General features: G+C 71.1%; 52 protein-coding genes and 1 pseudogene (1 of these 53 only partly in view). 27 read left to right on the top strand and 26 right to left on the bottom strand.

What is annotated here, in order from left to right; genetic code table 11:
• Nucleotides 1-119, bottom strand: partial view of a M55 family metallopeptidase gene (locus tag ACF088_RS12435; protein ID WP_392375645.1) — the 5' portion only. 718 nt of this gene lie to the left of the window's left edge; the window shows 119 of its 837 coding nt (coding positions 1-119); the start codon lies at nt 117-119; its stop codon lies beyond the left edge, outside the window.
• A gap of 291 nt (nt 120-410) precedes the next feature.
• Nucleotides 411-836 carry an OsmC family protein gene (locus ACF088_RS12430; RefSeq protein ID WP_392375644.1) on the bottom strand — a complete coding sequence of 142 codons (426 nt, stop codon included), beginning with the start codon at nt 834-836 and terminating at the stop codon, nt 411-413.
• A gap of 412 nt (nt 837-1,248) precedes the next feature.
• Here ACF088_RS12430 and ACF088_RS12425 point away from each other — a divergent pair, with 412 nt between their 5' ends.
• Together ACF088_RS12425 and ACF088_RS12420 are read left to right on the top strand one after the other, a co-directional pair.
• The gene (locus ACF088_RS12425) at nt 1,249-1,728 is read left to right on the top strand and encodes an SseB family protein (RefSeq protein ID WP_392375643.1); all 480 of its coding nucleotides are present in this window, start codon (nt 1,249-1,251) and stop codon (nt 1,726-1,728) included.
• A gap of 195 nt (nt 1,729-1,923) precedes the next feature.
• Nucleotides 1,924-2,670 (top strand): GNAT family N-acetyltransferase, encoded by a 747-nt coding sequence (locus tag ACF088_RS12420; RefSeq protein ID WP_392375642.1) that lies wholly within the window; start codon nt 1,924-1,926, stop codon nt 2,668-2,670.
• A gap of 215 nt (nt 2,671-2,885) precedes the next feature.
• Here ACF088_RS12420 and ACF088_RS12415 read toward each other — a convergent pair whose 3' ends face one another.
• Nucleotides 2,886-3,413: a hypothetical protein gene (locus tag ACF088_RS12415; RefSeq protein WP_392375641.1), complete on the bottom strand. Its 528-nt coding sequence runs from the start codon at nt 3,411-3,413 to the stop codon at nt 2,886-2,888.
• Between the two features lie 449 nt (nt 3,414-3,862).
• Here ACF088_RS12415 and ACF088_RS12410 point away from each other — a divergent pair, with 449 nt between their 5' ends.
• A complete protein-coding gene (locus ACF088_RS12410; RefSeq protein ID WP_392375640.1) occupies nt 3,863-4,984 on the top strand; it encodes a fatty acid desaturase family protein in 1,122 nt (373 codons plus the stop codon).
• Here the strand turns inward: ACF088_RS12410 and ACF088_RS12405 are convergent.
• Nucleotides 4,914-6,302 (bottom strand): amino acid permease, encoded by a 1,389-nt coding sequence (locus ACF088_RS12405; protein WP_392375639.1) that lies wholly within the window; start codon nt 6,300-6,302, stop codon nt 4,914-4,916. The two genes, ACF088_RS12410 and ACF088_RS12405, sit on opposite strands and share 71 nt — an antisense overlap.
• 316 nt (nt 6,303-6,618) lie before the next feature.
• Here ACF088_RS12405 and tsaD point away from each other — a divergent pair, with 316 nt between their 5' ends.
• A complete protein-coding gene (gene tsaD, locus ACF088_RS12400) occupies nt 6,619-7,692 on the top strand; it encodes a tRNA (adenosine(37)-N6)-threonylcarbamoyltransferase complex transferase subunit TsaD (protein ID WP_392375638.1) in 1,074 nt (357 codons plus the stop codon).
• 115 nt (nt 7,693-7,807) lie between these two features.
• Here the strand turns inward: tsaD and ACF088_RS12395 are convergent, their stop codons facing one another.
• Nucleotides 7,808-9,022, bottom strand: a complete 1,215-nt coding sequence (locus ACF088_RS12395; RefSeq protein ID WP_392375637.1) for an aminotransferase class I/II-fold pyridoxal phosphate-dependent enzyme — start codon at nt 9,020-9,022, stop codon at nt 7,808-7,810.
• A 139-nt stretch (nt 9,023-9,161) separates the two neighbouring features.
• Complete coding sequence (locus tag ACF088_RS12390) at nt 9,162-9,611, bottom strand: GNAT family N-acetyltransferase (protein WP_392375636.1); 450 nt, start codon at nt 9,609-9,611, stop codon at nt 9,162-9,164.
• 186 nt (nt 9,612-9,797) lie between these two features.
• Between ACF088_RS12390 and ACF088_RS12385 the strand changes: the two genes are divergently transcribed.
• The 3 genes from ACF088_RS12385 (at nt 9,798) to ACF088_RS12375 (ending at nt 12,806) form a co-directional block, all read left to right on the top strand.
• Complete coding sequence (locus ACF088_RS12385; RefSeq protein ID WP_392375635.1) at nt 9,798-11,279, top strand: bifunctional phosphatase PAP2/diacylglycerol kinase family protein; 1,482 nt, start codon at nt 9,798-9,800, stop codon at nt 11,277-11,279.
• A 151-nt stretch (nt 11,280-11,430) separates the two neighbouring features.
• A complete protein-coding gene (locus ACF088_RS12380; RefSeq protein WP_392375634.1) occupies nt 11,431-12,246 on the top strand; it encodes a class I SAM-dependent methyltransferase in 816 nt (271 codons plus the stop codon).
• 200 nt (nt 12,247-12,446) lie between these two features.
• Nucleotides 12,447-12,806 (top strand): VOC family protein, encoded by a 360-nt coding sequence (locus ACF088_RS12375; RefSeq protein ID WP_392375633.1) that lies wholly within the window; start codon nt 12,447-12,449, stop codon nt 12,804-12,806.
• Nucleotides 12,807-12,962: 156 nt separating this feature from the next.
• On the opposite strand, the gene ACF088_RS12370 is transcribed toward ACF088_RS12375, so the two are convergent.
• The 7 genes and pseudogenes from ACF088_RS12370 to ACF088_RS12340 form a co-directional block, all read right to left on the bottom strand.
• Complete coding sequence (locus tag ACF088_RS12370; RefSeq protein WP_392375632.1) at nt 12,963-13,625, bottom strand: LysE family translocator; 663 nt, start codon at nt 13,623-13,625, stop codon at nt 12,963-12,965.
• A gap of 152 nt (nt 13,626-13,777) precedes the next feature.
• Nucleotides 13,778-14,209 (bottom strand): PadR family transcriptional regulator, encoded by a 432-nt coding sequence (locus tag ACF088_RS12365; protein WP_392375631.1) that lies wholly within the window; start codon nt 14,207-14,209, stop codon nt 13,778-13,780.
• Between the two features lie 539 nt (nt 14,210-14,748).
• Nucleotides 14,749-15,672 carry an NADP-dependent oxidoreductase gene (locus ACF088_RS12360; RefSeq protein ID WP_392375629.1) on the bottom strand — a complete coding sequence of 308 codons (924 nt, stop codon included), beginning with the start codon at nt 15,670-15,672 and terminating at the stop codon, nt 14,749-14,751.
• Between the two features lie 190 nt (nt 15,673-15,862).
• Nucleotides 15,863-17,887: a DUF5107 domain-containing protein gene (locus ACF088_RS12355; protein ID WP_392375627.1), complete on the bottom strand. Its 2,025-nt coding sequence runs from the start codon at nt 17,885-17,887 to the stop codon at nt 15,863-15,865.
• Between the two features lie 188 nt (nt 17,888-18,075).
• A complete protein-coding gene (locus ACF088_RS12350; RefSeq protein WP_392375626.1) occupies nt 18,076-18,489 on the bottom strand; it encodes a glyoxalase superfamily protein in 414 nt (137 codons plus the stop codon).
• Between the two features lie 13 nt (nt 18,490-18,502).
• Nucleotides 18,503-19,054: a GNAT family N-acetyltransferase gene (locus tag ACF088_RS12345; protein ID WP_392375624.1), complete on the bottom strand. Its 552-nt coding sequence runs from the start codon at nt 19,052-19,054 to the stop codon at nt 18,503-18,505.
• 156 nt (nt 19,055-19,210) lie between these two features.
• Nucleotides 19,211-19,834, bottom strand: a pseudogene (locus ACF088_RS12340) (CoA transferase); the annotation flags it as partial.
• A gap of 93 nt (nt 19,835-19,927) precedes the next feature.
• Between ACF088_RS12340 and ACF088_RS12335 the strand changes: the two are divergent.
• The 3 genes from ACF088_RS12335 (at nt 19,928) to ACF088_RS12325 (ending at nt 21,935) form a co-directional block, all read left to right on the top strand.
• Nucleotides 19,928-20,335, top strand: coding sequence for a hypothetical protein (locus ACF088_RS12335; protein WP_392375623.1), 408 nt, complete (start codon nt 19,928-19,930; stop codon nt 20,333-20,335).
• A gap of 182 nt (nt 20,336-20,517) precedes the next feature.
• Entirely contained in the window at nt 20,518-21,705 is a 1,188-nt protein-coding gene (locus ACF088_RS12330; protein WP_392375622.1) for a cytochrome P450, read from the top strand.
• Nucleotides 21,706-21,740: 35 nt separating this feature from the next.
• Nucleotides 21,741-21,935 carry a ferredoxin gene (locus ACF088_RS12325; RefSeq protein ID WP_088800950.1) on the top strand — a complete coding sequence of 65 codons (195 nt, stop codon included), beginning with the start codon at nt 21,741-21,743 and terminating at the stop codon, nt 21,933-21,935.
• 119 nt (nt 21,936-22,054) lie between these two features.
• Here ACF088_RS12325 and ACF088_RS12320 read toward each other — a convergent pair whose 3' ends face one another.
• From ACF088_RS12320 to ACF088_RS12300, 5 genes are all read right to left on the bottom strand, one after another.
• Complete coding sequence (locus tag ACF088_RS12320) at nt 22,055-23,842, bottom strand: CocE/NonD family hydrolase (RefSeq protein WP_392375621.1); 1,788 nt, start codon at nt 23,840-23,842, stop codon at nt 22,055-22,057.
• Nucleotides 23,843-24,127: 285 nt separating this feature from the next.
• A complete protein-coding gene (locus tag ACF088_RS12315) occupies nt 24,128-25,060 on the bottom strand; it encodes an LD-carboxypeptidase (protein WP_392375620.1) in 933 nt (310 codons plus the stop codon).
• Nucleotides 25,057-27,087 carry a prolyl oligopeptidase family serine peptidase gene (locus ACF088_RS12310; protein ID WP_392375619.1) on the bottom strand — a complete coding sequence of 677 codons (2,031 nt, stop codon included), beginning with the start codon at nt 27,085-27,087 and terminating at the stop codon, nt 25,057-25,059. The genes ACF088_RS12315 and ACF088_RS12310 overlap by 4 nt, the downstream gene beginning before the upstream one ends.
• Before the next feature lie 42 nt (nt 27,088-27,129).
• Entirely contained in the window at nt 27,130-28,500 is a 1,371-nt protein-coding gene (locus ACF088_RS12305) for a M20/M25/M40 family metallo-hydrolase (RefSeq protein ID WP_392375618.1), read from the bottom strand.
• Nucleotides 28,493-29,326, bottom strand: a complete 834-nt coding sequence (locus ACF088_RS12300) for a M55 family metallopeptidase (RefSeq protein ID WP_392375995.1) — start codon at nt 29,324-29,326, stop codon at nt 28,493-28,495. The genes ACF088_RS12305 and ACF088_RS12300 overlap by 8 nt, the downstream gene beginning before the upstream one ends.
• Nucleotides 29,327-29,705: 379 nt before the next feature.
• Between ACF088_RS12300 and ACF088_RS12295 the strand changes: the two genes are divergently transcribed.
• The 3 genes from ACF088_RS12295 (at nt 29,706) to ACF088_RS12285 (ending at nt 33,081) form a co-directional block, all read left to right on the top strand.
• Nucleotides 29,706-30,587, top strand: coding sequence for a helix-turn-helix domain-containing protein (locus tag ACF088_RS12295; protein ID WP_392375617.1), 882 nt, complete (start codon nt 29,706-29,708; stop codon nt 30,585-30,587).
• 296 nt (nt 30,588-30,883) lie between these two features.
• Nucleotides 30,884-31,759 carry a serine hydrolase gene (locus tag ACF088_RS12290; protein ID WP_392375616.1) on the top strand — a complete coding sequence of 292 codons (876 nt, stop codon included), beginning with the start codon at nt 30,884-30,886 and terminating at the stop codon, nt 31,757-31,759.
• A gap of 485 nt (nt 31,760-32,244) precedes the next feature.
• Nucleotides 32,245-33,081: a class I SAM-dependent methyltransferase gene (locus ACF088_RS12285; RefSeq protein WP_392375615.1), complete on the top strand. Its 837-nt coding sequence runs from the start codon at nt 32,245-32,247 to the stop codon at nt 33,079-33,081.
• Nucleotides 33,082-33,468: 387 nt separating this feature from the next.
• Here ACF088_RS12285 and ACF088_RS12280 read toward each other — a convergent pair whose 3' ends face one another.
• The 5 genes from ACF088_RS12280 to ACF088_RS12260 all read right to left on the bottom strand — a co-directional run bounded on the left by ACF088_RS12280 (nt 33,469) and on the right by ACF088_RS12260 (nt 37,470).
• The gene (locus ACF088_RS12280) at nt 33,469-35,994 is read right to left on the bottom strand and encodes an MFS transporter (RefSeq protein ID WP_392375614.1); all 2,526 of its coding nucleotides are present in this window, start codon (nt 35,992-35,994) and stop codon (nt 33,469-33,471) included.
• A gap of 253 nt (nt 35,995-36,247) precedes the next feature.
• Entirely contained in the window at nt 36,248-36,691 is a 444-nt protein-coding gene (locus ACF088_RS12275; RefSeq protein WP_392375613.1) for an SRPBCC family protein, read from the bottom strand.
• 219 nt (nt 36,692-36,910) lie between these two features.
• Entirely contained in the window at nt 36,911-37,054 is a 144-nt protein-coding gene (locus ACF088_RS12270; RefSeq protein ID WP_392375612.1) for a hypothetical protein, read from the bottom strand.
• A 39-nt stretch (nt 37,055-37,093) separates the two neighbouring features.
• Nucleotides 37,094-37,264, bottom strand: a complete 171-nt coding sequence (locus ACF088_RS12265) for a hypothetical protein (RefSeq protein WP_392375610.1) — start codon at nt 37,262-37,264, stop codon at nt 37,094-37,096.
• Nucleotides 37,261-37,470 (bottom strand): hypothetical protein, encoded by a 210-nt coding sequence (locus ACF088_RS12260; protein WP_392375609.1) that lies wholly within the window; start codon nt 37,468-37,470, stop codon nt 37,261-37,263. Before ACF088_RS12260 ends, ACF088_RS12265 begins: the two co-directional genes overlap by 4 nt.
• Nucleotides 37,471-37,749: 279 nt before the next feature.
• Between ACF088_RS12260 and ACF088_RS12255 the strand changes: the two genes are divergently transcribed.
• A complete protein-coding gene (locus ACF088_RS12255; protein WP_392375608.1) occupies nt 37,750-38,319 on the top strand; it encodes a hypothetical protein in 570 nt (189 codons plus the stop codon).
• A gap of 528 nt (nt 38,320-38,847) precedes the next feature.
• Here ACF088_RS12255 and ACF088_RS12250 read toward each other — a convergent pair.
• Nucleotides 38,848-39,579 (bottom strand): HEAT repeat domain-containing protein, encoded by a 732-nt coding sequence (locus tag ACF088_RS12250; protein ID WP_392375607.1) that lies wholly within the window; start codon nt 39,577-39,579, stop codon nt 38,848-38,850.
• Between the two features lie 377 nt (nt 39,580-39,956).
• Between ACF088_RS12250 and ACF088_RS12245 the strand changes: the two genes are divergently transcribed.
• From ACF088_RS12245 to pssA, 9 genes are all read left to right on the top strand, one after another.
• Nucleotides 39,957-41,804: a 3-hydroxyacyl-CoA dehydrogenase family protein gene (locus ACF088_RS12245; RefSeq protein WP_392375606.1), complete on the top strand. Its 1,848-nt coding sequence runs from the start codon at nt 39,957-39,959 to the stop codon at nt 41,802-41,804.
• A gap of 136 nt (nt 41,805-41,940) precedes the next feature.
• Nucleotides 41,941-42,744 carry a TetR family transcriptional regulator gene (locus ACF088_RS12240; RefSeq protein ID WP_392375605.1) on the top strand — a complete coding sequence of 268 codons (804 nt, stop codon included), beginning with the start codon at nt 41,941-41,943 and terminating at the stop codon, nt 42,742-42,744.
• 524 nt (nt 42,745-43,268) lie between these two features.
• A complete protein-coding gene (gene ccrA / locus ACF088_RS12235) occupies nt 43,269-44,606 on the top strand; it encodes a crotonyl-CoA carboxylase/reductase (RefSeq protein WP_392375604.1) in 1,338 nt (445 codons plus the stop codon).
• Between the two features lie 40 nt (nt 44,607-44,646).
• Nucleotides 44,647-46,683 (top strand): methylmalonyl-CoA mutase family protein, encoded by a 2,037-nt coding sequence (locus tag ACF088_RS12230; protein ID WP_392375603.1) that lies wholly within the window; start codon nt 44,647-44,649, stop codon nt 46,681-46,683.
• Nucleotides 46,680-47,654, top strand: coding sequence for an HpcH/HpaI aldolase/citrate lyase family protein (locus ACF088_RS12225; RefSeq protein ID WP_392375602.1), 975 nt, complete (start codon nt 46,680-46,682; stop codon nt 47,652-47,654). The genes ACF088_RS12230 and ACF088_RS12225 overlap by 4 nt, the downstream gene beginning before the upstream one ends.
• Nucleotides 47,655-47,659: 5 nt before the next feature.
• A complete protein-coding gene (locus ACF088_RS12220; RefSeq protein ID WP_030079426.1) occupies nt 47,660-48,184 on the top strand; it encodes a MaoC family dehydratase in 525 nt (174 codons plus the stop codon).
• Nucleotides 48,185-48,186: 2 nt separating this feature from the next.
• Nucleotides 48,187-49,392 (top strand): acyl-CoA dehydrogenase family protein, encoded by a 1,206-nt coding sequence (locus ACF088_RS12215; RefSeq protein WP_127153887.1) that lies wholly within the window; start codon nt 48,187-48,189, stop codon nt 49,390-49,392.
• Between the two features lie 170 nt (nt 49,393-49,562).
• Nucleotides 49,563-50,210, top strand: a complete 648-nt coding sequence (locus ACF088_RS12210) for a phosphatidylserine decarboxylase (RefSeq protein ID WP_030807016.1) — start codon at nt 49,563-49,565, stop codon at nt 50,208-50,210.
• A complete protein-coding gene (gene pssA, locus ACF088_RS12205; protein ID WP_350255536.1) occupies nt 50,197-51,057 on the top strand; it encodes a CDP-diacylglycerol--serine O-phosphatidyltransferase in 861 nt (286 codons plus the stop codon). The genes ACF088_RS12210 and pssA overlap by 14 nt, the downstream gene beginning before the upstream one ends.
• A 188-nt stretch (nt 51,058-51,245) precedes the next feature.
• Here the strand turns inward: pssA and ACF088_RS12200 are convergent, their stop codons facing one another.
• Nucleotides 51,246-52,394 carry a glycerate kinase gene (locus ACF088_RS12200; protein ID WP_392375993.1) on the bottom strand — a complete coding sequence of 383 codons (1,149 nt, stop codon included), beginning with the start codon at nt 52,392-52,394 and terminating at the stop codon, nt 51,246-51,248.
• 233 nt (nt 52,395-52,627) lie between these two features.
• Here ACF088_RS12200 and ACF088_RS12195 point away from each other — a divergent pair, with 233 nt between their 5' ends.
• From ACF088_RS12195 to ACF088_RS12185, 3 genes are all read left to right on the top strand, one after another.
• A complete protein-coding gene (locus ACF088_RS12195) occupies nt 52,628-53,140 on the top strand; it encodes an NUDIX domain-containing protein (RefSeq protein ID WP_392375601.1) in 513 nt (170 codons plus the stop codon).
• 48 nt (nt 53,141-53,188) lie between these two features.
• The gene (locus ACF088_RS12190; RefSeq protein WP_392375600.1) at nt 53,189-53,998 is read left to right on the top strand and encodes a nucleotidyltransferase domain-containing protein; all 810 of its coding nucleotides are present in this window, start codon (nt 53,189-53,191) and stop codon (nt 53,996-53,998) included.
• A 271-nt stretch (nt 53,999-54,269) separates the two neighbouring features.
• Nucleotides 54,270-54,446 carry a hypothetical protein gene (locus ACF088_RS12185; protein ID WP_392375599.1) on the top strand — a complete coding sequence of 59 codons (177 nt, stop codon included), beginning with the start codon at nt 54,270-54,272 and terminating at the stop codon, nt 54,444-54,446.
• Nucleotides 54,447-54,677: 231 nt separating this feature from the next.
• Here the strand turns inward: ACF088_RS12185 and ACF088_RS12180 are convergent, their stop codons facing one another.
• Nucleotides 54,678-55,208: a DinB family protein gene (locus ACF088_RS12180; protein WP_392375598.1), complete on the bottom strand. Its 531-nt coding sequence runs from the start codon at nt 55,206-55,208 to the stop codon at nt 54,678-54,680.
• A 192-nt stretch (nt 55,209-55,400) separates the two neighbouring features.
• On the opposite strand from ACF088_RS12180, the gene ACF088_RS12175 reads away from it, so the two are divergent.
• Nucleotides 55,401-56,159 carry an enoyl-CoA hydratase gene (locus tag ACF088_RS12175; protein ID WP_392375597.1) on the top strand — a complete coding sequence of 253 codons (759 nt, stop codon included), beginning with the start codon at nt 55,401-55,403 and terminating at the stop codon, nt 56,157-56,159.
• The last annotated feature ends 91 nt before the right edge of the window (nt 56,160-56,250 follow it).

Genomic DNA, 56,250 nt, shown 5'->3' with positions numbered 1-56,250 from the left:
TTGACGTCCTCCGCCATCATCAGTCGTCCGCGCTCGTAATCCCGCCCGCCGGGCTGGACGTCGTCGGCGTCGACGAGCCCTGTGATGCCTTCCATGTCCGCGCTGATATAGATCTGCACTTCGCCTACTCCTCAAGCCTCAAGTTTGACCGCTTGGGAGACGCCGAGTGTTCCTTGCCTGGTTCCTCGCCTGGTTCCTCGCCTGGTTCCTGGGCGCGGATGTGGTCGGGCGGGAAGCTCCCCCGAGGGTGAGCCTTGCGGGCGGTTCGCCGAACTCCTCGATCGCTGGGCCCAGTTGCTTGCCCGGGACCGAAGGCAGCCGCGCCCGCCGCGCGCGCCGAAGCAGCCCCGGTGACGCCAGTGCCCCCTCAAGCCGAAGTGGCGAGGGGGCGTGGCATCGCGATCGTGGGATCAGGAGAGCGCGGCGGTGAGAGTGATCGTCGTGCCGGCGAGGGCCTGGCTCACCGGGCAGTTGACCTTGGCGTCCTCGGCCGCGGACTTGAAGGCGGACTCGTCGATGCCGGGCACCTGGCCCTCCACGGTGAGGTGGATTCCGGTGATGCCGGTGCCGGGCTGGAAGGTGACCGCGGCCTTCGTCGTGAGCAGCGTCGGTGGGTTTCCGGCCTCGGTGAGCGTGTTCGACAGGGCCATGGAGAAGCAGCTGGAGTGGGCGGCGGCGATCAGTTCCTCGGGGCTGGTCTTCCCGTTGGGGTCCTCGGCGCGGGAAGCCCAGGTCACGGGGAAGTGACCGACTCCCGACGAGTCGAGCGTGACCTCCCCCAGACCCTTGAACAGTTCGCCCTCCCACTCGGTGTGAGCGTTACGTGTAGTGGCCACGGTGAACCCTTCCTGTGTACGGGTGACGCCCTGTGTACGGATGTCTCCCTGTGTATGGATGTCGCCCTGTGTACGAGGACGTCCGGTGTGCGAGGACGTCCGGTGTGCGGATGACGTCGACTCCCCGATCGTCCGCCCTGGGGCGGTCTGCCCGGGTTTCCGACGCGCCGCAGCAACCGACTCGGCGGTCCGTCTGCACTCGGGAGGCGTCGCCTGACCGGGCCGATCGCGGGCCTCGCCGATCCCCTGGCCGGGAACGTTGCGGAGAACGCGGGGCGGCTTAGCCTTGGAGGTATTGCCACGCTTGCCCCGGCCCCATGCCGCTGGGCGGCATCCGGCGGCGACTGCGGCAACCCGCACCGACCCGTGTCGAGCGGGTGGCCGGTGAGCAACGCCGACGAGAGGACAAGCCATGAGCCCCCTGACCCCAGACGAAAACGCGCCCCCGCCCGGAGAACCTTCCACCGACGGCACACAGTCCCCAGCAGAGGCGGCGGACACCCAGGCCGCCCTGGTCGAGCTCGCGGCCAGCGTGGCTCTGCTACCGCAGGCGCCACCGGCCGAGGGTGAGGAGGAGCGTCCCGAGGGCGCTGTCTCCCTGCCGGTGATCGAACAGGACGGCAACCGATACGTCCCCGTCTTCACGACCGAGAATGCGCTGCTGACAGCCGGGGGCGACCTGGAGACCGCGCTCCGCATCCCCGTCGTCGACCTGGCCGCGAACTGGCCGGCGGACGACCTGTGGATGGCGGTCGACCCGTCTTCCGAGCAGGGCCTCGCCCTTCCCCCTGACCTGGTGCGTGCGCTGCCCGTCTTCAGCCGGCACGCCGATGACACGGCCGGCCAGGCGGGCGAGGCTGGTGCGGCGGGAGCGGAGGGAGGCAGCGGCTGAGGGCCAGGTCCGCCCGGCCCCGGGCCGAATACGACCCTCCATGCAGCCCGCCACCACAGCACGGCGAGGGCCTGAGGCACCGGACGCACCCTTGTCCTGCCCCAACTGAACTGCTCCAACTGGACTGCTCCATCGTTTACTTGAGACGACTCCACACCTCGTACCGAAACGATCAGTAAGTGGCAGGATCGGGTCATGACCGAGGACCTACCGGCCCGTGCGCGCAGTCTCTGGGAGCAGTTGGCGGAGGTGCCTGTGTCGTTCCCGTCCGGCGGCGGCGTCGCGATGACTGTCTCTGCCGGTTCGCGGCTGTGCCCGCCCGCCTGGGCGGGGATCGTCAGGCTGGGCGATGCCGTGGTGATCACGGTGCCGGACGAGGCTCAGGCACTCCTGTTCCGTCGTGCGGTGAGCAACACGCCGGTCGAGTCCCTGATGCGCCCCAGCACACTCCGGACGCTGCTGCCGGTGGTCGAGGTACGCGGCCCCGCTGCGCTGGCCTACCTCTCGAAAGAAGACTTCCGCCCTGCGTTCGATGGTGCAGCGGTCGACTGCTTGCCGCCAGTCCATGCGGACCTTCGGGCGTTTGCAGAGTCGGCGGGGCCGGAAGATGCCGCCGAGAGCGGCATCGACGAGATCGAGTCTCCGGTGTTCGTGGTGCGTGACGGCCCTGCGGTGGTGGCTGCTGCGGGATACCGGAAGTGGCCGGCGTCGACCGCACACCTGTGTGTGCTGACTGCTCCGCAACGGAGAGGGCACGGTCTGGCGCGGCAGGTGGCCGCCGAGGCGGTGGCCCACGCGCTAGACGCCGGTCTGCTGCCGCAGTGGCGTGCGCGTCCCGAGGCATCCCGACGGGTGGCGGCCGCACTCGGTTTCCGGGAGATCGGTGGTCAGTTGAGTGTTCGCCTGAGTTCTGCCTCTCCGGTCGGCACCGGGTCCAGATGAGGATGCCTGCGAGGTGGAGTGCGGCCTGGTAGGCGATGGCGAGTCTGTCGCATCGCATCGCATCTCACCGCATCGCCAGGCCGCGCCACTGGTCGGGCAGCCGGTATGACAAGCGCGGATACGTCTACCTCGGCACCGTCACCACTGCCACTGTCGCTGTCGCTGCCGCTGCCGCTGCCGCAGTCATCATCTGGCTCCGGTCGTGATCGGAGACCCTAGTCCACCCACCTCCGCAACAGCCCCTCCCGTTCCACCCTCCGAGGCGACCTCCCCTCCCACGCACGGCCCCACTCCGACATCGCCGCCAGCGTGGTGGCCATCGTTGCGGCGCCCTCCGTGAGGCGGGACAGGAGGGCTCGGGAGAGATCGACCTCTGTCGGGGAGTAGCCGACGGCTGCGGCCACGTAGGCAGTCAACTCGTGGTCGTCGTCCGGCGATTGCACGCACAGCGTCATCATCGCCGGGGCCTCGTACACCCGGCCTGGGCCCATGGGCAGAGCCAGGTTCGCCACCGTACCCAGAGCCAGGTCCTTGACCGCGCCGACGTGCCGCTTGAGGGACGTCACGGGGACGTCCGCCACTGTCAGGGCATGCACGTCCTCCCACAGGTAGAGGCCGGACTGCCCGTCGCCGAGGGCCACCACGCCCTCGGGGGTCAGGCGTACCCCGGGAGCCAGACCGGACGGCTTCGCGCCCACGTACACATCGCCCTCGGCGATCCAGAACAGGCCCACCATGGGCATGTGTTGCTCACTTCTCCCGACGACGGCACCGCCGTCGTGGCGCATATCAAACGATCAGGTCGCCCTCCGCAACGCGCGAAGGGACCGGGGAGTTCCCGCTTCCCGGCCCCACACACGGCCCGGACCGTGAGGGGATGTCTTTGGGTGGCGAGGGCGCTCCGGGCCCGGTGACGGGTAACCGGTGACGGGAAACTGGTGACGGGAAACTGGTGACTGGTGACTGGTGACTGGTGAAGGCGTCGCGCGCGTCCTGGAAGAACGCCTGCCCTCCCGCATCAAGCTTCCTGTACGCCGGCTAGTTGCGGAGTGCGGGGGCAGGCGCCCCCAGGTAGTGGTAACCCCCCACCCGGACCGGGGGTGAACCGGCTGTAGAGGCGGGGGTGAACCGGCTCTAGAGGCTGGGGTGGTCCGGCTGTCGGGGCGGGCGCGGCGCCAGAAGACTCGTCGGTATGACGCCGAGCCTTGAGACCCCTTCCCCACCCGCCGATGCGGCAGCACCCGCCGATGCAGCAGCACCCGCCGATGCGGCAGCACCCGCCGATGCAGCAGCACCCGCCGATGCGGCAGCACCCGTCGGCAGCGACTTTGCGCGGCTGTCGCGGCGCATCGTCGCGGCCGGGCTGTTGAAGCGCCGGCCCGGGTACTACGTGGTGCGGCTATCGGCCGTGAGCGTGGCGTTCGCCGGGGGCTGGGTGATGTTCTTCGCGCTGGGCGACAGTTGGTGGCAACTGGCCGTGGCCGTGTTCCTGGCGTTCGTCTTCGGGCAGATGGCGCTGGTCACCCATGATGTGGCGCATATGCAGGTGTTCCGTCGGCGTCGGCCCAGTGGGGTCGGTGGGCGGCTGTTCGGCAACCTGGGGGTGGGGATGTCGTACGGCTGGTGGATGGACAAGCACACCCGGCATCACGCCAACCCCAACCATGAGGAGCTGGATCCGGATGTCGCGCCGGACATCCTGGTGTGGTCGCGGGACCAGGCGCGGGCCGCCACGGGGCTGCCCCGCTTCATCGGCCGTTATCAGGCGCAGTTGTTCTTCCCGTTGCTGACGCTGGAGGGGTTCAATCTGCGGGTGTCGAGCATCCGGGCACTGCGGTCGCCGACCATGAAGCACTGGGGCAGCGAGGCGGCACTGCTGCTGACGCATATCGTCCTGTATCTCGCCGCGCTGTTCCTCGTGCTGTCACCCGGTAAGGCGCTGGCCTTCCTCCTCGTCCACCAGGCCGTCTTCGGTGTGTATCTGGGGTCCACCTTTGCGCCCAACCACAAGGGGATGCCGACGCTGACGGGCGACGCACCCCCGGACTTTCTGCGCCGTCAGGTGCTGACCTCGCGCAATGTCCGGGGCGGGATGCTGACCGACTTCCTTCTCGGCGGGCTCAATTACCAGATCGAGCACCACCTCTTCCCCAGCATGCCGACGCCGCATCTGCGCCGTGCACAGAAGATCGTCCGCGCCCACTGCGCCGAGCTCGGTGTCCCGTACCACGAGACGGGGCTGATCAGGTCGTACGCAGAGGCGCTGCGGCACTTGCGGCGGGCGGGGGAACCTCTTCGTGGTCCGCGGGCGTAGGCACGGCCGTCGTGGCCGTGGTCTCCGCCTGTCGCGCCGTACGCCGGGCCGCCATGAAGGCGTAGACCAGGATGCCGGCGAACAGGAAGAGCACGCCCTGGTAGATCGCGGCGTAGCCGGCGCCGGCGACGAGCCAGAAGGTGAAGCCGAAGGCGGTCAGGGCGAGGGTCAGATCGCGGGCGAAGCGGGCGGGACGGACCTTGTCGCGGCGGCCGGTGAGCAGGAAGTAGACCTGGGCGCCGGCGGCGAGGAGGTAGGGGACGGTCGCCGAGAAGGTGGTGATCAGTACAAGGATCTCGAAGACGCCGCCGGCGCCGATGAGGTAGTTGATCACCGTGAGGGCGCTGGCCAGCACTCCGGCGGCCAGGACGCCGAAGGTCGGTACACCGCGCCGCTTGGTCAGGAAGGGTGCGGGGAACAGCCCGTCCTTGGCGGCGGCATACGGGGACTGGGCGCTCATCAGGGTCCAGCCGTTGAGGGCACCGATGATCGAGACGACGGCGGCGAGCGCAACGACCGTGCCGCCCCAGTGACCACCGAACATGGCGTTCACCGCGTCGGAGAACGGCGCCTGGGACTTCACCAGCTTGTCGTGGGAGACGGTGCCGAAGACGGCGACGGTGCCCAGGAGGTAGACGACGGCGGAGCCGATGGTGCCGAGGACGGTGGCCCGGCCGACGTTCCGCTCCGGGTCGCGGACCTCGCCCGCGCTCATCGCGGCGGACTCCACACCGACGTAGGAGTAGAGCAGGATCGCGGCGGCCGCGGACATCCCGCCGGCCACGCTGCCGCTGCCTTCGTGGAACGGGCCGAGGTTCGCCGGGTCGAAGAAGAACAGGCCGACGACGGCGATGAAGAGGAGCGGGATGAACTTGAGGACGGTGGAGATCGTCTGGACCAGTCCGACATAGCGGGTGCCGGCGAAGTTGGCGAGGGCCGGCAGCCAGAGCGCGACGAGTGCGATCACGAGGTCGGCGCCGCGGGAGGGGTGGCCGGGGAGGAGGACGTGGACGTAGCCGACGATGGCGACCGCGAGCGCCGCGTTGCTGACCCAGGTCATGGTCCAGTAGGACCAGGCGGAGAGGAATCCGGCGAAGTCGCCGAACGCCTCGCGCGCGTAGACATAGGGGCCGCCGGTGTCCGGGTGGCGCTCGGCGAGCCGCCCGAAGACCAGGGCGAGGGCGAGGGCGCCGATGGTCAGTGCGCCGAAGGCGACCAGGCTGACGGTACCGAACGGGGCGACCGAAGCCGGCAGCAGAAAGATGCCGCCACCGATGATGTTTCCCATCACCAGGCAGGTGGCGGTGAACAAACTCATCCGAAACGGTGGCTTGGCTTGAGTGTGCAGGTCAGAGCCGGTCTCTGGGTGCTGAGCGGCAGGGCTGCGGTGCATGTGGGGCGCATCTCTCGTCGTGCCAGGCTGTCCGGTGTGCCGGACTGGCACATGGTCACCGGATCGGCGGCACGCTTCAAAATCGCCGTGAATACTCCCGCCACAAGGGCCTCCTTGCGAAGGATCTGCGGTCTCGCGGGCGGGCGACAGGATTCCCTGGGCAGGCCGACTTATTGCAGAGTGTGCGCAATAGCCATCCATTTGCAATTACCCTGGTCGCAGTGCGCGAGAGGAGAACGGCATGCGTGGGACACCCGTGGTGCTGGGCATCGAGTCGTCCTGTGACGAGACGGGCGCCGGCCTGGTGCGGGACGGCCGGCTGTTGGGACACGCCGTGGCGTCGAGCATGGCCGAACACGCCCGGTTCGGGGGCGTGGTGCCGGAGATCGCGGCCCGCGCCCATGTCCACTCGTTCACCCCGGTGGTGCACCGGGCGCTGGAGGAGGCCGAGCTGCGGATGTCCGATGTCGGGGCGGTCGCGGTGACGACCGGGCCGGGGCTTTCCGGTGCGCTCCAGGTCGGGCTGGCCGGGGCGAAGAGCCTGGCGTACGCGCTGGACGTGCCGCTGTACGGGGTGCACCATCTGGCGGGCCATGTCGCGGCCGACACCCTGGAGCACGGTCCGCTGCCCGACCCCTGCGTGGTGCTGATCGTCTCCGGCGGCCACACGTCGCTGCTGCTCGTCCGCGACCTGGCCCGCGACCCGATCGCGCACCTCGGCGACACCTTGGACGACGCCGCCGGCGAGTGCTTCGACAAGGTCGCCCGGGTGTTCGGGCTCCCCTACCCCGGCGGGCCGGCCATCGACCGGACAGCGCGCGAGGGCGACGCGGGCGCCGTGCGCTTCCCCCGTCCGCTGACCGGGCCGCGCGATGATCCGTACGGCTTCTCGTTCTCGGGGCTGAAGACCGCCGCCGCACGATGGGCGGAGCGGCACCGCGGCCGGGCCCTGCCGGTGGCGGACGGAGCGGCCGCCCTGCAGGAGGCGGTCGCCGACGTCCTGACCCGCAAGGCGGTGGCCGCCTGCACCGCCCACGGCGTCGGCACCCTCGTCGTGGTGGGCGGGGTTGCCGCCAACTCGCGGGTCCGGAGCCTGGCGGAGGAGCGCTGCGCCGCCGCCGGGATCACCCTGCGGGTGCCGCCGCTGCGGCTGTGCACCGACAACGGCGCGATGATCGCCGCCGTCGGGGATCTGCTGGTGCGGGCGGGCGCCGAACCGGCCCCGCTGGATGTCTCGATCGATCCGTCGGCGCCCCTGGAGTACGCCGCACTGCACCCGGCCGCCCGTACCGCCGCCGTGAACGTCCCGGCCTGACGACCACAGGGGGCCGGTCCAGGTCGTATCCGGAGGGTCCGACGGGATCGGATCGATCCGGCGGGAGCCGGCGGGGCGATCCGGCGGGAGCCGGCGGGGCGGGGCACGGTGGTGATCAGCCGTCCGCGGACGTCGTGAGTCCGGCCAGCGCCCACGACAGGGCGGTCAACTCCTGGGTGACGTGCGGGAGTTCCAGCGGGTCCGGCGCGGCCAGGACGCGTTGCCGCAGCTCCCGGTCGGCGCCGAGCAGCGCCTCGGCGCCGAGGCGTACCCGCAGGGCACCCGGCGCATCGCCGAAGCGGTGTCCGCCGCGTGCGCCCCAGGGCGCCAGCTTCCGCTCCAGTGCGCGGGATTCCACGATCCCGCGGGCCGCCAGCGGCCGGCGCAGCGGTTCGAGGTCGGCGTACAGATGACTGCCGGAGTGCGGCGGGCGGCAGACGGCGCCGGCCTCGGTGACGGTGTGGTGCAGCGCCGCGGCGAGCGTGCCGTACACCCGGGCGGCGGTGGCCGTCCTGGCGCGCACCGCGTCGGGCTCACCGAGCGCATGGGTGACGGCGCAGCCGACCGGCCCGGAAAGCGGCACGGGGACCGCGGTGAGCGCGTCGAGCGCCGCGGCCCGGAGGGCGGCGCCCCGGTCGGTGGCGGGGAACCGGGCCAGCGCGGCGGGCCAGGAGGCGGGCACCAGGGTGGCCCGCAGGTCGGTGAGCACCACGACCTCGCCGGGCAGCATCTCGGCGGGGCTGAGCAGCACGGTGTCATGCGGATCGTGCACCAGATCGCGGCGCGACTCGTCGCTGATGATCCACAGTCCTTCCTGCGCCGCTGCTTCACAGACCTCGTGCAGTTGCTCGGGCGCGGGGCAGGTACCGGTCGGATCGTCGGCGACGGACAGGACCAGGACGCGCGGGCTGTCGCCGTGCATCCGGGCTCGGCGGACGGTCTCCAGCAGTGCGAACGGGTCGGGCACCCCGCCCGATTCCGCCGGTACGGGCGCGAGATGCACCGGCCGTCCGAGCAGCCGGGCGGGCGGTGCGTACCACTCGGAGCAGGGCCGCGGCAGCACCACCGCCCCGTCGGTCGCGGCGTACAGCGCGAGGAGCAGGGCCGGCGCCCCGGGGGCGGCGAGGACCCGGTCGGGGGTGGTGGCCAGGCCGCGGCGTTCCCAGTAGCCGCAAGCGGCGGTGCGCAGTGGCACGCTGCCGCCGGGGGGCTCGGCTTCGGTGCGGTCCGCTGCCGCGGAGAGGTACGCGGCGAGCGCCGGGAGGACCGGCAGGCCCACCGGCGGATCCGGGTCCGGCTCCCGCTGCGGATCCGGGGCGGTCCGCTGCATCCGTACCTCCATCCACGACGGCGGGTCGATCGTGGGCCCTTCGCCCGACGGAGACACCCCCTGGGGGCGGCCCCGTCCACCTTGGCAGATCGCGGGGGTGGCGACGGGGCGACACGTCAGCGCAGGGTGGGACCTGGGCTCAATGCCCCGCGCGCGCCGTGGCGGCCTCGTAGAGATGCACCGTGACCACCTCACCGGCGCCCCACTCCTGCCGCTCGGTGGCGCGGCGGATCCAGCCCAGCCGCTCGTAGAGGCCGATGGCCGCGGTGTCGGTGGCCTTCACCTCCAGTACGGGGCGCAGTCCACGGGCGGCCGCCGCCGTCTCGACGGTGCGCAGCAGACGTCCGCCGAGGCCCGCGCCGCGGGCGGTGGGTGCCACACACAGCCGGCTGACCTCGTGTCCGCACAGCGCCGCGTGGCCGACGACCGTACCGTCCGTCTCGGCGACCCAGGCGGCGGTCAGTCCGTCGGGGGTCAGCCAGCGCGCCGGATCGTCCGGCCAGTGGTGCGGATAGCCACTGTGGGTGTGCACCTCGGCCAGGAGTGCCACACAGGCGTCGAGGTCGGTGTCGCGCCGTTTCCTGATCATCCCGACAGCGAAGCACGGACGGGCGGGGCGGGGACGGGCAGGGCAGGGCAGGGACGGGCGGGGCACGGCAGCCCGGTCTGTGTGCGGCACCATCTCGCGACGCCGCGCACCCCCCGCGACGCCGCGCACCGCCCCCTGGCAGCCCCTTCCTGCCTGTTACGGCGAGTCTGGGGTACAAGAGGGCGCATGCGATCGCTACTCCCCCAACTCGACCGGCGGACCTTCCACCTCATTGCCGCCCGCGAATGGCCGGGCGCACAGCGCGTCCTGCCCCGGCTGACCCGTAGCGCCAACCACGGACTGCTGTGGTTCGGCATCGCGGCCGGCGCGGCCGCGCTGGGCGGCCGGCCGATGCGCCGGGCGGCGCTGCGCGGAGTGGCTTCGCTGGCCGTGGCGTCGGCGACGGTGAATACGCTCGGCAAGCGCTCGGTGCGGCGCCAGCGACCGCTGCTGGACGCGGTACCGGTCATACGGCAGCTGCACCGTCAGCCCGTCACCTCCTCGTTCCCGTCCGGGCACGCGGCCTCGGCGGTGGCCTTCGCCACCGGTGTGGCCTTCGAGAACAAGTGGTGGGGCCTGGCACTGGCGCCGGTCGCCGCTTCGGTGGCGTTCTCCCGCGTCTATACGGGCGTGCACTATCCGGGAGATGTGCTGGCGGGTGCCGCGCTGGGGGCCGGTGCGGCGTTTGCGGTCCGGGGTGTCGCGCCGACCCGCGCCCAGCTGGCGCCGCCCGCCAGACCGCGCGCCGAGGCGCCCGCGCTGCCGGGCGGCCGGGGTCTGGTCGTGGTGGCGAACCAGGGCTCGGGGCAGCGCACGGGCACCGGGCCGGACCGGGCCGAGGAGGTGCGCGGGGTGCTGCCGCAGGCCGAGGTGACGGTGTGCAGCGGACCGGACGGGGAGCCGCTGGACAAGGCCCTGGAAGATGCCGCGGAGCGGGCCAAGGCACTGGGCGGTGCGCTGGGAGTGCTCGGCGGGGACGGCACCGTCAATGCCGCGGCGGAGGTCGCGCTCCGGCACGGGCTGCCGCTCGCGGTGCTGCCCGGCGGCACCCTGAACCACTTCGCGTACGACCTCGGAATCGAAACCTATGCGGCGGCGGCGCGTGCCGTGGAGACCGGTGAGGCGGTCGCGGTGGACGTGGCGCGCTTCCGGGCCGGGCCGCATCCGGAGGCACGGCACTTCCTCAACACCTTCTCGATCGGCGCGTATCCGGAGCTGGTGCGGATCCGCGAGCGGTGGGCCGGGAAGATCGGCGCCTGGCCCGCGGGGGTGCTCGCGGCGTGGGAGGTGCTGCGCACCGCCGAGCCGCTGACCCTCACGATCAATGGCGAGCGGCGGGCCGTGTGGCTGCTGTTCGCCGGCAACTGCCAGTACCGCGGGCTGGGGTTCGCTCCGGTGCGCCGGCACGACCTGGCCGACGGGGTGCTCGATGTGCGGGTGGTGCACGGCGGCCGGCTGGCCCGCACCCGGCTGCTCGCCGCGGCCCTGCTGGGCACCCCGCGCAGCTCTCCGGTGCTCGGTGAGGCGCGTTTGTCCCGGCTGCGGATCAGCGGGCTCCCCGAGGGCACGACGCTGGCCTTCGACGGTGAAGTGGCCCCCGCTCCGGGCGAGTTGATGCTGGACAAGCAGAACGAGGCACTGACGGTCTACCGCCTGTTGCCCGAATGATGAGACCCCACTCTCATTATGCGAGATTGCGGCGTACGGTGTGATCACCACGCCGTAGAGCGGCCGCGCGGGGTGCGTGCGGCCGCCCGGGCGGTGACCGGGACGCCGTGCGCACCCGGCCACCGCTCCCCAGCATGCGAAGGAGCCGGCCATGCCGCAGGAATCCGCTGTCTACACCCACGGCCACCACGAGTCCGTCCTGCGCTCCCACACCTGGCGCACCGTCGACAATTCGGCCGGATACCTCCGGGATTCCCTGCAGCCGCACATGCAGATCCTGGATGTCGGCTGCGGCCCCGGCACCATCACCGCCGACCTGGCGGCCCTGGTGCCGGACGGGCAGGTCACCGGCCTGGAGCACGCACCGGACGTACTGCGGCAGGCCCGCGCCACGGCCGCCGACCGGGGCCTGACGAACGTCCGCTTCGCGGTCGGCGATGTCCACGCACTGGACTACCCCGATGACACCTTCTGCGTGGTGCACGCCCATCAGGTACTGCAGCACGTGGGCGACCCCGTCCAGGCGCTGCGCGAAATGCGCCGGGTCACCAAGCCCGGCGGGATCGTCGCCGTCCGGGATTCGGACTACTCGGCCATGACCTGGTACCCGGAGGTCGACGGGATGGCCGACTGGCAGCGGCTGTATCTGCGGGTGGCCCGCGCCAACGGAGGCGAACCGGACGCCGGGCGCCGGCTGCACGCCTGGGCACGGCAGGCCGGTTTCACCCCGGACGCGATCACCGCCACCGCCGGCACCTGGTGCTACCGAACCCCGCAGGAGCGCTCCTGGTGGAGCGAGCTGTGGGCGGAGCGCACGGTCAGCTCCTCCTACGCGCGGATCGCGGTGGACGGCGGGCACGCCACGAGGGAGCAGCTGGACCGGATCGCGCAGGCCTGGCGGGCGTGGGGCGCCGAGGAGGACGGCTGGTTCGGCATCCTGCACGGCGAGATCCTGTGCCGCGTCTGACGACCGGGGCGGCTGCTCCCCGGGGGCCTGCCACCGGCGTCCGGGGGCCGGGATGCGGGATGCGGGGGCCGGGCTCCGCAGGGTCCGGACTCCCGGGTTCCCGGGTCCGGGACCTCACCCCGCCACAAGACACGACGGCGAGCGGTCGATCCTGACCAAGTGATCGCGTACCCGCGGGCCACCCAACTAGGGTTGTCCGCATGGACATTCTGGGGACCTCATTGCGGGTGTGCGTCGGCGATCTCGATGCGGCGATCGGCGTCTACGAACGGCTGACCGGCGCCGAGGCGGTCCGCTTCCAGCGCGGCGCGGTGGCGGTCGCGGCCGTCGGATGCTTCTTTCTGATGAGCGGCCCCGAAGCGGAGTTGTCGGTGCTGCGGAAGATCACAGCGACCATCGCCGTCAAGGATGTGGACGATGCGGTGGCCGATCTGACGGCCGTCGGCGCGGACATCGTCGCCGGTCCGCTGCCGACGCCGATCGGCCGCAACCTGGTCGCCCGCCACCCTGACGGTTCGATCTTCGAGTACGTCGACCGAAAGCAGAACGCGGAGGCCTAGGGGCGTCTAGGGGTGCTTAGAGGTGCCTAAAGGTGTGCCTAGGGCTGTCCGGAGAGTCGATGACGCGGCCGGCCGGGGTGTGGCCGCTGCAGCCATGCCCTTCCGCGTCCGCCCATGCCCCCGGACGGGCGCAAGCATCCCCGAACCCCGCCCCCTCTACCCCGCGACCGTCTCGGCCGCCGTCCCCACCCCGAGCGCGACGAGCACCCCGCCTGTCGTGCGCTCCAGATTGCGATGTACGCGGGGACGCCGCAGCCGCTCCAGGAGTCGGCCGGCGCAGAGGACGACCAGCAGCAGCCAGCCCGCCGCAATGAGGGCATCGACCGCCCCCAGGAACAGCGTCGCCCCCAGGACCGAGTGCCCCTCGGGCAGGAACTGCGGCACCACGGCCACGAAGAAGATGCCGACCTTGGGGTTGAGCAGGCAGCTCAACAGCCCCTGCCGGAAGGCACGTACCGGCCCCAGGTACGTGGCGGAGCGGTCCGGCACCTCTGCCGCCGAGGGCACCTCCTTGGACTCGGCAACCGCGCCCGACCGCCGGTGGGCCCACAGCGCCTGCCCGCCCAGCAGCGCCAGATAGGCCGCACCGGCCAGCCGTATGACGGTGAACGCCGCATCCCACCGCTGCAGTGCCGCCGCGAGCCCGACCGCCGCGGCAACCGCCCAGGTGAGCGAGCCGATCGCGGCGCCGACGGCCGTGGCCGCCCCCGTACGCCGACCGCCCCGCACGCAGTTGCGCAGCACCAGCAGGGTGTCCGGGCCGGGAGTCACCGTCATCACCAGGGCGAACAGCGCAAAGCCCCATACCGCAGCCGTCACGGCGATCTCCTGTCGTACGAGGATCCGGTCGGACGACTTTATCCGGCGCCCCGACCCTTCCGACTCTGCCGTTGCGACTCTGCCCTTGCGACTCTGCCGTTTCGGCCCCTGACCATCGGACAGGCCCAAGGAGCCCAAGGGCGGGAGTGCCCTCAGCTGTCGCCTACCAGCTCTCGGACGGTGCGCTCCAGCCAGGCACGGTCGGCCTTGCTGGTGGCGTGGGCGAGTTGGAGCATGCCGCGCCGGAAGCGGTCGGTCATGTCGCGGGCGCGCAGCGGGCTGCCGTCCTCGTAGAAGTAGCTGCCGGGCTCGTCCATGAAGGCAAGGCGGCGGCGTAGTACGCGGGCCTGGTCGGCCGGGTCGGGCAGCCGGCCGAGGAAGGCGAGCAAGATGAAGAAGGAGTTGCGGTCGGTGATTTCGAGGTCGGCGGGCTCGCGTAGCCGGCGCAGGAATTCGGCTCGGCCGGATGCGGTGAGGGTGAGGACCCGGCGGGGTGTGGCGCGTTCGCCGGGTTCGGTGTGGCGGGTGAGGTGCCCGGCGGCTTCCAGACGCTTGATGGCGGGGTAGAGGGCGCCGTCGCTCACGGGGCGCACATGGCCGGCCGGGCCCAGGGAGGTCGTGGTGGCCAGTTGTCATAGATGGCGTGGTTGCCGTGAAGGTCCGGAGCGCGGGCGGCGGTTCCGGAAGGAACGAGATGTCCCGTACGGACAGGACGAAGCCGTTGTGGGTGCTACGCGGAGCACGCCCCCCGGCCGGTCCACGATCACCGCTACGGTGCCTGCGATCTGCCGCCGAACCCGACGGGAACGGGAGAGGCCGCGGACACCCGCTGCCGGTGGGAACACCCCGGCACGCTGCTGTTCCGTCGCACCTGCTGTTCGGGGTGCAGTGCGCGCGCCTGTGTCAAGGAGCGTCAGCAGCCGGCCAGGCAGAGCAACCGCAAGGAACGCTCCGCAGGCCGGCGCGAGGTTCGCCGTTTCGTCGTCGGAGAGGACAGCGACTGACCGCCTCCCTCGGTCACGGTCAGGGCCCTGACGTGTCGTCATTGCGGCGGTGAGGGTGGTCGCCGCTGTCCGGGGCGGCGGCCCCACTGCCCCTGTCGGTGGTTACGCACCGGCCCTCGTCAGGACACCTCAAGGACGATCTTGCCGCGGGTCCGCCCGGCCATGCTCCGCCGGAACGCCTCGGCGGCCTCGGACAGCGGGAGGACCACCTCGACCGGCACGGTCAGCCTCCCGGCGTCCGCGAGTGCGCCGAGCGCGGTCAGATCGGCGGTGTCGGGGCGCACCCACACCATGTGGCCGCCCTTGTTCTTGACCTCGCCGTCGGCGACCGACGCCACCCGGCTGCGGTCCTTGAGGAGTTCCTGCGAGACCTCCACGACGCCACCGCCGACGAAGTCCACGGCCGCGTCGACGCCTTCGGGCGCCAGGGCCCGCACCCGGTCGGCGAGACCGTCACCGTAGGTGACCGGTTCGGCGCCCAGGGAGCGCAGGAAGTCGTGGTTGCGCTCGCTCGCCGTGCCGATGACACGGGCGCCCTGTGCCACCGCGATCTGGACGGCGAGTGAGCCGACACCCCCCGCGGCGGCATGCACCAGGACCGTCTCCCCCGCCTTCGCGCCGACCCGCTTGAGCGACTGATAGGCCGTCAGCCCGGCGAGCGGAAGTCCGGCGGCCTGTTGCCAGCTGAGCGAGGCGGGCTTGCGCGCCAGTGTCCTGACCGGCGCGGCGACCAACTCGGCGTAGGTGCCGTGCTGCACCTCGTCCCTGCGCACATAGCCGATGACCTCGTCGCCGACCGCGTACTCCGTGGCGTCCGCGCCCACCGCCTCGACCACGCCCGCCACGTCCCACCCGGGAATGAGCGGGAAGTGCCCGTCCATCATGGGGTCCAGATAGCCGGCGGCGATCTTCCAGTCCACCGGGTTGACCCCGGCCGCCTTGACCCGGATCAGGAAGGAGTCCGGGGCCACCTTCGGATCGGGGCTGTCGGTGTATTCGAGGACCTCGGGGCCGCCGTAACTCTTTGCGATGATTGCCTTCATGACCGTCACAACGTGTGACGGCCGGGGATCATTCCACGGTCGCGGAAGGTCACCGAATCGGCGTACGAGACGTGCGACGACCGGGGTGCGGTGACGGGCCCTCAGCGGTCGTCGAGGGCATCGAAGCTGCGTCCGGCGTGGCGCTCGGTGCTCGGTACTCGGTACTCGGTACTCGGTACTCGGTACTCGGCTAGACCGGTCGCATCCGGTACTCGTACCTCTCGGGGAGCGGATGCCGGGAACGGGCCTCGGCACGGACCTGTTCGGTGACCGGTCCCCCGCCCGCGACCAGCCGCTCGGCGATGGCGTACCAGGTGTCGGCGAGCGCCTCCTCGCCCTCCCGCAGCGCGGCGATCTCGAAGCCGGCGTCGAAGATCTCCCGGGCCGCGGCCGGCTGCCCCTGGGCGAGCAGCACCTGTGCGGTCAGCAACCGGAAGCGGCCGTCGGCCGGACCGGGCTGCGGCAGCCCCGCCAGCAGCCGCGCCGCCTCGTCGGTACGGCCGGCCGCGAGCAGCACGGGCACCGCCTCCCGGGCGAGGGCGGAGCGCACCGGCCGCCAGTCCCGCGCGGCCGGGCCCGGCTCCGACGCCGCCCGCCCTGCTTCGTCGCAGGCCTGCAGGTAACGGTCCGCGGCGCGCCCGGTCTCGCCCGCCACCGACTCGGCAACGGCCAGGCAGTACAGCGGCAGAGCGCCGGCGCCGTGCCCGACCGCGCGCTCCCAACTGCGGACGGCCTGGGCGCAGTCACCGGCATGCCACTGGGCGAGCCCCAGGTGGTAGTCGGTGGCCGGGCCGGGCCGCGCGGACTCCAGCAACTCGCGCCAGGCGGGCGCGACCAGCGCCGGTCCGGGTACGGGCCGGGAGCCCGGCAGGTCCCCGGTGCTGAGCAGTGTCAGCCAGGGCTCCTGCTCCGCGCCCAGCGTGGCCGCGTCGAACGGCGTACCCGGCAGGTCCAGACCCGCGCGGGCGGCCTCCAGTGCACCCCAGCCGGAGCCGGTGGCCAGCGACTCCTTCGGTTCCTGGTCGGCGTACGGCAGCCAGGCGGCGTACGCGGCATCGACGTCCGCGCGCGGCAGGGCGGCTTCCAGCCGGGCCGCGACCTCGTGGCGGGCCGCGCCCCAGTCCGCGCCGTGCACGGTCGCGGGGTCGGCGTCCAGCGGCCCGTAGGCCTCCAGCCAGGCGAACTCCCCACCGGCGTCGAGCGGTACGTGCTCCAGTTGCGTACGGGCCAGACCGGCCTGGATCTCGGCGTAGCCGCCGGTGCCCGGCTCGGTGAGCCAGCGCTGCCAGTGCCGCCCGGCCCGGCCGGCGCCCCAGAGGAAGAGCTTGCGGCCGCGCAGGGTGTCGGTGGAGGTCTGCACCAGGCCGCGGCCGTCGGCGTCGAGGGAGGTGATCCAGCGGCGGGCGCCGTCGGGCACCTCGTAGAAGTAGTCGGCGGGGAACTCGCTGCGCAGCGGGTACGTCCGGTCGACGCCGTCGAAGCCGGGGACCGGTACGCGGCGCAGGCACCGTTCGTAGCCGAAGTGCCAGGCTTTGTCGGCGGGGGCCAGGACACGGGTGCGCTCGCCCTCGGGAACGGCGATGTTGGACCACCAGTAAACGGGGACCGTGTGGTGGTGCGGGTTACGGATCCGGACGCCCACATGGAGGAAGTCGGAGCCGTCGGGCAGCCACAGGTCCACCTGGAAGGGCAGGTCGCGCAGCCGTTCCCACTCCCACAGCCGCAGCATCTCCCCACCGTCCGGCGCCGGGACACGGGCGGCGTGCAGCGGGGCACAGGAGAGGGTGGTGTGGCCGGTGGCCCCGATGTTCCATTCGATGCCGCCGGAGAACCAGGCGCCGTTGAGGGCGAAGGCCGCGGGCTGCCACACCGGGTTGCGGTACAGCAGTTCACGGTCGGTGGGCTTGTGGTGCAGGGAGTACACCCGGCCGCCGAAGCCGGGCAGGACGGTGGCGCGCAGCCGGTCGTTCTCGATGACCAGCGCGTCGAGGCCGGTGGGACGCCGGGTGCGGCCGTAGCCGTCGCGCATCCGGGTCGGCAGGATCGACCGCAATGGCGCACAACCGAGCTGCCGCGCCATGTCGGCGGGCAGGCCGGCGTCCCGGGTCTCGATGCGGTGCAGGTCCTGGCCGGCGCGCAGCGCGGGGAGGGGGTTGTCGGGGCCGAGGGGGGCTGCGGGGAGGGTCAGGGTGGTGCGTCGCACTCTCGTGGCCACTGCTGCCTCGCAATGCTGGACCGGGCCACCCCGGCTGCGGCGGCCTCCTGTTGACCATGGAACCGCGTGATCGCCCCTCTGCACAGGGCTCCTTGCGGCCGGGTGGGGTCAGGGTTGCGCAAAGAGGTCCTCAAGGAGGCCGGCGAGAAGCGCCGCACGGGACTGCCGGGCTCGGTCGGCCATGCAGATCAGCCGCAACTCCCGCTGGCGGAGGCCTCGTCGGACGGCTGCTCGCCGGCGCCCGGCTCGTTGAAGCGCAGCCGGTTCCCGAAGGGGTCGGTCAGTGTGAGCGAGGTTCCGATCTCGTCCTGCTCCAGACCGGGCCGCAGGTACGGATAGCTCTTGCCGGCCAGCTCGGCATGGAGTGCGTGTACCCCGCTCAGCTCCGTGTAGAGCGTGGAGCCGGGGGTCGCATCGCCGTGGTGCTCCGACAGATGCAGCACGAGGTCACCGCGCGAGACCTGGGTGTAGAGCGGCATACCGGGCTCGAAGCGGTGCTCCCAGTCGACCGTGCAGCCGAGGTAGTCGACGTAGAACTCATGGGCCTTGGCCACGTCGAAGATCCGGAAGACCGGCACGGTGCGCCGGAAGAAGATGTCCATGGCGGACAGGGAATCACACGGTTTGCCCGGCGACCATCTCGGCGGTGATCGCCCAGCGCTCGTGGTCGCGCCAGGCGCCGTCGATGAAGAGGAAGTCCGGCGAGAACCCCTCCAGCCGGAACCCGGCCCGCTTGACCAGGGCGATCGACCGTTCGTTGGCCGGCTGGACATTGACCTCCAGCCGGTGCAGCCCCATCTCCCCGAAGGCGTGCTGCAGGACGAGCCGCAAGCCCTCGCTCATCAGCCCCCGCCCGGCGGCGTGCGCAAAGGCGCCGTAGCCGATCGCGCCGCAGCGGAACGCGCCGTGCACGATGTTGTTGATCGTCAGGTAGCCGGCGATCCGCCCGTCGGCGAGCTCGCAGATCAAGAAGCCCTCGCGCTCCGGCTCCCGGAGCCGGTGCAGATAGGCGTCGTAGGCAGCGTCCTCGGCCGGCGGGAAGAGCCAGGGGTGGTGCAGTTCCGCGCTCTGCCGGGCCAGCGCCGTGAACTCTTCCCGGTCGGCGGCGGTGAAGTGCCGGATGCCCACCCGCGGGCCCTGTGCGAGGTAGCGGTCGTTGGTCGTCACCGGAGGATCGTACGGAGGGGGAGGGCAGCAGGCCAGCAGTTGGCGGTGGTGCCGCCGCCGGTTGCGAGGGGCCCCGCCCGCCCTCACAGCGGCCTCCGGCCCGTGGCCCCCGCCCTCCGCAACCGCCCGCTCCTACTGCCACACCGGCGCATCCGTGCCGCAGCGGCCGGGTGGGGTCGCCCAGGTGGCCGGGGCGCCGTCGAGGGTCAGCAGCGGGTGGGCGGCCACGGCGGCGCCCTGCGGGTGGGCGCTCCAGGCCTCGGGGGTGCGGGCGGCGACGGCCAGCCCGCCCGCGGCACAGACCGTCTCCTCGATCTCCTCGGCCCGGCGGCCGGACAGCTCGGCCTCGACGTCCGCTCCCCCGGCGGTCCCGGGGAGGTCCAGCGCGCGGAGCAACCGGTCGCGGTGGTGCGGATAGTTGGCGTGCGTACGTACCCAGCCGTCGGCGGTGCGCCAGAAGCGGGAGAGCGGGGCGAAGGACGAGCAGGCACGGCCGTCGACCCGCAGGTGGCGTTCGCTGAGGAAGGCGGTGGCCACCGCCCCGTCATCGACCCGTACGGCGGGCACCGGACGGCCGTTGCGCCGGGCTGCCAGTTCGGCCGCGGCCAGCGCGCAGACCGCGACCGTGGACCGGGCCAGCGCCATGACCGGCAGCCGGGCCGGCAGCAGACCGGGGGGACCGCCGTACGCGATCCGTCCCGTCAGGGCCGGGTCGCCGGCCAGGGCCGCCCAGGCCAGATCCGTACCGCCGCCCCGCTCACCCTCGTGTCGTCGCCCCATGACGGCAGTCTGGCAGGGGCCCGGATCGCGCCTGCGCCGCCTCCCGTTCCTGCATACGGTGGCGTATGTTTGTCCGTACGGTGCCGTATGAACATGGCAGCACAGCGAGCGAAGGCACTCCGCGACGGCGGCGCACGACAGCGGCTGACCGCTGCGGACCGGGCCGATGGCGCCCTGGCGGCCATGGGCCGGCTCGCCGCGGTGGCCGTGGAGCGGCCGGCCGCCCGGCTGGGCGCCACCAAGGCCGGCTTCGCGCTCGCCCGGATGACCGCCCGGCGCCTCGGCCATATCGCCGCGCTCTTCGCGGAGCCGGGCTTTCCCGAGGACGGGCCCAGAGCCGCGGCCCGCTCGCCTGCACCGCCCTTCTTGGGCACACCCAGCTCGGGCACACCCTTCTCGGGCACACCCAGCTCGGGCATGCCGTCCCGCAGAGCCGGCGGCCCGGTGCCGCACGCGACCGTTACCTGGACGGGGCGCCCGAAACCCTCGTACGGCCCCTGAACGGAGGTGACGGTTCCGAAAATGAGCGAACCTGAACGAAATTGGCCGAACTGCGCGTAGACGCGCCCGGTATCCGAGGCATGAGGTGAGATCAGCGCGGCGAACACGGCGCGCTTCAGCATTGACATCTCACACCCCGAGCAGCTCGATCCCACTTGAGCTCCTCGTACGGGAGGAATTCCGTGACCGAAGCCATCTCCTACTTTCAGGACCGCACCTGTCCCTACCACCCGCCCGCCGGCTATCAGCCGCTGCGGGAGACCGGACCGCTGACGCATGTCGCGCTCTATGACGGCCGCAAGGTCTGGGCGGTAACCGGCCACAGCGAGGCACGGGCGCTGCTGAGCGACCAGCGGCTCTCCTCCGACCGGCAGAACCCCGCCTTCCCGATGCCGGTCGAGCGCTTCGCAGCGATCCGCCAGGTCAGAACCCCGCTGCTCGGGGTCGACGACCCCGAGCACAACACCCAGCGCCGGATGCTGATCCCCAGCTTCAGCGTGAAACGGGTCGCCGCGCTGCGGCCGGACATCCAGCGGATCGTCGACGAGCTGCTCGACCGGATGCTGGCGGAGGGCCCGCCCACCGAGCTGGTCTCCGCGTTCGCGCTGCCGGTCCCCTCGATGGTGATCTGCTCGCTGCTCGGCGTCCCGTACTCCGACCACGAGTTCTTCGAGGACGCCTCCAGCCGCCTGCTGCGCAGCCGTACGGCCGAGGCGGCGGAGGCCGCCCGCACCGAGCTGGAGGAGTACTTCACCGAGCTGATCGCCCACAAGGAGAAGAACCCGGGCGAGGGGCTGCTGGACGAACTGGTCGAGGAGCGGCTGCGGGCCGGCGACCTCGCCCACGAGGACCTGGTCCGGCTCGCCATGATCCTGCTGGTGGCCGGCCATGAGACCACCGCCAACATGATCTCGCTCGGCACCTTCACCCTCCTCGAACACCCCGGGCAGCTGGCTCAGCTGAAGGCCGAGGAGAGCCTGATGCCGGCCGCCGTCGAGGAACTGCTGCGGTTCCTGTCCATCGCGGACGGCATGCTGCGGGTGGCCACGGAGGACATCGAGATCGGCGGGCAGCTCATCCGCGCCGACGACGGCGTTCTGTTCCCCACCTCGCTGATCAACCGGGACGACGCCGCCTATCCGTCACCGGACGAGCTGGACCTCGACCGTTCGGCCCGTCATCACGTGGCGTTCGGCTTCGGGATCCACCAGTGCCTGGGCCAGAACCTCGCCCGCGCCGAGATGGACATCGCGCTGCGCTCGCTGTTCACCAGAATCCCGGACCTGCGGCTCGCCGTGCCGGCCGCCGAGATTCCGTTCAAGCCGGGCGACACCCTGCAAGGAATGATCGAACTGCCGCTGGCCTGGTAGCAGCCATGACGGCAGACGAACGAAAGGGGTCCGGGATGCGGATCACCATCGACACCGACCGCTGTATCGGCGCCGGCCAGTGCGCCCTGACCGCGCCGGGAGTCTTCACCCAGGACGACGACGGTTTCAGCGCCCTGCTGCCCGGCCGTGAGGACGGCGCGGGCGACCCGCTGGTGCGAGAGGCCGCCCGCGCCTGTCCCGTGCAGGCCATCTCGGTCACGGACGACTGAGCCACCGCCCCCGCGGACGGCCCGGCTGACGCGCGCGGCTCCCGGCTGACACCCGGCGCCCCCGGCGTGCCCGGCACCTTCCGCCCTCCTACTTGTCCCTACGGCATCCACCCCATCCGCTACCGCAACACCCCTTGGGTGACGGGCAGTTCGAGCACCCCGGTGTTCTCGGGCCCGGCGCTGACCGTCACCGGCTTGACCCCTCGGTTGCCCGCATAGGCGTCGTCGCTCGCGGCGAGGACCAAGCGCAGTCGGTGCCCCGGCTCGTAACGGTGCACGATGCCCGGCAGTTCCACGGTGAACCTCCGGGTCACATCGGGCACCCGGGCCGGGGCCACCAGCCGGTGCACCAGCGTCTTCCTGCCGTCCGGCGCGACGTCGTAGAGCTTGGCGAAGAGCACCAGCTTGTCGGCCGCGTCAGCGGAGTTCTGTACCCGCTCGGCCTGCGGTGAGGAGACCTTCAGCGTCACTCTGGGCACACCCACCACCTCCACCGCCCCGCCCGTCACCGGCCGCGAGGTCCAGTCCAGGTAGGTGCCCCTGGCGTCGTAGGGCGCCACGTCCGGCAGGCCGAGCAGCCCGGCCAGCGAACTCTCGGAGTGGCTGGTGGCCGTCCGCAGGTTGCGGTACTCCCGGCTGCCGCGCGCCACCTCGCCGCGGCGGCCGACGAGTTTGCCGTCCCCGGAGAGGTACAGCCGCCGGCTGCCGCCCGCCGGGAAGACGGGCGAGGTGGCGTAGGCGGACCCGCCGGTCACCCAGTCCCGGTAGTAGGCGAAGGCCGGGCCGGTGACGGTAGCCGTCCGACGGCGCAGATACCGGTCGAACCACGCAAGGATCCGCCGCCCGGCATAGCTGGTGTCCAGGTTGCCCTGCGCCAGGTCGAGTTCGCCCTGCGCCGGCTTCCTCATCCCGCCGCTGTGGCCCCAGGCCTGCCAGATCATCTTGACCGGGGTGCCCTGTGCGGCCAGCGTCCGGTAGCTGGCGGTGGCCTCGTTGAGGTTGAACAGGCTGTCGTCCTGGCCCTGGACCAGTAGCGTCGGGGCCTTGACCGAGGCCAGATACGACACCGGGGAGACACTGCGTGCGTAGGCGAGCACGGCCCGGGTCCGCGCCGCCGGGTACCTGCCGGAATCCAGCAGCCGTTTGGTGTCGCAGGCCTGCGCGACGAAGTGCAGACAGCCGGCGCCGCCGGACCTCGACGGGTCGAGGTGGGGGTGCAGCAGCCCCTGCGCCTCGCCGATCAGGAAGAACCCGTTGGTCCACTGCCACTTGTACGCACCGGGCAGCGGTCCGCCGGCGCCCTGCGTACGGCCGGCGTTGTTGGGGTCGAGGGAGTAGGAGAGGTCGTTCCAGGTGATGAGGGGGACCAGCGCGTCGACCCGGTGGTCGACAGCGGCGGTGGCCAGCTGCACCGCCCCGCCGTAGGACCCGCCGATCATGCCGACCCGCGGGTCCCCCGCCCCGTCCTTGGCGACATAGTCGATACGCGTCCCGTTGTCGGCCGCACGGGCACCGGCCAGCAGGTCGACCAGCCCGCTTGCCGCCCGGCCGTCGATCCGGGGGTCGTCCAGGGAGATCGGGCAGCCGGTCTTGCCGAAGCCGAGTCCGGAGTAGGCCAGCGCCACATAGCCGCGGGCGGCGAAGGCCTTGGCGAGGGCGTCGGTCGGGCCGTCCGCCTTGTCGCCGCCGAAGCCGTTGGTGGTCAGCACGGCGGGCGCCGGATGGGCGGCGGCGGCACCGGCCGGGCGGTAGACGTCCGTGTCGAGGGTGCACTTGCGGTCCCCGGCCCGGACGGTGACCTGCAGCGCGGTGACGGTGTACGGGGCGGCGGCGGCCACCGCGGGTGCGGGGGCGGTCAGGGCGAGAGGGGCGACGAGGGCGGAACCGGCCAGCAGGGCGAGGGACATGCGGAGCAGGGGGCGGCGGGACACTCCTCGGAACACGCCTCGGGACACGCTGGGCACGAAGACCTCCACACACGTCGTACCAACCAGTCGGTAACGGCGCGCTCATGCTGTGCCACGGGTAAAGGGAAGTCAACGGCCCTGACGTGCGTCGCCGTTAGGACGTCAGTTCAGCGCCGCCCCCGTTGCGATACGAGGCGACACGGCAGGCCGACAGCCCCGGCAACGCCCCGCCATGACGAAGCATCAGGGGTCACCCATCAGGGACGAGCCGTCAGGGAAGGCCCCTCACACGGTCGCCGGTCGCTCGAAGGTCAGCGTGCCGGCCGTCGCGTCCAGTTCCGCGGGGACCCCCAGCGGCAGGGTCAGCGCCCAGTCGCCGTGCCCGAAGCCGAACTCCTCGGCCACCGGCACCCCGAGCCCGCCCAGCCGGTCCACCAGCACCTCCCGCACCCGGTCGTAGGGACCGCAGCCGGCCCAGGACCCGAGCACGATCCCGGCGACACCGTCCAGCCAGCCGGCCCGCAGGAGTTGGGTGAGCGCCCGGTCGAGGCGGTAGGGCGGCTCCCCGATGTCTTCCAGCAGCAGGAGGCCGCCCGCCGCGCCGCGCCTGGCCCTCGGGGAGCCCAACTCGGTGGCGAGCATGGTCAGACAGCCGCCGAGGGTGACCCCGCGGGCCCGTCCGGGCACCAGGGGCCGGGCGGTCGGCGACACCAGGGTCCGGACGGTCTCCGGTGCGAAGAGGGTGCGCCGCAGATGCTCGCGGGTGGCGTCGTCCTTGAGGAAGACCTCACCCGCCACGGCCGGCCCGTGCAGGGTGGACACCCCGGCGCGCACCGCGAACGCCTCGTGCAGCACCGTCACATCGCTGAAGCCGACCAGCGGCTTGGGGGCCGCGGCCCGGAGGGTGTCCCAGTCCAGCAGATCGACCATCCGCTGGGCACCGTAGCCGCCCCGCCCCGCGAACACGGCCTTGACGGCGGGGTCGCACCACGCCTCCTGAAGGTCGCGGGCCCGCTCCTCGTCGGCCGCGGCCAGATAACGCAGGGTGGCGTGGGTGTCCCTGGCATGGGGGGCGGCGACCGGGTCGAGATCCCAGCTCCGCAGTACGTCCAGGCCGCGGTCGAGCCGCTCCGGTGCGAGGGGGCCGCTGGGTGCCACCACCGCCACCCGGTCGCCGGGCCGCAGCCGCGGCGCCCGTACCGGCTCCGCCGCGGTCATCCGCGCAGCTCCAGCGCCGGGACATCGCTCCGGGCGAGGCCGAAGGTCTGGGAATACAGGGAGAGTTCGGCCTCCACGGCGCGCACGATGGTGTCCGCCCGACGGAAGCCGTGCCCCTCCCCGGCGAAGGCCAGATAGGCGTGCGGCGTACCGCGCCCGGCGACCGCGGCGAGGAACCGTTCGCACTGCACGGGCGGGCAGATCACATCGTCCAGGCCCTGGAGCAGCAGGAACGGCGCGGCGATACGGTCCGCGCGGTGCAGCGGCGAGCGCTCGCGGTAGCGCTCGGGCACCTCCGCGAGCGGACCGACCAGCGACTCCAGGTACTGCGACTCGAAGTCATGGGTCTCGTCGGTGGCCCAGCCGGTCAGGTCCAGGATCGGATAGCTGATGGTGCCGCAGGCGTAGAGGTTGGTGGCGGTCAGTGAGGCGGCGGCGGTCCAGCCGCCGGCGCTGCCGCCGCGGATGGCCAGCCGCGCACGGTCGGCGGTGCCCTCGTCGGCCAGCGCCCGGGCCACGGCCGCACAGTCCTCGACGTCCACCACGCCCCACTGGCCGCGCAGCCGCTCGCGGTACTCCCGGCCGTAGCCCGTCGACCCGCCGTAGTTGACCTCGGCGATGCCGATGCCCCGGGAGGTGAAGTAGGCGATCTCCAGGTCGAGCACCATGGGGGCGTGTCCGGTGGGGCCGCCGTGTGCCCACACCACGAAGGGCGGCAACTCGCCGTCGGGCGCCCGGTGGTCGGGGTTGTGCGGCGGATAGATGTGGGCGTGGATGTCCCGTCCGTCGGGGCCGGTGAAGGTACGGCTCTGCGGCCGGGGGTAGTAGGCCGGGTCCAGGATGTCGGCATGCCGGCAGGCGATCGCCCGGGTGCGCCCGGTGCAGGTGTCCAGCTCGACGATCTCGTACGAGCGGTGCGGTCCTGCGGCGATGCCGAGGACGCGGCTGCCCTGCACGGCGAGGGTGGGCGCCCACTCCGTCCAGGGACCGGCGGAGTCGACGAGTTCGCCGCTCACCGGGTCGAGGATGCCCAGAGTGGTGGAGCCGCGGCCGTGGATCACCGCGACGGTGCCGTTCTCCAGCGGCAGGAACCAGCGCTGCCCGACATTCCACAGCGGACCGCCGAACTCCTCCTGCCGGGCGGGGCACAGGGCGTGGCCCGCCACCGCGCCGTCGCCCTCCCCGCCGTCGGGATCGATGCGCTGCACCTCCCACCAGCCGCTGCGGTCCGAGACGAAGAGCAACGAGCCATCCGCCGCCCACTCGATCTGCGCGACGGACTCCCCTGCCGCGCCGCCGCCCGGCGCGCCGGTGCCGAGGTCGCCGACGAGCGGCCGGACGTCCTCGAACTCGCCCTTGCCGGTGATCCCGGCCACCATCACCAGCGTGCCCTCCCAGGGCATCAGGGGGTGGTCCCAGGCGATCCATGCGGCCCGCCGCCCGTCCGCGGAAATCCGCGGGCCGGTCACAAAGCGGTGCCGGTCATCGCTCAACTCCCTTACGCAGGAGCGGTTTTCGGCGGCGGAACCATCGAGTGGCACGGCCGCGATCACCCTGCGCACATCGGTCGGCCGGTCGCCCGTGAACTCCTCCAGGACGCACCACACCTCGCCGGACTCCGGGCGCAGTACCGGATCGACCCAGCGCAGTCCGGCGCCGATGCCGGAGAGCGGGGTGAGCGGGCGCGGGGCGTCGCCGCTGTCCGGTGTGCAGACGTACAGCCGCTGGTCGGCGAAGTTGCTGAAGACGAGGAGCGGTCCGTGCTCGGTGACGGTACCGGCCCAGGGCTGGCCGCCGTACTCCAGCACCCGGCTGCGGACGTTCCAGGGTGCGGGCAGCACCGGCTCCTCGGCGCCGTCCGGCCGCCGGCGGACCAGCGCCCGCCGGCCGCCCTCCGCGGGCCGCGGCTCCGTCCACCACACTTCGTCGCCGACCACACCGACAAAGGCCGGCCGGCCGTCGTGGGCGGCGACCGCCCGGGCGTCTATCGGGGACGTCCAGCCGCCGTACGGAGCCGTGGTCACCATGTGCAGTTCCTCTCCTCCACCGGTCGGGCGTACTCCGGCCGGTCAGACCGTGCGCAGGAAGTGATCGAGCACCCGGACGCCGAAGTGCAGCCCCTCGACCGGCACGCGCTCGTCCACACCGTGGAAGAGCGCCTGGTAGTCGAACCCCTCGGGCAGTCTGAGCGGCGAGAAACCATAGCCGGTGATGCCCAGCCGGGAGAACTGTTTGGCGTCCGTGCCGCCGGACATGCAGTAGGGGACGACATGGCCGCCCGGGTCGAAGCGCTCGATCGCGGCCCGCATCGCGGCATAGGCCGGGGAGTCGACCGGGGCCTGCAGCGCGACCTCGCGGTGGTGGTAGTCCCAGCTCACCCCGGGCCCCGTGAGTTCGTCCATGGTCGTACGGAACTCCGCCTCTCCTCCGGGAAGCACCCGGCCGTCCACATACGCGACGGCCGATCCCGGGATCACATTGACCTTGTAACCGGCCGAAAGCATCGTCGGATTGGCGCTGTTGCGGACGGTCGGCTCGACCAGCTTGGCGGCCGCACCGAGCCGGCCGAGCAGCGCATCGACATCAAAGTGCGGCGCGTCGACATCCACCTCGACGGCGTGCAGCGCGGCGAGCCTGCCGAGCGCGGCCCGCACGGTCGGGGTGAGCCGGACCGGCCACTCGTGCGCGCCGATCCGGGCCACGGCGGCGGCCAGCCTGCTGACGGCGTTGTCGCGATTGACCTTCGAGCCGTGCCCCGCCCGGCCCCGGGCGGTCAGCTTCAGCCAGGCGGTACCGCGCTCCCCCGCCGCGATCGGATACAGCCGCATCCCGCGGTCCGCATGGAAGGTGAAGGCCCCGGACTCGCTGATGCCTTCGGTGCAGCCCTCGAAGAGCCCGGCGTGCCGGTCGGCCAGGAAGCCCGCGCCGTCCTCGGCACTGGCCTCCTCGTCGGCGGTGAAGGCCAGCACGATGTCCCGCCGCGGCCGCACTCCGCTGCGGGCCCACTGCCGTACGGCGGCGAGGACCATCGCGTCCATGTTCTTCATGTCGATGGCGCCCCGGCCCCAGACCACGCCGTCGCGCACTTCCCCGGAGAAGGGGTGCACGCTCCACTCGGCGGGCTCGGCGGGGACCACATCCAGATGACCGTGCACCAGCAGGGCGTCGGCCCCGGGGTCGGTGCCCTCGATACGGGCGACGACATTCGTGCGACCCGTGCTGCGCTCCAGCAGTGCCGGCGTCAGTCCGGCCTCGGCCAGCCGCTCGGCGACGTACTCGGCGGCCGGCCGTTCCCGGCAGGTACCGTCACCGGCGTTGCCGGTATCGATCCGGATCAGCTCGGAGGTGAACCGCACCACCTCGTCGAGCGCCTGCCGGTCCACGCCGCCGGCCTGCTGCCCGGCCGCCGGCTCCCCGGCCGCCCTCTCCCGCTCAGCCATATTGTTCCTCCACGGCGGACGACACGACGGTGGTGACCGCCTTGAAGCACCGGATGGCTTCGTACATGTCCTGACCGGTATAGGCGACCCGGCGCTCTCCCGTGCGCTCCACGCCGGGTACACAGGTCGCCGCGCCCACCAGATGCTCGGCGTCGAACTCCAACTCGAACCGGAACGGCCCGCACCGGGACGGTTCGTGACGTACCGCCAGCACCGCCCCCTTGCAGGACGCGGCCCGGATCTCGGCTGCCGTTCGGGCCGGCGGCCGGCACACCGCCGCATAGCGCGACACATAGTCCTTGACCGCTACGGCGGGTGCTTGCGGGGCGTAACCCAGCGCGTCCTGACAGGTGCGGTCGTCGCCGGTGACCAGCACCACCGGTACGCCGTACTCGGCGACCACAAGGGAGTTCAGATACCCCTCGCTCGCACGGGTGCCGTCGACCCAGACGCCGGTGAGGGTGTTGGCGAGGTAGGTGTGCGCAAGGACGCCTTCGGTGCCCGCCCCGGTGTGGTAGCCGACGAACGCGATGCCGTCGACATCGCCGTGCTGCACACCTTCGACCATGCTGAGCGATTTATGCCGCCCGGTGAGCATCTGAGCCCGCTCATCGAGCTGTTCCAGCAGCAGATTGCGCATGGTCCAGTGCGCCTCGTTGACCAGCACCTCGTCGGCCCCGCCGTCGAAGAATCCGGCAATCGCCGCATTGACGTCGGACGTGAACATGTGGCGGCAGCGCTCCCATTGAGGGGTGCCGGGCAGCACATCGGCGGGCCAGGTCACGCCGGTGGCGCCCTCCATGTCCGCGGAGATGAGGATCTTCACATTCACCAGTCCTATCGCAGCTAGGAGGCGGTACGCAGGATTCCTGACATCACTCGTTCACATCGCGTTCGGAGGGCCCGAACAGCTCCCCCAGCCTAACCAGGACCTCCGGGCTGACGCCCCGTCCAGGACCTGCCGGGACGCCCCCGTTGGCGGCAGCATCACGATTCCTTCGCTGCTGCACCACGATTCCTTCCAACCGGAACCTGGGGGTACGCTCTTGTGGCACCGCATCTCAGGCAGTTTCTGTCGCAAAGCGGAAGGACTTCTGACGGATTCCGAAAGGGCATCCGAACGAGTTCTGTCAGCTGCCGACGGCACGTGCCAGGTGAGGTAGAACAGGCTGGACCAGCTTCCCACGCGATGAAACAGAGGCAGAATGGTGAGCGAAGCCCTCAACGACGCCTTACCGCAACGCGGCATCCGGGCCGACAGTGAAGACGACCAACTCGCGATCCTGACCGAACTGATCGCGCAAACACTTTGCGATCGCAACCCAGGCTTCCGGGAAGTCATCGAGCGCGGCGGTCACCAGCAGGTCACCCGCCTGATCGAGGAGGTACTACGACGCGGCCGGCCGCTACCCGACAAGGTGCGCGCCGTCATGCTGCGCACCGACACCGACATCCATCTCGTGGCGTCCGCACTGGGCGACTGTCTGGTCAGCGCGCCGGAGGAGGCACCGGGCCTGCTGATCCCCGCCCAGCTCGCCGACGGCAAGAGCGGCAGGGCCAGACTGAAGGGCGTACTGCGGCACCGCGCCGCCGTGGTCGGTCATGCGGTACCGGCGCACGAGGCCGCCGCGTCCGTGCGCTCCGCATCCCGGCTACTGGATCTGGCATCCCCGCACGACGGCCCCGAGGCCGGTGTGGTGTTCGTCGACGACCACCTCTCGTCCCTTCTGCTCCTGCAGGACGAGTCACTGTCCCGCACGCTGATCGCCCGCCATCTGAGCCCGCTCGCGGGACTGACGCCGGAGCGGTGCGAGCGGCTGGAAGCCACCCTGCTGGCCTGGCTCGGCGGCATGGGGGCTCCCGAGGTGGCCAAGGCGCTCAGCATCCACCCGCAGACGGTGCGCTACCGGATGCGCCAGCTCGAAAAGCTGTTCGGGGCCGGCCTTCGCGACCCCCGGACCCGGTTCGAGATCGAGATGGCACTCCGCAGCCGCCAGCTGATGGCCGGTGCACGACGGAGGCGCGCGGCCGCCACCCGTCGCCCACGCACCGCCACCAAACTCCGCAAGGCCCTGCCACGCCCCTAGAAACCACCCGGACCACCACCCGCACCCACCGGAAACCAGCCGCACCCACCCCCACGAACCCACCCCCTACCCACCGCCCGATTTGTCGAAAATCACACCACGACACGCAACCCAAATACGGACAATTCACCCCATTCACCCAAGGCGTCCAGACCCCCGCCACGTATCGTCACTGTGACCTTCAACCGGGACCCCGGCCGCAGCACGGCCGCAGCTGCCCGGCGCACCGCCGGTCACCCGAGGCCGGCCACCCGGTAGCGGGCCTCCGATACACAGCGGGACAGGACACCACCTTCATGCACGGATCACGCATAGCGACCCGCACGCGCCGTGGGCTGGCCGCGGCCGTGGCCGCCGGAGCACTGCTCACGGCACTCACCACGGCGACCTCGGCCTCGGCCAGCACCTCCAGCACGCCGGTGGGCGACTCCCGGGTCGTGTGCACCTCCAAGAAGCCGGGCCTGGCGCCCGCCCTGTCGCAGGACATCGCCGACGCCCTCCACGGGCGCAAGGGCGCCTCGGCGCTGGCGGTCTACGACCGCCCAACCCGCACCCGCTGCGAGTTCAAGGCCGGCACCCACTTCGACTCGGCGAGTGTGGTGAAGGTCACCGTGCTCGGTGCCCTGCTGCGGCAGAGCCAGGAGGCACACCGCAAGCTGACCCCGCACGAGGTGAAGCAGACCACCGCCATGATCACCAAGTCGGACAACGACGCGACCTCGGCGCTCTGGCACCAGATCCGCTCGGCCGGCATCAAGCACTTCCTGTCCCTGGCGGGGATGGGGCACACCGTCCCCGGCGCGGGCAAGGCCTGGGGCCTCACCCAGGTCACCGCCGCCGACCAGCTCACCCTGATGCAGCTGCTCACCACGGACAACACGGTGCTCACCGCGGCCTCCCGCGGCTATGCGCTCGACCTGATGCACCGGGTCGCCCCCGACCAGCGCTGGGGCGTGCCCGCCGGCGCCCCCGCCACGGCCTCCGCCCACGTCAAGAACGGCTGGCTGCCGCGCCACACCGGCGGCTGGCGGATCAACAGCGTCGGCTCCTTCACCGGCGGCGGAAACGACTACGGCATGGCCGTCCTCTCCACCGGAAGCCGGACCATGGACTACGGGGTGGACACCGTCGAGGGCGCCGCCCGCGTCATCCACCGCGATCTGGCCCACTGACCTCCGCAGGCCGGCACCGGCTCGCCTCCGGGACCGGCTCCTCTGCGGGACCGGCCCACCTCCCGGGCCGACCCGTCTCCGGAGCCGGCTCCTCCCCCGGGCGGGTTCCCTCCCGGGCCGCCTCCTCTCCCGGGCCGGACGCCCTCATCAACCGGCCTTGTCCGAGGGACCGTTGGCACCGGCCTCCCACAACTCCGCCGCCGTGAAGCGGTGTCGGAGCGCATCCGGCCTCCGACCTCCTGCGCGGGCAGGCGGGCGAGCGAGCCCCGGCTCCCGCCCGGCACCCGGCAGTTGCCCGGTACCGGCCAGAGGACAGGGCGCATTCCGCAGTACGACTATGCACTCCCGAGGGTGACCGGCCCCCCGATCGGCCCCGTGCGGGGCGGGAGCGGCGGTATCAACGCGACATCGAGGCAGTGCAGCCGGCGGGCCGAGAGGCGTCGCGCCGCCGGACCGCCGCCACACCGCACTCTGGGAGGAACTCGGTGCCAGTCCGCGTCACGGCAGACCTCAAGGGAGTTCCCGAAACGGCGTTGTGGACGCTCTACCACCGCGCCGCCGAGGCCGCCCGCCCGGACACGGTGCTGCCCGATCCACGCGCCGTACAGCTCCGCACCGAGGTCGACTTCCCCTTCGCGGAGCGGCTGGGCGCCGTCCGGCCATGGCTGGCGCAGGCCATCGCCCTCCGGGCCCTCGGATTCGACGGCGTCGTGCGGGCCTTCCTCGCCGCCCACCCGGAGGGCACCGTGATCGCTCTCGGCGAGGGTCTGGAGACCCAGTTCTGGCGGGTCGGCAACGGCCGGGCCCACTGGGTCACCGTCGACCTCGCCGAACCGCTGGCGCTGCGCGGCCGGGTACTTCCGCACGGAGATCGGCAGCGGCTCGTCGCCTGTGACATCCGCGAACGCCGGTGGATGGCCGGGATCGACGCCACACGCGGGGTGTTGGTGACCGCGCAGGGCGTGCTGATGTATCTGCGGCCGGCGGAAGTGTTCCGGCTGATCGCCGACTGCGCCGAGGCGTTTCCCGGCGGCTCGATGGTGTTCGACACCGTGTCGCGGCGCTTCAGCGCCCGCACCCGCGCCGGCGCCAAGGGGCCCGGCGGCCATCAGCTGCCCCCGATGCCCTGGGGCATGGACGCGGCCGGGCGGGACCAACTGCGCGCCGCCCATCCGGCCATCGGCGACGTGGCCGACGTCCCGCTGCCCGCGGGCCGTGGGTTCCTCGGCTATCTCGCGCCCCGCGCCGCGGCCGTGCCCTTGCTCCGCGGGGACCGCCCGCTGATCACCCGGCTGCGTTTCGGTACGGCGCCGCCGAGTTGACCCGTCCGCCCTGACCGGTCGCCCGGCCCCTGGCCGACCCCGGTGCGATCACCCGACGCGATGCGCCCTGGACGGTGGAGAGCCGCCTGTACCGCCGGCCGGCCCCCGATCGATACCCCCAGCGCATGCGCCCGGGTCAGGCGGAGCCGATCGGGGGTATCTCGTCGATCGAGCAACTCGTCGATCCAGGCCGCCTGGTCGGCACCGGACGTCATCGGTGCCGGAGATCATCGGTGCCGGACACCCTCGGTGCCGGACACCATCGGCACTCACTGCACACTGCAGCCCGGCTCGCCGAGCCCGTCGACGGCATACGGGCGGCACTCCCCGACGAGGGAGCGCCGCCGGCACACCGTGCACACCGTGCGCCGAAGGGTCGCGCAGCGCTCAGTCCTCGTGCCCCAGCTGGAGGTCGCGCTCGGTGCGGCCGCCGCCCGCCACCCGCAGGACGGTGGCCACCGGCGGGTATCCGGCGGCGATGACGGTGTATTCGCCGGCGGACAGATCCACGAAGCGGAACAGCCCGTCGGCGCCGGTGGTCGCGGTGTCGACGACATTTCCGGCGGCGTCCAGGAGGGTGACCCTGGCGTCCTCTACGGGGCGGCCACCGCCGGCCCGTACGGTCCCGCGCAGCACCGCACCGCCGGCGAGCTCGATGTCCTGCCGGGTCTCCCGCGACGCCTGCACGGTCACCGGCAGCGCGGCGGGGCGGAACGCCGGGGCGCTGGAGGCGAGGGTGTACTCCCCGGCCACCAACTCCCCCATGACATAGCCTCCTTCGCGTCCGCTGCGGGTGGTGGCGACGACCTCGCCGCGGACATCGGTGAGGGTGACCATGGCATCGCGTACGGGTGTGCCGTCGGCGGTGGTGACGGTGCCCGCGAGGCGTCCCGCGCCGCCGAGTACGACGTCCAGTTCGACCGGCCGCTCGCCGACGGTGACGCTGACGGCCTGCGGCTGGTGCCCGCCCGCCGCCGCGATCAGCACATACGAGCCGGCCCCCGGGGTGCTCAGTGCATACCGCCCGTCGTCGCCGGTGGCGCCGCGGCCGACCTGGCGGCCGGCGACATCGATGAGGGTGAGCGCGGCACGCGGCACGATGCTGCCGTCGTGGTGCTGGACGGTGCCGCACACCGGGACGCCGGCCGTGACGGTGGGGTGTCCGGGGGCGCCATAGCCGTGTGTCCGGGGGTACGTCGGCCTGCTGTCAGGTGAGTTGGGGGCGGCCGCCTCGGTCGTGGAACGGGCCGGGGGGACGGCGGCGGGGTCGGCCGGATCCCCGTACGAAGCCTGCGGGGACGGAGAGGCCTGCGGGGCAGGAGAGGCGTGGGACACCAGGGGTTTCTCTTTCAGGAAGAAGGCGAGCACAAGGCCCAGGACGAGCACCGGCACGAGATAGAAGAAGATCCCCGGCACGGCCTGCACATACGCGGCGAGATGGCCGTCGCGCAGCGAGGCGGGCAGTGCGTGCACCAGTTGCGGGGTGATCGACTCCGGGTCGGGCAGCCGCGCCGACGCCGGCAGCCGGCGGGCGAGGCGGTCGGCGATGAGGGTGCCGAAGAGGGCCGTCCCGATGCTGCCGCCGATCTGCCGGAAGTAGTGGGTGGCGCTGGTCGCGGTGCCGAGGTCCGCGGCGCGTACGGAGTTCTGCACGGCGAGCACCAGCACCGGCAGCACGAAGCCGATGCCGAGGCCGAGAATGCCCGCCCAGAGGCTGTAGACCTCGCGCGGGGTGTCCTGCTGCATCCGCGACAGCAGCCACATCCCCACGGCGGCCAGCGCGCAGCCGAGGACGGGGAACGCCTTGTAGTGCCCGGTCCGGCCGATGAGCCGGCCGGCGACGAGGGAGGCGCCGACGAGGCCGCCCAGCATGGGCAGCATCAGCAGCCCGGACTCGGTGGCCGTGACTCCGTCGGCCATCTGCAGGAAGGTCGGCAGGTAGCTGGCGGCGCCGAAGAGCGCAATGCCGATGACGGCGCCGATCAGGCCGGTGATGTTGAAGATCGAGTCACGGAACAGCCGTAGCGGGATCAGCGGTTCGGCGGCGACGTACTCGACGGCGAGGAACAGCACGGCACAGCCGAGCGCACCGGCGCCGAGTCCGAGGACGACCCGCGAATTCCAGGCGTATGCGGTACCGCCCCAACTGGTCAGCAGGACCAGGCAGGTGGAGAACGCGGCGAGCAGCAGCGCTCCGGCGACATCCGGTCTGACGCGGCGCGAGGGCCGGGGCAGCTTCAGGCCGAGGGCGATGACGACGAGCGTCAGCGCGCCGAACGGGACGTTGAGGTAGAAGCACCAGCGCCAGGAGGTGTGGTCGGTGCAGAAGCCGCCGATCAGCGGTCCCGCCACGGAGGCGAGTCCGAAGGCGGCACCGATCAGCCCCATGGAGCGGCGGCGGGCCCGCGGCGGTACGACATCGGCGATGATCGCCTGGACGCCGATGATCAGCCCGCCGCCGCCGACGCCCTGGACGGCACGGAAGGCGATCAGTTCGTCCATCGTCCGCGACCAGCCGGCCAGCGCCGAGCCGGCGGTGAAGACGAGGAGGGCGAAGAGGAAGACGGGCTTGCGGCCGAAGAGGTCGCCGAGCTTGCCGTAGAGCGGCAGGCCGATGGTCGAGGCGAGGAGGTAGGACGTCACCGCCCAGGACATCTTGTCCAGGCCGTGCAGCTCGCCGACGATCTTGGGGAGCGCGGTGGCGACGATGGTCTGGCCGAGGGCCGCGAGCAGCAGCGCCGGCATCAGGGCGAGGAAGACCAGGCGGACGCGGCGGGGGCCGACCTTAACCGGCGCACCGGGAGCGGGCCCCTCGGTCCTGTCGTTCACGGCCGGAACCGTTGTCGTACCGGAGACGTGCGGACCGCTCCGCTCGACCCGCTCGACCCGCTCGCTCAGGGTGGTCCCGCCCACGTGCTGCTCCCCTCGTCACGCCTGTTGCCGCCCAATTTCTCGCATTGGGCGACAACACCGAACAACCACGGCGAAAGGGTGCGGGCGGGGCGGGAAGGGACGTCAAGTACGTTGCCCAGGGCGCCTATTGGGCTCCCATCAGGGCTTTCCGTACGGAAGCGTTCCGGCGGACCGGACGCTTCCGCTCACCGGAAACCACCCGAACCGGTGAGAGTGACGCCATGCGCTCAGGGTGACGGGCGGGAAAGGCCGATCACTTCGCCACGTGGGCGGCGAGGTTGTCGAGGATGGTGTCGTAGATCCGGCCGAGCCCCTTGGGGGCGAAGGTCCGCTCGAAGAAGCCGCCGATACCGCCGGCGCCCTGCCAAGTCGTGGTGACGACGACCTTGGCGCGCTTCTCACCGGCCGGGGTGACGACCCAGGTGGTCACCATCGAGGAGTTGCGGTCCTTCTCCACGAGCTGGCCGTCGGTCGGCTCGTCGACCTCCAGCAGGCAGTCGCGCACCCGCTTGCTCGTGGCCTGGAGCTTCCAGTGGACGAGGGTGCCCTTGCCGTCGCCGCCCTCGCGGACCTCGTACTCGCTGAAGTGTTCGGACAGTAGCTGCCCACGCGTGCCGGAGTAGTCGGCGAGCGCGTCGAACACGTCCTCCGGGTCCGCCGCGATCTCGCGCTCCGTGATGGCCTCGACCTGACCCATGTGTGTTGTCCTCCAGTACTCGGCTGCCGGTCCTGCGATGCGCCGCCAAGCCAACCACCCCACGACGGCGCGCCCAAATTCAGGGGCACCAAGCCTCAAGGGAACATCTGTTCCATTATGACGGGTTTCGCCAACTGGGCCGACGCGCGACGGCGAATACCCTGTCGTTCGCCGCGACAACAGCGCCCCCTGGATCCGGCCCAGGGGGCGCTTCGCATGTCAGTGCGCCTGTCCGTCTGCCTTCTCGGCGGCGTCGGGGAAGACGAACCCCCGCACCGGGGCTGTCTCCTCCTGCTCCTCTTCCTGAGCCTCACGGTAGGCAGCCACCAGGGCGGCGTACCGGCTATTGATCAACTCAGCCATGGGGCCTCCTATCGACGCAGCGAGTGTGGCAGACGTCGGCTACGGCGTGTCCCGGCACGGCGGACGGGGCGTCGGCATGGGCTTGATCGGGCCGGTGTCCGACGGGGAGTGCTGGCACTTCGCGGATACCGCAATGAGGTGGTCCCCGGTCGGGGCTCCCCACAGTTCCTCGTCGACGTCGTACCCGGCGATGTCGTCGTACGACGTCATCGCTTCACCCTCCGCTTCTTGTGCGGGTGGTTGGCGATCTCGATGCTGGCAGTCGCAGCGGCAGCGACTTTTCCCTGTTCCCGGGCTTCCTTGCGCTGCTTGTCCAGCGCGGTGCAGACGTCGCAGCCCGGGACTGGCTTTGCGTCGAGGTGGTACGGATCCGTCAGGTGTACCGGGGGTGACATCGTCCGCTTCGGCTCGGTCATGTCTCCAATAAACGCTGCTACGAAGGACGTTGGTACGCCCATAGCCAGGACGGAGCGGCCTCTTCGGCGCTATCGCCCTAAGAGGCCCAAACGTCCCTGGGAGGAACCTTGAATAGCGCGCTGCGAGACGCTATGGCGAGCGCGAAGGTCAGGCCCAACCAACTAGCACGTATGGTCGGTGTTGAGCCCAAGACCGTCGAACGATGGCTGAGCAACCCTGACCGTGCTCCCCGGGAGTCCACGCAGGAGGACGCCGGCCGCGCGCTAGGAGTGGACCCCGTGACTCTGTGGCCCAAATCGGTGCGCTCCCACGTCAAGACAGGGCACGACCGCGAGATTGTTGCGGCCTACCCCTTTCGTAGTGCCGCACCCACGTCGCTCTGGGCATCCCTCATTGACGGAGCATCCCAGACTCTGACGTTCGCCGGCTATACGAACTACTTTCTGTGGCAGCAACACCCACGGCTCGGTGCCCGTCTTGCGGCGAAGGCGAAGCACGGGACCCGTGTGCGCTTCCTCGTCGGCGACCCTGAGTCGGAGGTGACGACGAAGCGGGAAGAGGTAGAGGGTGTCCCGTTGACTGTCAGCACGCGCATCACGATCACGCTCGACGCGTTGGCCAAGATGGGCCGCCACGAGGGCGTAGAAGCGCGCTTCAGTGATCAACACATCGCGCTGTCCGTCTTCATGTTCGACGACCAAATGCTCGTCACCCCGCACATTGCCTCACTCCTCGGCGATGAGTCACCCATGTTCCATATCCGCCGACTGGCGGACGACGGGCTGTACGACCGGTTCGCCGGCCACGTGACGGCGCTGTGGGAGGACGGCCGCACGGTCGAGCCGTAGTTACTCAACGCAGCAGCCCCGCCGGAATCCCGGCGGGGCTGCTGGTTGCTCAGTAAAGCCTGCTGATCTCGTCTTCGACGCCGGCCAGTTGGTGAACTTGCTCCCCGATTGTGTACCAGCAGCGCGGATACCATCAGCCGCCGCGTCACGAGGACACCGCCCTCGTCATCCCAGTACTGGCGGTCGGAATCATCGTCAGCGACAGCAGGGACTCCCTGCTGCTCCAGCCACTGGGCGATCTCGCCCAGGTTGGTGCGGATGGTGATGACGAACGCGGACTTCCCCGGGGTCGCAAGGATGGTCTTCAGTCCTTCGACAGCGCCCGGGATAAGGTCCCGTAGATCGCGCCGCCCTGCCGTCCACTGTGATGTCTTCGGCGCGGGGGAGGATCTGACCGTGCCCGGCGGCGGCTCTTTCCGCCTCTCCGCCAGCGGACCGGGACGGCGGCCCACCGCCAGGACGCGCGCCCTCTCGGTCGCGCAGGCAGGAGGCGTACGAGGTGGGCGGGCGCAGCGTCCCCGAGCTGCGCTACCGGCGCCCGCTGACGTCCGGAGCGGAACCGCCACCGACCTCCTTCCCCCGCTCCCCCGCCCCCTGACCCGGCACGCCCCCTCCCGCGCCGCCCTCCGCCGCCCCGGGGTCGGCCGGTGCCGGTGCGTCCTCGTGTACCCCCAGCCGCGCCAGTGAGGCGGCCGCTGCGGCCGCCAGCCGGGGGTGGGCGACGGCCGTGGTGAGCGCGGGCACCGCGCGCCGGTCGCCCAGCGCGCCCAGGCCCTCGACACAGGCGAGCGCCACCCGCCAGTAGGGGTTGTGCGGGGTCAGCAGCCGCTCCAGGGTCGCGATCAGCGCGGGTACGGACTGCGGTGCGCGGAGCTCGGCGAGCAGCCGGACCGGGTGCAGGGCGTAGGCGGTGCGCAGCGGGTTGGTGGCGAGGGCGGCGGCGGCGCGGGCGGTACGGGGGTCGCCGAGGCGGCCCAGGGCGTGTGCGGCGGTGGCGCAGCGCACCGGGTCGCGGTAGTTCAGCAGCAGCACGAGCGTCTCGAAGGCGCGTTTGTCGCCGGCGCAGCCCAGGATGAAGGCGGCGATCTCCCTGGCCCACAGCGGGCGTTCGACGGCGACCAGCATCCGGGCCAGTTCCTCCCGCCCGGCCGGGGTGTTCTTGCGGGCCAGCCCCAGCAACCGTTCGTAGGCCACCAGGTCCTGCGGGGAGCGGAGCTCGGTCCGCACCCGGTCCGTCAACTCGTGGAATTCCTCTTCCATTTGCCGATCCCCTCCCGCCGGGCCGCCCCGGTTCCCGCGACGTGGTCTGCACCACAGCCTAATGACCCTCGCTACCCCTGGCGCTCTGGTTACTCACCGGTTAACCTGCTGGAACGAGCAGCACCACTGCTCGGGCGGCCTGGTGACGCAGCCGCCACAGAGTGAAGTCGGTTCGGCACAGCACGACATCAGTACGGAGAACACGGCACGGCCCCGGGACAGGGCCCGCCGTACCTCCCGCACCGCCGGTGCTCCCGCAGCGCTGCGGCTCACCGCCGCTGTTCTGCCGCTGCGTATGGCAGGCCTCGCACCGCGCGGATACCCCTCAGTCGTCACTTCTCCCCTGTTGTCAGGGGAACACCCTCAGGAGTCTCGCGATGGGCCCTCAGTCCACCCCTGATCTCTCAACTGAAGCCTCCCCTCTGTCCCTTTCCACCGTCGCCGTCGTCGGCCTGGGCACCATGGGCACCGGTATCGCCGAGGTGCTGACCCGGGCCGGCCGCGAGGTCATCGGTATCGACACCGACGAGGCCGCGGCCCGGCACGCCGTCACGGCCCTCGAAGCCGCCACCGCCCGCGCGGTGCAGCGCGAGCGGATCACGGAGCGGGAGCGGCAGGACATCCTGGCCCGGTTCCGCACCTTCACCGATCTGCAGGCCGCCGCGGACGCCGATCTCGTCATCGAGGTCGTGCCCGAGGACTACGAGCTCAAGCGGCAGGTCTTCGCCGGGCTCGACGCCGTGGTCCGCCCGGACACCATCCTGGCCACCGGCACCAACGCCCTGTCCGTGACCCGGCTGGCCGCCGATTCGCAGCGCCCCGAGCGGGTGCTCGGGGTGCACTTCTTCAACCCCGCACCGGCCATGAAGCTGGTCGAGGTCGTCTCCTCCGTGCTCACCGCGCCGACCGCGGTCGCGGCCGTCACGGAACTGGCCCACGACCTGGGCAAGGACCCGATCGCGGTGGGTGACCGCCCCGGCTTCGTCGCCGATGGCCTGCTGTTCGGCTACCTGAACCAGGCCGCGGCGATGTACGAGTCCAAGTACGCCACCCGCGAGGACATCGACGCCGCGATGCGGCTGGGCTGCGGTCTGCCCATGGGCCCGCTGGCCCTGCTCGACCTGATCGGCGTGGACACCGCGCGTACGGTCCTGGAGGCGATGTACGCCGAGTCCCAGGACCGGCTGCACGCCCCCGCGCCGATTCTGGGCCAGCTGGCCGAGGCGGGGCTGACCGGGCGCAAGGCGGGCCGCGGCTTCTACACGTACGACGCCCCGGGCTGGGGGCACCTCCCAGCGGTAGCTGGGGGAGGCACGGTCGTGCCGGATGCGGAGAGCCCGTCGGCCGCCGATGAGCTCGCCGGCGGGCGGACGGTCACCGGCGTCGGCGTGGCCGGCTCCGGGACGATGGCCAGCGGTATCGCGGAGGTCTTCGCCAAGGCGGGCTTCAAGGTCGTGCTGGCCGCCCGCAGTCTGGAGAAGGCGGAGAAGGCGAAGGCCAGGATCGCCAAGTCGCTGGGCCGCTCCGTGGACAAGGGCCGGATGAGCGCCGAGGCCCGGGACACCGCGCTCGCGGCGATCACCCCGGCCGGATCGCTCGATGCGTTCGCGGACGTGGACCTCGCGGTCGAGGCGGTGGCCGAGGACCTGGCGGTCAAGCAGGAGCTGTTCAAGACGCTGGACAAGGTCTGCAAGCCGGGCGCCGTCCTGGCCACCACCACCTCCTCGCTGCCGGTCGTGGCCTGCGCCCGCGCCACCTCGCGCCCGCAGGATGTCATCGGGATGCACTTCTTCAACCCGGCGCCGGCCATGAAGCTGGTCGAGGTGGTGCGTACGGTCCTGACCGCCGACGATGTCCACGCCACCGTGCGGGCGGTCTGCGCCAAGGTCCGCAAGCACCCCGTGGACTGCGGCGACCGGGCCGGGTTCATCGTGAATGCGCTGCTGTTCCCGTACTTGAACAACGCGATCAAGATGGTCGAGGAGCACTACGCGACCCTGGACGACATCGACGCCGCCATGAAGCTCGGCGGCGGGTACCCGATGGGCCCGTTCGAACTCCTCGATGTGGTAGGCCTGGACGTCTCCCTGGCCATCGAGAAGGTGCTGCACGCGGAGTTCCGCGACCCCGGGCTGGCCCCGGCGCCGCTGCTGGAGCACCTCGTCGCCGCGGGCTGCCTCGGCCGCAAGACCGGCCGCGGCTTCCGTGAGTACGCCCGGCGCTGACGCGTGGCGGCACCCCGGCCCGGCCGGGGGAGGGTGGGGTGGACTGCTGGAACCCGACGGCGGTCCACCCCTGCTCACGGGGGCACAAGCTGCACCTCATGCCGCAGGTCGCGTAAATATGCAGTACCGTCCCCACATGTCCCAGCCCGCTCGCACGCAACCCTCCGAGACCCCCGACAACGCCACTCCCGGTACCCGCCGGGCGGCTGCGCAACGGCTCAAAATGCGCCGTGAATTGTCGTCGGCGGCGATGGAGCTGTTTGCGACCAAGGGCTACGAGGCGACGACGGTCGACGAGATCGCGGCCGCTGCCGGCGTTGCCCGGCGTACCTTCTTCCGCCACTTCCGTTCCAAGGAAGAGGCGATCTTCCCCGACCACGACGACACCCTCGTCCGCGCGGAGGCCGTCCTGGACGCCGCTCCGCCGCACGAGAACCCGCTGGACACGGTCTGCCGCGGCATCAAGGAGGTCATGCGGATGTACGCGGCCTCCCCGGCCGTGTCGGTGGCCCGCTACCGCCTGACCCGCGAGGTCCCCACCCTGCGGGAGGCCGAGATCGCTTCGGTGGCCCGCTACGAGCGGCTGTTCACCCGCTATCTCCTGGGCCACTTCGACGAGGGCGCACACCGCGAGGGCGACGACGACCCGCTGCTCGCCGAGGTCGCGGCGTCCGCCGTGGTCACCGCGCACAACCATGTGCTGCGGCGCTGGCTGCGGGCCGACGCCCAGGGCGATGTCGAGGCACAGCTCGACCATGCCTTCGAGATCGTCCGGGAGACCTTCGGCGCCGGCATCGGCGCGGGCCGCACCGGCAGTGGAGAAAACCCCCCGGCGGCCGTCTCGCGGGAGGGCGAGGTGCTGGTCGCGGTGGCCCGCACGGACGCCCCGCTGGACGAGGTCATGCGCACCATCCGCAAGGCCATCAAAGAACGCAAGTAACGCAGGTAACGGCCTTCCGGCCGGAACCGGACAGGAACGCGGCCCGGCGCCCTTGGACCGACCGGGCCGCGACACGGATGGCGTAACGCCCTCCCCGTACACGCTGCGCACACACCGCATTTCTTTGCGTCATCCACAGGCCCCCCAGCGGGCCTCTTTTGCTCATGCGTGCCGTCCGGATGACATCTGAGAGAAATTCTTGGCACTCAGTGTCTTGTCGCCTGGCACGCGGTGTCATACGTTGAAGGTGTCCGGGCGGCCGGCGTGCTGCGAACCCACGCACGCCGGCTGTCCCACCAGCCCTATGTGGCTGTCCGCCCGGATGCCTGCGTCACAGGCACCTCCCAGCTGCCGCTGGGCATCGCGCTCACCAGCGCTGCCAGGCACCGCGGCCGACGACTCTGCGACCCCCGCAGGGGCGACGGCAACGGCGCCACCCCGGCCGAACCGACGGCACCACCTCTGCACCACCCCCGACGTTCCCTCAAGCCGTTCCCTCAACGAGCTTCGCCGGAGGCACCCCCGTGAACGAAATCCTGGACGCAATCCTCGCGCCTGACACCACCAGCGCCGACTTCGCCGGCCTGACCATCCCCGAGTCCTACCGCGCGGTGACCGTGCACAAGGACGAGGCCGAGATGTTCGCCGGCCTCGAAAGCAAGGTGAAGGACCCCCGCAAGTCGCTGCACCTCGACGAGGTGCCGGTGCCCGAGCTGGGCCCGGGCGAGGCGCTGGTGGCCGTGATGGCCTCCTCCGTGAACTACAACTCCGTCTGGACCTCGATCTTTGAGCCCGTGTCGACGTTCGGGTTCCTGGAGCGCTACGGCAGGCTCTCCCCGCTCACCAAGCGGCACGACCTGCCGTACCACGTCATCGGCTCCGACCTCGCGGGCGTGGTCCTGCGCACCGGGCCGGGCGTCAACGCCTGGGGCCCCGGCGACGAGGTCGTCGCGCACTGCCTGTCCGTCGAGCTGGAGTCCTCCGACGGCCACAACGACACCATGCTCGACCCCGAGCAGCGGATCTGGGGCTTCGAGACCAACTTCGGCGGCCTGGCCGAGATCGCGCTGGTCAAGTCCAACCAGCTGATGCCCAAGCCCCAGCACCTGAGCTGGGAGGAGGCGGCGTCGCCCGGTCTGGTCAACTCGACCGCCTACCGCCAGCTCGTCTCCCGCAACGGCGCCGGAATGAAGCAGGGCGACAACGTCCTGATCTGGGGCGCCAGCGGCGGGCTCGGCAGTTACGCCACCCAGTTCGCGCTGGCCGGTGGCGCCAACCCGATCTGTGTGGTCTCCTCCGACCAGAAGGCGGAGATCTGCCGGAAGATGGGCGCCGAGGCGATCATCGACCGCAACGCCGAGGGCTACAAGTTCTGGAAGGACGAGCACCACCAGGACCCCAAGGAGTGGAAGCGCTTCGGCAAGCGCATCCGCGAGCTGACCGGCGGCGAGGACGTGGACATCGTCTTCGAGCACCCCGGCCGGGAGACCTTCGGCGCGTCCGTCTACGTCACCCGCAAGGGCGGCACCATCGTCACCTGCGCCTCCACCTCTGGCTACAACCACGAGTACGACAACCGCTACCTGTGGATGTCGCTGAAGCGGATCGTCGGCTCGCACTTCGCCAACTACCGCGAGGCGTGGGAGGCCAACCGCCTGATCGCCAAGGGCAAGATCCACCCGACTCTGTCGCGGACCTACACCCTCGAAGAGACCGGGCAGGCGGCGTACGACGTGCACCGCAACCTCCACCAGGGCAAGGTCGGCGTGCTGGCACTGGCCCCCGAGGAGGGGATGGGCGTGCGCGACGAAGAAATGCGCGCCCGGCACCTCGACGCCATCAACCGGTTCCGGAACGTCTGAGGCCACTCGGACCTCCGGACCACGAAGATACGGGCCTGATATGACTGAGCGTCAGAAGGATCGTCCGTGGCTGATGCGGACCTACGCCGGCCACTCCACCGCCGAGGCGTCCAACGAGCTGTACCGGCGTAACCTCGCCAAGGGCCAGACGGGTCTGTCGGTCGCGTTCGACCTCCCGACGCAGACCGGTTACGACCCCGACCACATCCTCGCCCGCGGCGAGGTCGGCCGGGTCGGGGTCCCGGTGTCCCACCTCGGCGACATGCGCCGGCTGTTCCAGGACATACCCCTGGACCAGATGAACACCTCGATGACCATCAACGCGACGGCCATGTGGCTGCTGGCGCTGTACGAGGTGGTCGCCGAGGAGCAGGGCGCCGACCTCTCCAAGCTGTCGGGGACGACGCAGAACGACATCGTCAAGGAGTACCTCTCGCGCGGGACGCACGTCTTCCCGCCGGGTCCCTCGCTCCGGCTGACCACCGACATGATCACGTACACGGTGGCCCACATCCCCAAGTGGAACCCGATCAACATCTGCAGCTACCACCTGCAGGAGGCGGGCGCCACGCCGGTCCAGGAGATCGCGTACGCGATGTCCACCGCGATCGCGGTGCTGGACGCGGTGCGGGACTCCGGGCAGGTGCCGCCGGAGAAGTTCGGTGATGTCGTGGCCCGTATCTCGTTCTTTGTGAACGCCGGTGTCCGGTTCGTCGAGGAGATGTGCAAGATGCGCGCCTTCGGCCGCATCTGGGACAAGATCACCCGTGAGCGCTACGGCATCGAGAACGAGAAGCAGCGCCGGTTCCGCTACGGCGTCCAGGTCAACTCGCTCGGCCTGACCGAGGCACAGCCGGAGAACAACGTCCAGCGCATCGTCCTGGAGATGCTGGCCGTCACGCTCTCCAAGGACGCCCGCGCCCGGGCCGTCCAGCTCCCGGCCTGGAACGAGGCCCTGGGGCTGCCGAGGCCCTGGGACCAGCAATGGTCGCTGCGCATCCAGCAGGTCCTCGCCCACGAGAGCGACCTCCTCGAATACGAGGACATCTTCGCCGGCTCGCACGTCATCGAGGCCAAGGTGGACGCCCTGGTCACCGACTGCCTCGCCGAGATCGAGCGGATCCAGGAGATGGGCGGCGCGATGGCCGCGGTGGAGTCCGGCTACCTCAAGTCGCAGCTGGTCACCGCGCACGCCGAGCGGCGGGCCCGGATCGAGGCCGGCGAGGAGAAGATCGTCGGCGTCAACTGCTACGAGGGCACCGAGCCCAACCCGCTCACCGCGGACCTCGACACCGCCATCATGACCGTCGACCCGGCCAACGAGGCACGAGTGGTCCGGGCGCTGCACGACTGGCGGGACAACCGCGACGAAGGACGCGCCCAGGAGACGCTGTCGGTCCTCAAGAAGACCGCGGCGGGCGACGGCAATCTCTTCGCGGCCACCGTGGAGTGCGCCCGTGCCGGGGTGACGACCGGCGAGTGGGCCTGGGCCCTGCGGGACGTCTTCGGCGAGTTCCGGGCCCCCACGGGCGTCTCCAGCGCCCCCCTGGCGGTCGCCGCCGAGGAGGGCAGCCCGCTCGCCGCGGTCCGCGAGAAGGTCGCCAAGACCGCCGCCGAACTCGGCAGCGGAAAGCTGCGGCTGCTGGTCGGCAAGCCCGGCCTGGACGGTCACAGCAACGGCGCCGAGCAGATCGCGGTACGGGCCAGGGACGCCGGCTTCGAGGTGATCTACCAGGGCATCCGGCTCACCCCGGAGCAGATCGTCTCGGCCGCGGTCGCCGAGGACGTGCACTGCGTGGGCCTGTCGATCCTGTCCGGCTCGCACGCCGAGCTGGTCCCGGACGTACTGGCCCGGCTGCGCCGCACCGGCGTGGACACCACGCCCGGGCCCGGCGGCCCTCCCATACCCGTCATCGTCGGCGGCATCATCCCCTCCGCCGACGCCGCCGCGCTCCGGGAAGCCGGAGTGGCGGCCGTGTTCACCCCCAAGGACTTCGGTATTACGGAGATCATCGGCCGTATCGTCGACGAGATCCGGAAAGCGAACCAGCTCGACCCCCTGGAGGTCCCCGCATGACCCAGGCTGCACCGCCGGTGACCCGCCTGCGCCCGCGCCGCTCCTGTCTCGCGGTCCCCGGCAGCAACCCGCGCTTCCTGGAGAAGGCCCAGGGCCTCCCGGCCGACCAGGTCTTCCTGGACCTGGAGGACGCCTGCGCCCCGCTCGCCAAGGAGGGCGCCCGCCACCACATCGTCGAGGCGCTGAACGAGGGCGACTGGACGGGCAAGACCCGGGTCGTACGGGTCAACGACTGGACGACGCACTGGACGTACCGGGACGTCATCACGGTCGTCGAGGGCGCGGGACAGAACCTCGACTGCATCATGCTGCCGAAGGTCCAGGACGCCCAGCAGATCGTGGCGCTGGACCTGCTGCTGACGCAGATCGAGAAGACCATGGGCTTCGAGGCCGGCAGGATCGGCATCGAGGCGCAGATCGAGAACGCCAAGGGCCTGGTGAACGTCGACGAGATCGCCGGCGCCTCGCCGCGCCTGGAGACCATCATCTTCGGCCCGGCCGACTTCATGGCGTCCATCAACATGAAGTCCCTGGTGGTCGGCGAGCAGCCGCCCGGCTATGGCGCGGATGCCTATCACTACATTCTGATGCGCATTCTGATGGCGGCCCGCACCTACGATCTGCAGGCGATCGACGGCCCGTACCTTCAGATCAAGAATGTTGAGGGCTATCGCGAGGTCGCCGGCCGGGCCGCCGCCCTCGGCTTCGACGGCAAGTGGGTGCTGCACCCGGGTCAGGTCGAGGCCGCCAACGAGGTGTTCTCCCCCTCGCAGGAGGACTACGACCACGCCGAGCTGATCCTGGACGCCTACGAGTGGCACACCTCGGAGGCGGGCGGCGCCAAGGGTTCCGCGATGCTCGGCGACGAGATGATCGACGAGGCGAGCCGGAAGATGGCGCTGGTCGTCGCCGGCAAGGGCCGGGCCGCCGGCATGACCCGCACATCCAAGTTCGAGGCCCCGGAGGCATAAGCACCATGCAGTTCGGCCGTACCTACGAAGAGTTCACCGTCGGCGATGTGTACAAGCACTGGCCCGGGAAAACCGTCACCGAATACGACGACCACCTCTTCTGTCTGCTGACGATGAACCATCACCCGCTGCACATGGACAGCAACTACGCGGAGCAGACCACCGACTTCGGCAAGAACGTCGTCGTCGGCAACTACATCTACTCGCTGCTGCTGGGCATGTCGGTGCCCGATGTCTCCGGAAAGGCCATCGCCAACCTGGAGATCGAGTCGCTGAAGCACGTGGCCCCCACCTTCCACGGCGACACGCTCTACGGCGAGACGACCGTGCTCGACAAGACCCCGTCCCGCTCCAAGACGGACCGCGGCATCGTGCACGTCGAGACCAAGGGCTACAAGCAGGACGGCACCCTGGTCTGCGTCTTCCGGCGCAAGGTCATGGTCCCCACGGCCACCTACATCAAGGAGCGCGGCGGCGAGCAGCCCGGCCGCCCGGAGCTGCAGGCCCCTCCGGCCAAGAAGGAGAAGTAGCCATGACCCGTCTCGCGCAGACCGAGGGCCTGACCGACATCCAGCAGGAAATCCTCTCCACCGTCCGCGACTTCGTGGACAAGGAGATCATTCCGGTCGCCACCGAACTGGAGCACCGCGACGAGTACCCGTCGCAGATCGTCGAGGGCCTGAAGGAACTCGGCGTGTTCGGCCTGATGATTCCCGAGGAGTACGGCGGGCTGGGTGAGTCCCTGCTCACCTACGCGCTGACCGTCGAGGAGATCGCCCGCGGCTGGATGAGCGTCTCCGGCATCATCAACACCCACTTCATCGTGGCGTACATGCTCAAGCAGCACGGCACCCAGGAGCAGAAGGACTACTTCCTGCCGAAAATGGCGGCCGGCGAAATCCGCGGCGCCTTCTCGATGTCCGAGCCGGCGCTCGGCTCGGACGTCTCGGCCATCTCCTCCAAGGGCGTCCGGGACGGCGACGATTACGTCCTCAACGGCCAGAAGATGTGGCTCACCAACGGTGGTACGTCCACGCTCGTCGCGGTGCTGTGCCGTACCGACGAGGGCCACCCGGAGGGCACCGCCCCGCACAAGTCGATGACGACCTTCCTCGTGGAGAAGGAAGCCGGCTTCGGCGAGGTGCGGCCCGGCCTGACGATTCCGGGCAAGATCGACAAGATGGGCTACAAGGGGGTCGACACCACCGAGCTGATCATGGACGGGCTGCGGATCCCGGCCGATCGGGTGCTCGGCGGCGAGACCGGACGTGGCTTCTATCACATGATGGACGGCGTCGAGGTCGGCCGGGTCAATGTGGCCGCCCGCGGCTGCGGTGTCGCCCAGCGCGCGTTCGAGCTGGGTGTTTCGTACGCCCAGCAGCGGCACACCTTCGGCAAGCCGATCGCGCAGCACCAGGCCATCCAGTTCAAACTGGCAGAAATGGCGACAAAGGTCGAAGCGGCGCATGCGATGATGGTTAATGCCGCTCGCAAAAAGGACTCGGGCCAGCGAAACGACCTTGAGGCGGGCATGGCGAAGTACCTGGCCTCCGAGTACTGCAAGGAGGTAGTGGAAGACGCTTTCCGCATCCACGGCGGCTACGGCTTCTCCAAGGAGTACGAGATCGAGCGGCTCTACCGTGAGGCCCCGATGCTCCTGATCGGCGAAGGAACCGCCGAGATCCAGAAAATGATCATTGGGCGACGGCTACTGGAGGAGTACCGGATCCAGGGGTGAACATCCCGTTTGGGCTGCTTTGGCCTAGACGAAGATCACACCCCGTCATCGTTCTTCGGCCACGGATTGGCTCTGGCTCTTGGCCAGTTGCCGCTCGTAACCGATAGCATCCCCGGAAAGCCGCCGTCCCCCGTATCCATAAGCGGCATCCTCCGCTACGAAGGTCATCCATGCCCCACAGCCAATCCTCTGCACAACGCGGTCGCGTCCGCCTCGCGCGCGGAGCGTCGCCGTGGCTCCTGCCGACCGTTGCCACGGCAGCGGTCAGCCTCGCCCGGTCCCGCCGGTCGGGTCGCTGGGCCGCCGTTGCCGTGCCCACCACCGCACTGGCGGCGGGCATGCTGTGGTTTTTCCGCGACCCCGAGCGGGAGATCGCTCAGGGCCGTGTCATCTCCCCGGCTGACGGCGTGGTGCAGAGCATCATGCCGTGGAAGGACGGACGCACCCGCGTCGCGATCTTCATGAGCCCGCTGAACGTCCACGTCAACCGTGCGCCGCTGGCCGGCACGGTGACGTCCGTGGAGCACATCCCCGGCGGGTTCGTCCCGGCGTTCAACAAGGAGAGCGAGAACAACGAGCGGGTCGTCTGGCACTTCGACACCGAGCTCGGCGACATCGAGATGGTGCAGATCGCCGGCGCGGTGGCCCGCCGTATCGTCCCCTACGTACCCCAGGGCACCAAGGTCGAGCAGGGTGAGCGGATCGGACTGATCCGCTTCGGCTCGCGCGTCGACGTCTACCTCCCGGAGGGCGTCGAGGTGGCGGTCGAGGTCGGCCAGGCGACCACCGCGGGGGTGACTCGTCTTGACCGTGATTGATCCCGAGACACAGGCGGGCTGGGTGCCCGAGGCCGACGAGGACGAGGACGACATGCCGCTGTCCACGCGGCTGTCGATAGCGGACACCCTCACCCTCGGCAACGCCATCTGCGGCTTCATGGCCGTGTACTTCACCACCACCGGCGTGCTGATCCCGCACCTCACGGGGAACGAGGACGGCGGGATGGCCCGGCACAGCGCGGCGATGGCCGTGATCCTGATGCTGCTGGCGTCGGTCTTCGACCTCTTCGACGGGATGGTGGCGCGCAAGCTGCGGGCCTCGGCGATGGGGGCCGAGCTCGACAACCTCTCCGACCTGATCAGCTTCGGCCTGGCGCCCGCGTACTTCGTCGTGACCTGGGGCATGGTCGCCCAGGACGCGAACCAACGGGTGTCCGTGGTCGCGGCCGTCGTGGTGCTGCTGGCGGTGGTGCTCCGGCTTGCGCGGTTCTCCTGCGTGCCGATGCGCGACGGGATCTTCCAGGGCATGCCCGGCCCGTTCGGTGCCCTGACCGTCGTCGCCATCGTGCTGCTGGAGCTGCCGTTCGTGCCGACGCTGCTGGCGATCGTCGGGGTGGCCTGGCTGATGGTGAGCCGGGTCGAGTACCCCAAGCCGCGGGGGCGGCTCGCGGTGGCGATGCTCAGCTGGATCGTGCTCAGCATGGGCATGCTCACGGCCTGGGCGCTGGACGCCCCCGGCGGCCAGCTGCTGCTGCAGACCGGCTGCGCCCTGCAGGTGGTCATGGGCGCGATGATCCCGCTGTTCGCGACGGCCCGGAGGGTGAACACCTTCCGCGACAACCGGCGCGAGTCGCGGGCCGAGTCCCGCGCCGCACAGCTTCCCTAGCAGGCCCCGGACACACCACCCGGACAACGCCGCGGGCCCCGAGCGAATTCTTTCGCCCGGGGCCCGCGGCGTTGTGGCATGTGGCGCTGTGGCGCTGTGGCGCTGTGGCGCTGTGGCGCTGTGGCGCTGTGGCGCTGTGGCGCTGTGGCGCTGTGGTGGGTGCGGCCCGCGGCGGGCCGCACCACGCCTCAGACCAGGAAGTCCCGCGCCAGCTGCTCCGCCGCCCGCTCCAGCAGCGGGCCCGCCTCGGCCATACAGCGGGCCGGGTCGGGCTCCAGGTCCGTCAGGGCGTAGGCCCGCCGGATGCCGGCCGCGCCGAGCGCCTCCTGCGGCAGCTGGAGCCGGCCGCAGACCGCGACCACGTCCAGGCCGGCCGCACGGGCCGCGGCGGCGACCCCGGCCGGCGCCTTGCCGTGCAGCGTCTGTGTGTCGAGCGAGCCCTCACCGGTGATGACGAAGGTGGCCTTCGCCAGCGCCGGGGCGAAGCCCAGGACGTCGAGCATCACGTCGATGCCGGGCCGGAACGCCGCGTCCAGGCCGACCAGCGCGCCGTAGCCGATCCCGCCCGCGGCGCCCGCGCCGGGCGCCAGGGCGGCTTCCGCGGCCTTCGGGCCCACCGCACGCCCCAGCACCTCGGCGTAATGTGCCAGCGCGGCGTCCAGCGTGGCCACGTCCTCCTCGCTCGCGCCCTTCTGCGGGCCGTAGACCGCCGGGGCGCCCTTGGGGCCCGTGAGCGGGTTGTCGACGTCGCTGGCCAGCACGATCGCGGTGTTCGCCAGCCGGGGGTCCAGCCCCGACAGATCGGCCGTGGCCAGGTCGCGCAGCGGGCCGCCGCCGGGGGCGACCGGCTCGCCGTCCGCGTCCAGGAACCGGGCACCCAGCGCCGCGAGCATGCCGGCGCCGCCGTCGGTCGTGGCGCTGCCGCCGACGCCGAAGACGATCGAGGTCGCGCCCGCGTCGAGGGCCGCACGCAGCAGTTCGCCGGTGCCGTACGTGGTCGCCGTCAGGGGCGCGAAGACGCCCGCCGGGAGGTGCTGGAGCCCGGAGGCCTCCGCCATCTCCACCACCGCGGTGCCGCCACCGGCTACCCCCGCGGGTGCCTCCGCGCGCAGCGCGAAGGTGGCCGTCACCGGCACACCGGTCGGGCCGGTGACCCGGGCCTCGTGGCGGGTGAAGCCGGCCGCGAGCGCCGCCGCTACCGTGCCGTCGCCGCCGTCCGCGACCGGAACGGCCGTCACGTCCAGACCGGGAACCACCCGCCGCAGACCGGCCGTGACGTGCTCGGCGACCTCGACGGCCGTGAGCGATCCCTTGAATTTGTCCGCGGCGATCAGCACCTGTGCCGAAGATGTCCTTGCTGCGTCCGCCACCGTGTTTCCCCTTGCTTTCGTACGGGCAGTCGCGCCGCTGTGACCTTATCCGGCGAGGGGTCCGGCGAACAGGGCACTCCGTCCGCGGTGCCGACGAGCAGGGCACTCCGGTCCGCGGTGCTGCCGAGCGCCCCCGGGGTGCGCCGCGAAGATCAGCGGGACCGGCCCGGCCCCGAACCCGTTCCGTCTAGGCTCGCGCCGTGACCACCATGGACTACGCCACCTACATCGCCGGCCTGCCCCGCGTGCTCGCGGGCGCGGGCGTCATCTTCCGCGACGCGGAGGGCCGCCTTCTGCTCGTGGAACCCAACTACCGCGACACCTGGATCCTGCCGGGCGGCACCGTCGAGTCGGACCACGGCGAGTCGCCCCGGCAGGCCGCCCGCCGTGAGACCGCCGAGGAGATCGGCCTGGACGTCGAGCCGGGCCCGCTGCTCGCCGTCGACTGGGTACGCGGCAAGGACCGGCCGCCGCTGGTGTCGTACCTCTACGACGGCGGAGTGCTGGACGCCGCGCAGTTGTCCGCGATCCGCGTCCAGGAGGACGAGCTGCTCTCCTGGCGCATGGTGCACTGGGACGAGGCCCAGACCCTGGTGAACCGCGGGATGGCCCTGCGCCTCGGCGCCGCCCTGAAGGCCCTCGCGGACGGCGGCGGACCGGCGGACCTGGAGGACGGCGTGCCGCCGGCCGGGGCTGACGGTACGTCGGAATAATCGGAATAAGGCGAGCAGGGGCCGTGCCGCCTCGTCTAGCGTGGCGGGATGGATGAGATTGCCGCAAAGGTCGCGCAGGTGCCGGGAGTTGTCGGGGTGCTGCTCGGGGGAAGCCGGGCACGGGGCACCCACCGGCCGGACTCCGACTGGGATGTGGGCGTCTACTACCGGGGCGAGCCGGATCTGGGGGCGCTGGAGGCGCTGGCCGCGGAGGTGACCGGCGGCCCCGTCGAGGTGTACGGGCCGGGGGCCTGGGGCGCATGGGTCAACGGCGGGGCCTGGCTCGTGCTGCCCGACGGGAGCCAGGTGGACTGGATCCTGCGGGATGTCGACCGGGTGCGGCGGGTGTGGGAGGAGTGCCGCGAGGGCCGCTTCGAGATCGGCGTACAGGCCGGTCACCCCCTCGGCTTCTGGTCCCCCGCCTACCCGGGTGAGGTGGCGCTGGGCCGGGTGCTCGCCGATACCGACGGGGAGCTGGACCGCCTCCGGCAGGAGACCCGGACCTATCCCGAGGCCCTGCGCACGGCGCTGACCCGTGACGGGGTCTGGGACGCGGGCTTCTCGGTGGCGACGGCGGGCAAGTCGTGCGCGGCCGCGGACGTACTGCATGCGTCCCTGTGTCTGTCCCGGGCCGTCGGCGACCTCGTCCAGGCGCTGCACGCCCATCACCGCCTCTGGTGTCTCAATGAGAAGGGCGCGCTCGCGGCGGCCTCGGCCCTGCCGGAGACACCGCCCGGCTTCGGTGCCCGGGCCACCGCCCTGCTCGGCGGCATCGGGCACGGGGTAACGGAGTTGAAGCGCTCGTTGGAGACCGCGGCGGAGCTGGTGGACGAGGTGCGGGGCGTGGTCGGGGTCTGATGCCGGAGACGGCACGGCACGGGCCAAGCCCGGCAGGGCACGGCGCCCTTCCCTGCCCTGCACGGCGCCCGGCCTGGCCGCGGCCGCGGCAGCGGGCACCGGAGGTACATCCGTGCGCGGCCGAGCAGACACGGGGCAACAGGTATGGGCGCGTGAGGCAACCGGAGGCCGTTGCGCCTCCTCTTCGAGAGCGGCACTCGATCCGGAGTGGCGTGGACCGGTTCGATCTTCTCGCGCCGGCTTCCCGCCCTCCCCGACCTCTGGGGACAGCATGACCTTCGCAGTGATGTTCTGCGTGTTCCTTCTAGCCGTCTCCTGCCTGGTGTACGTCGTTGCACGACGCTGGTTGACGACAGGCGTGGCGCTGGCGGTATCCGCCGGTGTGTTGGTGGCTCAGATCTGTGGCTTGTGCGTGGTGGCAGACCTCACCATGGCCACCATGGGCTGACGCGTCCCTACGAACTCCGGATCGGGCACCGAACGCTCCTGGCCGATCCGGAGTTCGCGGGGACACGTCACCCGCCGCTCCCCGACCTTTCGGCGGCCTATCGGCCGCGGGTTTCCTGCCTGGCGACGACGGCGACAACGCCCGCTCGGCGTCGACGCCGAGCCGGCGCCGGATGCGAAGTCCCGGACGTCAAGCCCGGTCCGGAGCCCGTCCGTAGGCGAAACCACCGGCCTATTCGCCAACAGCTCCGTCCGCCAATTCACGTGCGACATCGAGATGCCCCACGTGGCGTGCGTACTCCTGCAGCAGATGGAAGAGGATCCAGATCAGGGTTGGCCGGTCTTCCTCGGCCGGAACGCGTCCGCCGAGGGTGGCAGCCTGGTCCTCCAGCCGTGCCGCAGCGACGATGGCGCGGGACCGGGCGCACTGTTCCCGGAAGAATTCCCTGACGTCCTCGAAGGTTTCTCCGGAGTCCACGTGCCATGGCCCGGGTCTTTCGTGAAAGTCACCCCAGGGATTTTCGACATCCTCGCCGATGAAACCCCATTGCAGCCACCGTAGTTCCACGCAGGCCAGGTGCTTGAGCAAGCCCAGTGGCGCCCAGCCGGTCGGCAGTCGGCTGTTTCTCAGCTCTTCGTCGGACATTCCCTGCAACTTGCGCAGCACGGCGTCTCGGTAGAAGTCGAGGTAGCCGGTCAGGAGCTCGTACGGGCTGGTGAGCGTCACCGGAGGTTCTGCCGCGGGCTCGATCTTGTGCACCATGATGAGGACCCTAAGGAGGAGGAAAGGGACTGTCCAGTGCTTCGGATCGCGCAGTTCTGCTGCGTGAAATCGGACCGGGCGGACCCGCATTCTTCCGGTGGCGACTGCGCTCGCGCCCGGACTGGACTCGTACAGAGCTTGGCTGCCACCTCTCACCCGAGCTGCCTTGCGCAGCGTCTTAGTCTGAGCCCCATGAACCCAGACCTTGTCCTGCTGGAGAGTGACGGCCCGCTCCGCACCATCCGCCTCAACGCACCCGAACGCCGCAATGCCCTCGATCTCGACCTGCTCGGCCAACTCGCGACCGCAATCGCCACTGTCAAAGCCGACGGGGACGCTCGCGCCCTGATCGTCGCCGGTGCCGGCCCGGCCTTCTGCGCCGGAGCGAACCTGGAGAGCATGTTCGGCGATGTCACCAGGCCCGTGCACGAACTCCGCGAACATCTGAAATCGGTCTACGCCTCGTTCCTCGGCCTTCGTGAACTCACGATTCCCACGGTCGCCGCCGTCCAGGGCGCGGCCGTGGGAGCCGGGCTCAACATCGCCCTTGCCTGTGACATCGTCATCGCCGGTCCGCGCGCCGCTTTCGGGCCGACGTTCGCCGAAATCGGCCTGCATCCCGGGGGTGGTTGTTCCTTCCTGCTGACCGAACGTATGGGTCCCGCCCACGCCACTGCGGCGCTGCTGTCCGGCGACATCATCAAGGCCGAGGACGCCGTACGACTGGGCCTGGCCAATCGGCTGGCCGAGGATCCCGAGGTCGAAGCCACGGAGTTGGCCGCGCGGTACGCGAAGCGCAGCAAGGATCTCAATGCCCACATCAAGCGGTCGGTGCGGATCGCTGCGACGTCCGACTTCTCCACCTCGCTCGACTTCGAGTCGTGGGCGCAGGCATCATCCGTGGGCAGCGAGGAATTCGGCCGCTACATGGAGGAATTCCTCAAGCGCTAGGCAGTTTCGTTTGGATCATCGGGCTGACCAGAGGAAGATGCCTGCGATGTGGAGGCCGGCCAGGTAGATGGTTGCGGTCTTCTCGTAGCGG

Source organism: Streptomyces sp. NPDC015125, from assembly GCF_043080045.1.
GTDB lineage: Bacteria > Actinomycetota > Actinomycetes > Streptomycetales > Streptomycetaceae > Streptomyces.
This window is presented reverse-complemented; position numbering and strand designations above follow the sequence as displayed.

What these genes read in the sequence shown, in the direction of transcription:
- ACF088_RS12185 (WP_392375599.1), top strand. Translation starts at nt 54,270, where the DNA reads ATGACCTTCGCAGTGATGTTCTGCGTGTTCCTTCTAGCCGTCTCCTGC.
- ACF088_RS12390 (WP_392375636.1), bottom strand. Translation starts at nt 9,611, where the DNA reads ATGATCAGGAAACGGCGCGACACCGACCTCGACGCCTGTGTGGCACTC.
- ACF088_RS12395 (WP_392375637.1), bottom strand. Translation starts at nt 9,022, where the DNA reads ATGCAGCGGACCGCCCCGGATCCGCAGCGGGAGCCGGACCCGGATCCG.
- ACF088_RS12175 (WP_392375597.1), top strand. Translation starts at nt 55,401, where the DNA reads ATGAACCCAGACCTTGTCCTGCTGGAGAGTGACGGCCCGCTCCGCACC.
- ACF088_RS12415 (WP_392375641.1), bottom strand. Translation starts at nt 3,413, where the DNA reads ATGCCCATGGTGGGCCTGTTCTGGATCGCCGAGGGCGATGTGTACGTG.
- ACF088_RS12270 (WP_392375612.1), bottom strand. Translation starts at nt 37,054, where the DNA reads ATGGCTGAGTTGATCAATAGCCGGTACGCCGCCCTGGTGGCTGCCTAC.
- ACF088_RS12360 (WP_392375629.1), bottom strand. Translation starts at nt 15,672, where the DNA reads ATGAAGGCAATCATCGCAAAGAGTTACGGCGGCCCCGAGGTCCTCGAA.
- ACF088_RS12375 (WP_392375633.1), top strand. Translation starts at nt 12,447, where the DNA reads ATGGACATTCTGGGGACCTCATTGCGGGTGTGCGTCGGCGATCTCGAT.
- ACF088_RS12305 (WP_392375618.1), bottom strand. Translation starts at nt 28,500, where the DNA reads ATGGCTGAGCGGGAGAGGGCGGCCGGGGAGCCGGCGGCCGGGCAGCAG.
- ACF088_RS12325 (WP_088800950.1), top strand. Translation starts at nt 21,741, where the DNA reads ATGCGGATCACCATCGACACCGACCGCTGTATCGGCGCCGGCCAGTGC.
- ACF088_RS12405 (WP_392375639.1), bottom strand. Translation starts at nt 6,302, where the DNA reads ATGAGTTTGTTCACCGCCACCTGCCTGGTGATGGGAAACATCATCGGT.
- ACF088_RS12220 (WP_030079426.1), top strand. Translation starts at nt 47,660, where the DNA reads ATGCAGTTCGGCCGTACCTACGAAGAGTTCACCGTCGGCGATGTGTAC.
- ACF088_RS12210 (WP_030807016.1), top strand. Translation starts at nt 49,563, where the DNA reads ATGCCCCACAGCCAATCCTCTGCACAACGCGGTCGCGTCCGCCTCGCG.
- ACF088_RS12275 (WP_392375613.1), bottom strand. Translation starts at nt 36,691, where the DNA reads ATGGGTCAGGTCGAGGCCATCACGGAGCGCGAGATCGCGGCGGACCCG.
- ACF088_RS12410 (WP_392375640.1), top strand. Translation starts at nt 3,863, where the DNA reads ATGACGCCGAGCCTTGAGACCCCTTCCCCACCCGCCGATGCGGCAGCA.
- ACF088_RS12215 (WP_127153887.1), top strand. Translation starts at nt 48,187, where the DNA reads ATGACCCGTCTCGCGCAGACCGAGGGCCTGACCGACATCCAGCAGGAA.
- ACF088_RS12290 (WP_392375616.1), top strand. Translation starts at nt 30,884, where the DNA reads ATGCACGGATCACGCATAGCGACCCGCACGCGCCGTGGGCTGGCCGCG.
- ACF088_RS12420 (WP_392375642.1), top strand. Translation starts at nt 1,924, where the DNA reads ATGACCGAGGACCTACCGGCCCGTGCGCGCAGTCTCTGGGAGCAGTTG.
- ACF088_RS12260 (WP_392375609.1), bottom strand. Translation starts at nt 37,470, where the DNA reads ATGACCGAGCCGAAGCGGACGATGTCACCCCCGGTACACCTGACGGAT.
- ACF088_RS12295 (WP_392375617.1), top strand. Translation starts at nt 29,706, where the DNA reads ATGGTGAGCGAAGCCCTCAACGACGCCTTACCGCAACGCGGCATCCGG.
- ACF088_RS12225 (WP_392375602.1), top strand. Translation starts at nt 46,680, where the DNA reads ATGACCCAGGCTGCACCGCCGGTGACCCGCCTGCGCCCGCGCCGCTCC.
- ACF088_RS12180 (WP_392375598.1), bottom strand. Translation starts at nt 55,208, where the DNA reads ATGGTGCACAAGATCGAGCCCGCGGCAGAACCTCCGGTGACGCTCACC.
- ACF088_RS12385 (WP_392375635.1), top strand. Translation starts at nt 9,798, where the DNA reads ATGCGATCGCTACTCCCCCAACTCGACCGGCGGACCTTCCACCTCATT.
- ACF088_RS12240 (WP_392375605.1), top strand. Translation starts at nt 41,941, where the DNA reads ATGTCCCAGCCCGCTCGCACGCAACCCTCCGAGACCCCCGACAACGCC.
- ACF088_RS12310 (WP_392375619.1), bottom strand. Translation starts at nt 27,087, where the DNA reads ATGGTGACCACGGCTCCGTACGGCGGCTGGACGTCCCCGATAGACGCC.
- ACF088_RS12425 (WP_392375643.1), top strand. Translation starts at nt 1,249, where the DNA reads ATGAGCCCCCTGACCCCAGACGAAAACGCGCCCCCGCCCGGAGAACCT.
- ACF088_RS12335 (WP_392375623.1), top strand. Translation starts at nt 19,928, where the DNA reads ATGGCAGCACAGCGAGCGAAGGCACTCCGCGACGGCGGCGCACGACAG.
- tsaD (WP_392375638.1), top strand. Translation starts at nt 6,619, where the DNA reads ATGCGTGGGACACCCGTGGTGCTGGGCATCGAGTCGTCCTGTGACGAG.
- ACF088_RS12230 (WP_392375603.1), top strand. Translation starts at nt 44,647, where the DNA reads ATGACTGAGCGTCAGAAGGATCGTCCGTGGCTGATGCGGACCTACGCC.
- ACF088_RS12190 (WP_392375600.1), top strand. Translation starts at nt 53,189, where the DNA reads ATGGATGAGATTGCCGCAAAGGTCGCGCAGGTGCCGGGAGTTGTCGGG.
- ACF088_RS12350 (WP_392375626.1), bottom strand. Translation starts at nt 18,489, where the DNA reads ATGGACATCTTCTTCCGGCGCACCGTGCCGGTCTTCCGGATCTTCGAC.
- ACF088_RS12245 (WP_392375606.1), top strand. Translation starts at nt 39,957, where the DNA reads ATGGGCCCTCAGTCCACCCCTGATCTCTCAACTGAAGCCTCCCCTCTG.
- ACF088_RS12380 (WP_392375634.1), top strand. Translation starts at nt 11,431, where the DNA reads ATGCCGCAGGAATCCGCTGTCTACACCCACGGCCACCACGAGTCCGTC.
- ACF088_RS12320 (WP_392375621.1), bottom strand. Translation starts at nt 23,842, where the DNA reads ATGTCCCTCGCCCTGCTGGCCGGTTCCGCCCTCGTCGCCCCTCTCGCC.
- ACF088_RS12315 (WP_392375620.1), bottom strand. Translation starts at nt 25,060, where the DNA reads ATGACCGCGGCGGAGCCGGTACGGGCGCCGCGGCTGCGGCCCGGCGAC.
- ACF088_RS12250 (WP_392375607.1), bottom strand. Translation starts at nt 39,579, where the DNA reads ATGGAAGAGGAATTCCACGAGTTGACGGACCGGGTGCGGACCGAGCTC.
- ACF088_RS12265 (WP_392375610.1), bottom strand. Translation starts at nt 37,264, where the DNA reads ATGACGTCGTACGACGACATCGCCGGGTACGACGTCGACGAGGAACTG.